This is a genomic window from Enterobacter cloacae complex sp. IR5459 (assembly GCF_049238005.1).
Classification (GTDB): domain Bacteria; phylum Pseudomonadota; class Gammaproteobacteria; order Enterobacterales; family Enterobacteriaceae; genus Enterobacter; species Enterobacter hormaechei_C.
The window spans coordinates 114768-171294 of record NZ_JBMKIG010000001.1 but is presented as its reverse complement, the minus strand read 5'-3'; the positions used below and the strand labels follow the sequence as shown (position 1 = coordinate 171294).

General features: G+C 56.0%; 57 protein-coding genes and 1 other RNA gene (2 of these 58 only partly in view). 33 read left to right on the top strand and 25 right to left on the bottom strand.

Annotation, left to right across the window (positions count from 1 at the left end; translation table 11 throughout):
• Positions 1-10, bottom strand: partial view of a glucuronate isomerase gene (gene uxaC / locus ACOTX4_RS00835; RefSeq protein WP_003862632.1) — the start only. 1403 nt of this gene lie to the left of the window's left edge; only the first 10 of its 1413 coding nucleotides appear in the window; it begins with the start codon at positions 8-10; its stop codon lies beyond the left edge, outside the window.
• 475 nt (positions 11-485) lie between these two features.
• On the opposite strand from uxaC, the gene ACOTX4_RS00830 reads away from it, so the two are divergent.
• From ACOTX4_RS00830 to ACOTX4_RS00780, 11 genes are all read left to right on the top strand, one after another.
• The gene (locus ACOTX4_RS00830; RefSeq protein WP_003862634.1) at positions 486-1784 is read left to right on the top strand and encodes an MFS transporter; all 1299 of its coding nucleotides are present in this window, start codon (positions 486-488) and stop codon (positions 1782-1784) included.
• A gap of 197 nt (positions 1785-1981) precedes the next feature.
• Positions 1982-2758 (top strand): transcriptional regulator ExuR, encoded by a 777-nt coding sequence (gene exuR, locus ACOTX4_RS00825; RefSeq protein ID WP_003862635.1) that lies wholly within the window; start codon positions 1982-1984, stop codon positions 2756-2758.
• Between the two features lie 342 nt (positions 2759-3100).
• Positions 3101-3763 carry a DedA family general envelope maintenance protein YqjA gene (gene yqjA, locus ACOTX4_RS00820; RefSeq protein ID WP_003862638.1) on the top strand — a complete coding sequence of 221 codons (663 nt, stop codon included), beginning with the start codon at positions 3101-3103 and terminating at the stop codon, positions 3761-3763.
• 2 nt (positions 3764-3765) lie between these two features.
• Complete coding sequence (gene mzrA / locus ACOTX4_RS00815; RefSeq protein WP_003862640.1) at positions 3766-4149, top strand: EnvZ/OmpR regulon moderator MzrA; 384 nt, start codon at positions 3766-3768, stop codon at positions 4147-4149.
• 143 nt (positions 4150-4292) lie between these two features.
• Positions 4293-4661 carry a DUF1090 domain-containing protein gene (locus tag ACOTX4_RS00810; RefSeq protein WP_017382428.1) on the top strand — a complete coding sequence of 123 codons (369 nt, stop codon included), beginning with the start codon at positions 4293-4295 and terminating at the stop codon, positions 4659-4661.
• 29 nt (positions 4662-4690) lie between these two features.
• Positions 4691-4996 carry a DUF883 family protein gene (locus ACOTX4_RS00805; protein WP_003862645.1) on the top strand — a complete coding sequence of 102 codons (306 nt, stop codon included), beginning with the start codon at positions 4691-4693 and terminating at the stop codon, positions 4994-4996.
• Between the two features lie 2 nt (positions 4997-4998).
• Positions 4999-5397, top strand: a complete 399-nt coding sequence (locus tag ACOTX4_RS00800; protein WP_003862647.1) for a phage holin family protein — start codon at positions 4999-5001, stop codon at positions 5395-5397.
• The gene (locus ACOTX4_RS00795; RefSeq protein WP_003862649.1) at positions 5394-5690 is read left to right on the top strand and encodes a YqjK-like family protein; all 297 of its coding nucleotides are present in this window, start codon (positions 5394-5396) and stop codon (positions 5688-5690) included. The genes ACOTX4_RS00800 and ACOTX4_RS00795 overlap by 4 nt, the downstream gene beginning before the upstream one ends.
• Before the next feature lie 253 nt (positions 5691-5943).
• Positions 5944-6336 carry a DoxX family protein gene (locus tag ACOTX4_RS00790; RefSeq protein WP_003862651.1) on the top strand — a complete coding sequence of 131 codons (393 nt, stop codon included), beginning with the start codon at positions 5944-5946 and terminating at the stop codon, positions 6334-6336.
• Positions 6337-6408: 72 nt separating this feature from the next.
• Positions 6409-7395, top strand: a complete 987-nt coding sequence (locus ACOTX4_RS00785) for a glutathione S-transferase family protein (RefSeq protein ID WP_048244926.1) — start codon at positions 6409-6411, stop codon at positions 7393-7395.
• Positions 7396-7501: 106 nt separating this feature from the next.
• Positions 7502-7867 carry a DUF805 domain-containing protein gene (locus ACOTX4_RS00780; protein ID WP_000384149.1) on the top strand — a complete coding sequence of 122 codons (366 nt, stop codon included), beginning with the start codon at positions 7502-7504 and terminating at the stop codon, positions 7865-7867.
• A 38-nt stretch (positions 7868-7905) separates the two neighbouring features.
• Here ACOTX4_RS00780 and yhaJ read toward each other — a convergent pair whose 3' ends face one another.
• Positions 7906-8808, bottom strand: a complete 903-nt coding sequence (yhaJ, locus tag ACOTX4_RS00775) for a DNA-binding transcriptional regulator YhaJ (protein WP_003862655.1) — start codon at positions 8806-8808, stop codon at positions 7906-7908.
• A gap of 104 nt (positions 8809-8912) precedes the next feature.
• Here yhaJ and ACOTX4_RS00770 point away from each other — a divergent pair, with 104 nt between their 5' ends.
• Positions 8913-9614, top strand: a complete 702-nt coding sequence (locus tag ACOTX4_RS00770) for a pirin family protein (protein ID WP_003862658.1) — start codon at positions 8913-8915, stop codon at positions 9612-9614.
• Between the two features lie 79 nt (positions 9615-9693).
• On the opposite strand, the gene ACOTX4_RS00765 is transcribed toward ACOTX4_RS00770, so the two are convergent.
• From ACOTX4_RS00765 to garL, 11 genes are all read right to left on the bottom strand, one after another.
• Entirely contained in the window at positions 9694-10998 is a 1305-nt protein-coding gene (locus tag ACOTX4_RS00765) for a serine dehydratase subunit alpha family protein (protein ID WP_022651889.1), read from the bottom strand.
• A 20-nt stretch (positions 10999-11018) separates the two neighbouring features.
• Positions 11019-12350: an amino acid permease gene (locus tag ACOTX4_RS00760; RefSeq protein WP_032607965.1), complete on the bottom strand. Its 1332-nt coding sequence runs from the start codon at positions 12348-12350 to the stop codon at positions 11019-11021.
• Between the two features lie 274 nt (positions 12351-12624).
• Positions 12625-14919, bottom strand: coding sequence for a formate C-acetyltransferase (gene pflB / locus ACOTX4_RS00755; protein WP_045332925.1), 2295 nt, complete (start codon positions 14917-14919; stop codon positions 12625-12627).
• 15 nt (positions 14920-14934) lie between these two features.
• A complete protein-coding gene (tdcD, locus tag ACOTX4_RS00750) occupies positions 14935-16143 on the bottom strand; it encodes a propionate kinase (protein WP_045332926.1) in 1209 nt (402 codons plus the stop codon).
• A gap of 30 nt (positions 16144-16173) precedes the next feature.
• On the bottom strand, positions 16174-17505 hold the full coding sequence (gene tdcC, locus ACOTX4_RS00745; RefSeq protein ID WP_003862666.1) for a threonine/serine transporter TdcC: 1332 nt from the start codon (positions 17503-17505) through the stop codon (positions 16174-16176).
• A 10-nt stretch (positions 17506-17515) separates the two neighbouring features.
• Positions 17516-18505, bottom strand: coding sequence for a bifunctional threonine ammonia-lyase/L-serine ammonia-lyase TdcB (gene tdcB / locus ACOTX4_RS00740; protein WP_022651901.1), 990 nt, complete (start codon positions 18503-18505; stop codon positions 17516-17518).
• 96 nt (positions 18506-18601) lie between these two features.
• Positions 18602-19522 (bottom strand): transcriptional regulator TdcA, encoded by a 921-nt coding sequence (gene tdcA / locus ACOTX4_RS00735; RefSeq protein ID WP_003862670.1) that lies wholly within the window; start codon positions 19520-19522, stop codon positions 18602-18604.
• A gap of 672 nt (positions 19523-20194) precedes the next feature.
• Positions 20195-20571, bottom strand: an RNA gene (rnpB, locus tag ACOTX4_RS00730) — RNase P RNA component class A.
• 32 nt (positions 20572-20603) lie between these two features.
• Positions 20604-21749, bottom strand: a complete 1146-nt coding sequence (garK, locus tag ACOTX4_RS00725; protein WP_045332927.1) for a glycerate 2-kinase — start codon at positions 21747-21749, stop codon at positions 20604-20606.
• A 56-nt stretch (positions 21750-21805) separates the two neighbouring features.
• Positions 21806-22696, bottom strand: a complete 891-nt coding sequence (garR, locus tag ACOTX4_RS00720) for a 2-hydroxy-3-oxopropionate reductase (RefSeq protein ID WP_017382435.1) — start codon at positions 22694-22696, stop codon at positions 21806-21808.
• Between the two features lie 21 nt (positions 22697-22717).
• The gene (gene garL, locus ACOTX4_RS00715) at positions 22718-23488 is read right to left on the bottom strand and encodes a 2-dehydro-3-deoxyglucarate aldolase (RefSeq protein ID WP_045332928.1); all 771 of its coding nucleotides are present in this window, start codon (positions 23486-23488) and stop codon (positions 22718-22720) included.
• Positions 23489-23855: 367 nt separating this feature from the next.
• Here garL and garD point away from each other — a divergent pair, with 367 nt between their 5' ends.
• On the top strand, positions 23856-25427 hold the full coding sequence (garD, locus tag ACOTX4_RS00710; protein ID WP_045332929.1) for a galactarate dehydratase: 1572 nt from the start codon (positions 23856-23858) through the stop codon (positions 25425-25427).
• A 496-nt stretch (positions 25428-25923) separates the two neighbouring features.
• Here garD and ACOTX4_RS00705 read toward each other — a convergent pair whose 3' ends face one another.
• On the bottom strand, positions 25924-26727 hold the full coding sequence (locus tag ACOTX4_RS00705; RefSeq protein WP_032607968.1) for a DeoR family transcriptional regulator: 804 nt from the start codon (positions 26725-26727) through the stop codon (positions 25924-25926).
• 239 nt (positions 26728-26966) lie between these two features.
• On the opposite strand from ACOTX4_RS00705, the gene kbaZ reads away from it, so the two are divergent.
• From kbaZ to ACOTX4_RS00650, 11 genes are all read left to right on the top strand, one after another.
• Positions 26967-28274, top strand: coding sequence for a tagatose-bisphosphate aldolase subunit KbaZ (gene kbaZ, locus ACOTX4_RS00700; protein ID WP_032634278.1), 1308 nt, complete (start codon positions 26967-26969; stop codon positions 28272-28274).
• 19 nt (positions 28275-28293) lie between these two features.
• The gene (gene agaV, locus ACOTX4_RS00695; RefSeq protein WP_003861728.1) at positions 28294-28767 is read left to right on the top strand and encodes a PTS N-acetylgalactosamine transporter subunit IIB; all 474 of its coding nucleotides are present in this window, start codon (positions 28294-28296) and stop codon (positions 28765-28767) included.
• A gap of 10 nt (positions 28768-28777) precedes the next feature.
• On the top strand, positions 28778-29557 hold the full coding sequence (gene agaW / locus ACOTX4_RS00690; protein ID WP_003861730.1) for a PTS N-acetylgalactosamine transporter subunit IIC: 780 nt from the start codon (positions 28778-28780) through the stop codon (positions 29555-29557).
• Positions 29547-30425, top strand: coding sequence for a PTS N-acetylgalactosamine transporter subunit IID (gene agaE, locus ACOTX4_RS00685; RefSeq protein WP_022651905.1), 879 nt, complete (start codon positions 29547-29549; stop codon positions 30423-30425). Before agaW ends, agaE begins: the two co-directional genes overlap by 11 nt.
• A 17-nt stretch (positions 30426-30442) precedes the next feature.
• The gene (gene agaF, locus ACOTX4_RS00680) at positions 30443-30877 is read left to right on the top strand and encodes a PTS galactosamine/N-acetylgalactosamine transporter subunit IIA (RefSeq protein WP_003861734.1); all 435 of its coding nucleotides are present in this window, start codon (positions 30443-30445) and stop codon (positions 30875-30877) included.
• Positions 30874-32007 (top strand): N-acetylglucosamine-6-phosphate deacetylase, encoded by a 1134-nt coding sequence (gene nagA / locus ACOTX4_RS00675; protein ID WP_045331547.1) that lies wholly within the window; start codon positions 30874-30876, stop codon positions 32005-32007. The genes agaF and nagA overlap by 4 nt, the downstream gene beginning before the upstream one ends.
• 246 nt (positions 32008-32253) lie before the next feature.
• Positions 32254-33396 carry an SIS domain-containing protein gene (locus tag ACOTX4_RS00670; protein ID WP_421635343.1) on the top strand — a complete coding sequence of 381 codons (1143 nt, stop codon included), beginning with the start codon at positions 32254-32256 and terminating at the stop codon, positions 33394-33396.
• 12 nt (positions 33397-33408) lie between these two features.
• Positions 33409-34281 (top strand): tagatose-bisphosphate aldolase subunit KbaY, encoded by an 873-nt coding sequence (gene kbaY / locus ACOTX4_RS00665; protein ID WP_003861740.1) that lies wholly within the window; start codon positions 33409-33411, stop codon positions 34279-34281.
• A 117-nt stretch (positions 34282-34398) separates the two neighbouring features.
• Positions 34399-35970, top strand: coding sequence for a maltose/glucose-specific PTS transporter subunit IIBC (malX, locus tag ACOTX4_RS00660; protein ID WP_045331546.1), 1572 nt, complete (start codon positions 34399-34401; stop codon positions 35968-35970).
• Between the two features lie 12 nt (positions 35971-35982).
• The gene (locus ACOTX4_RS00655; RefSeq protein ID WP_023314897.1) at positions 35983-37155 is read left to right on the top strand and encodes a MalY/PatB family protein; all 1173 of its coding nucleotides are present in this window, start codon (positions 35983-35985) and stop codon (positions 37153-37155) included.
• Positions 37156-37171: 16 nt separating this feature from the next.
• Positions 37172-39061, top strand: a complete 1890-nt coding sequence (locus tag ACOTX4_RS00650; RefSeq protein ID WP_023314898.1) for an enterotoxin — start codon at positions 37172-37174, stop codon at positions 39059-39061.
• A 67-nt stretch (positions 39062-39128) separates the two neighbouring features.
• Here the strand turns inward: ACOTX4_RS00650 and rsmI are convergent, their stop codons facing one another.
• A complete protein-coding gene (rsmI, locus tag ACOTX4_RS00645; protein WP_000809144.1) occupies positions 39129-39992 on the bottom strand; it encodes a 16S rRNA (cytidine(1402)-2'-O)-methyltransferase in 864 nt (287 codons plus the stop codon).
• 61 nt (positions 39993-40053) lie between these two features.
• On the opposite strand from rsmI, the gene ACOTX4_RS00640 reads away from it, so the two are divergent.
• Genes ACOTX4_RS00640 through dolP form a run of 4 tightly spaced genes read left to right on the top strand, consistent with a single transcriptional unit; the run spans position 40054 to position 43742 of the window.
• The gene (locus ACOTX4_RS00640) at positions 40054-42192 is read left to right on the top strand and encodes a penicillin-binding protein activator (RefSeq protein ID WP_045331545.1); all 2139 of its coding nucleotides are present in this window, start codon (positions 40054-40056) and stop codon (positions 42190-42192) included.
• Complete coding sequence (locus ACOTX4_RS00635; protein ID WP_003861751.1) at positions 42150-42545, top strand: YraN family protein; 396 nt, start codon at positions 42150-42152, stop codon at positions 42543-42545. Before ACOTX4_RS00640 ends, ACOTX4_RS00635 begins: the two co-directional genes overlap by 43 nt.
• A gap of 21 nt (positions 42546-42566) precedes the next feature.
• The gene (diaA, locus tag ACOTX4_RS00630) at positions 42567-43157 is read left to right on the top strand and encodes a DnaA initiator-associating protein DiaA (protein ID WP_003861754.1); all 591 of its coding nucleotides are present in this window, start codon (positions 42567-42569) and stop codon (positions 43155-43157) included.
• 9 nt (positions 43158-43166) lie between these two features.
• Positions 43167-43742, top strand: a complete 576-nt coding sequence (dolP, locus tag ACOTX4_RS00625; RefSeq protein WP_003861756.1) for a division/outer membrane stress-associated lipid-binding lipoprotein — start codon at positions 43167-43169, stop codon at positions 43740-43742.
• A 50-nt stretch (positions 43743-43792) separates the two neighbouring features.
• On the opposite strand, the gene ACOTX4_RS00620 is transcribed toward dolP, so the two are convergent.
• Together ACOTX4_RS00620 and ACOTX4_RS00615 are read right to left on the bottom strand one after the other, a co-directional pair.
• Complete coding sequence (locus ACOTX4_RS00620; RefSeq protein WP_003861758.1) at positions 43793-44830, bottom strand: permease; 1038 nt, start codon at positions 44828-44830, stop codon at positions 43793-43795.
• A 40-nt stretch (positions 44831-44870) separates the two neighbouring features.
• Positions 44871-45515: an NAD(P)H-binding protein gene (locus tag ACOTX4_RS00615; RefSeq protein ID WP_023304489.1), complete on the bottom strand. Its 645-nt coding sequence runs from the start codon at positions 45513-45515 to the stop codon at positions 44871-44873.
• 128 nt (positions 45516-45643) lie between these two features.
• On the opposite strand from ACOTX4_RS00615, the gene ACOTX4_RS00610 reads away from it, so the two are divergent.
• Positions 45644-46162 carry a type 1 glutamine amidotransferase domain-containing protein gene (locus ACOTX4_RS00610; RefSeq protein ID WP_015571965.1) on the top strand — a complete coding sequence of 173 codons (519 nt, stop codon included), beginning with the start codon at positions 45644-45646 and terminating at the stop codon, positions 46160-46162.
• Here ACOTX4_RS00610 and ACOTX4_RS00605 read toward each other — a convergent pair.
• Entirely contained in the window at positions 46142-46576 is a 435-nt protein-coding gene (locus ACOTX4_RS00605) for a YhbP family protein (RefSeq protein ID WP_003861766.1), read from the bottom strand. The two genes, ACOTX4_RS00610 and ACOTX4_RS00605, sit on opposite strands and share 21 nt — an antisense overlap.
• A 14-nt stretch (positions 46577-46590) precedes the next feature.
• Between ACOTX4_RS00605 and ACOTX4_RS00600 the strand changes: the two genes are divergently transcribed.
• Complete coding sequence (locus tag ACOTX4_RS00600; RefSeq protein ID WP_003861768.1) at positions 46591-46920, top strand: GIY-YIG nuclease family protein; 330 nt, start codon at positions 46591-46593, stop codon at positions 46918-46920.
• Here the strand turns inward: ACOTX4_RS00600 and ACOTX4_RS00595 are convergent.
• Together ACOTX4_RS00595 and ubiT are read right to left on the bottom strand one after the other, a co-directional pair.
• Complete coding sequence (locus ACOTX4_RS00595; RefSeq protein WP_003861769.1) at positions 46907-47410, bottom strand: GNAT family N-acetyltransferase; 504 nt, start codon at positions 47408-47410, stop codon at positions 46907-46909. The genes ACOTX4_RS00600 and ACOTX4_RS00595 overlap by 14 nt on opposite strands.
• The gene (gene ubiT / locus ACOTX4_RS00590) at positions 47404-47928 is read right to left on the bottom strand and encodes a ubiquinone anaerobic biosynthesis accessory factor UbiT (RefSeq protein WP_003861771.1); all 525 of its coding nucleotides are present in this window, start codon (positions 47926-47928) and stop codon (positions 47404-47406) included. The genes ACOTX4_RS00595 and ubiT overlap by 7 nt, the downstream gene beginning before the upstream one ends.
• A 221-nt stretch (positions 47929-48149) precedes the next feature.
• Between ubiT and ubiU the strand changes: the two genes are divergently transcribed.
• The 3 genes from ubiU to ACOTX4_RS00575 all read left to right on the top strand — a co-directional run bounded on the left by ubiU (position 48150) and on the right by ACOTX4_RS00575 (position 51117).
• Positions 48150-49145, top strand: a complete 996-nt coding sequence (ubiU, locus tag ACOTX4_RS00585; RefSeq protein WP_003861773.1) for a ubiquinone anaerobic biosynthesis protein UbiU — start codon at positions 48150-48152, stop codon at positions 49143-49145.
• A gap of 7 nt (positions 49146-49152) precedes the next feature.
• A complete protein-coding gene (locus tag ACOTX4_RS00580; protein ID WP_003861775.1) occupies positions 49153-50031 on the top strand; it encodes a U32 family peptidase in 879 nt (292 codons plus the stop codon).
• 78 nt (positions 50032-50109) lie between these two features.
• The gene (locus tag ACOTX4_RS00575; RefSeq protein ID WP_047654244.1) at positions 50110-51117 is read left to right on the top strand and encodes a luciferase-like monooxygenase; all 1008 of its coding nucleotides are present in this window, start codon (positions 50110-50112) and stop codon (positions 51115-51117) included.
• Between the two features lie 101 nt (positions 51118-51218).
• Here the strand turns inward: ACOTX4_RS00575 and mtr are convergent, their stop codons facing one another.
• The 5 genes from mtr to pnp all read right to left on the bottom strand — a co-directional run.
• Entirely contained in the window at positions 51219-52463 is a 1245-nt protein-coding gene (gene mtr / locus ACOTX4_RS00570) for a tryptophan permease (RefSeq protein ID WP_032667314.1), read from the bottom strand.
• A gap of 142 nt (positions 52464-52605) precedes the next feature.
• Positions 52606-54501: a DEAD/DEAH family ATP-dependent RNA helicase gene (locus ACOTX4_RS00565; protein WP_003861780.1), complete on the bottom strand. Its 1896-nt coding sequence runs from the start codon at positions 54499-54501 to the stop codon at positions 52606-52608.
• On the bottom strand, positions 54494-54574 hold the full coding sequence (gene yrbN, locus ACOTX4_RS00560) for a protein YrbN (protein WP_097397692.1): 81 nt from the start codon (positions 54572-54574) through the stop codon (positions 54494-54496). The genes ACOTX4_RS00565 and yrbN overlap by 8 nt, the downstream gene beginning before the upstream one ends.
• Positions 54575-54681: 107 nt before the next feature.
• A complete protein-coding gene (gene nlpI / locus ACOTX4_RS00555) occupies positions 54682-55566 on the bottom strand; it encodes a lipoprotein NlpI (RefSeq protein WP_003861782.1) in 885 nt (294 codons plus the stop codon).
• Positions 55567-55676: 110 nt separating this feature from the next.
• Positions 55677-56527: the final stretch of a polyribonucleotide nucleotidyltransferase gene (pnp, locus tag ACOTX4_RS00550; RefSeq protein WP_003861786.1), read on the bottom strand. It continues 1288 nt past the right edge of the window; 851 of the gene's 2139 nt are visible here — the last part of the coding sequence; its start codon lies off the right edge, out of view; its stop codon occupies positions 55677-55679.

The following is a 56527-nucleotide window of genomic DNA, read 5'->3' as shown; positions in this document are numbered from 1 at the left end:
ACGGTGTCATTATCGTCTTCCTCATTACGGGAGCGTCAGAAAGCTTATGTTCAGATGCTGCAAAGTTATCACACCAATTTCCAGAGTCCGACGTTTTTTTCGTGAGTTAGATCAATAAACGTCGACAAATAAATTACCCTCAAAGGGGTAAACCCTCTCCCAGTCCGCGCCAGTTCTGGCTTTGCGCGTGCCGCATAATGTCCCTACAAAGATTCACACTTTTGTGATGTCACTCACCTTTTAAAGTTGTATGACAAGTTATCTTTTCGCCGTCGCAAACTATAAGCCGACGGAATGCATTACCGGTGTTTGATACATCGGATTTAACGGTACGGAAGCCGACTTAGCACGATTACTAATGGCAAGGTTCGGGCCGTTCCGGGACAGGTTCCCGGTTACGCCCCTCCCGTTACAGAACAGCTCCCGGCAACGGTTGAGTTGTTGCCGTGTCCCGACACGGAAATAACATAACGATGAGGTTTTACATGCGTAAAATTAAAGGGTTACGTTGGTACATGATCGCACTGGTGACGCTCGGCACCGTGCTGGGCTACCTGACACGTAACACCGTGGCAGCAGCGGCGCCAACGTTGATGGAAGAGTTACATATCTCCACGCAGCAATACTCTTACATCATTGCGGCTTACTCTGCCGCTTACACCGTAATGCAGCCTGTTGCAGGTTATGTTCTTGATATTCTGGGTACAAAAATTGGTTATGCCTTCTTCGCTGTAGCCTGGGCCGTCTTCTGTGGGGCGACCGCGCTGGCCGGCAGCTGGGGCGGACTGGCGCTGGCGCGTGGTGCGGTAGGTGCTGCCGAAGCGGCGATGATCCCCGCGGGTCTGAAAGCCAGCTCTGAATGGTTCCCGGCAAAAGAGCGTTCTATCGCTGTCGGTTACTTCAACGTGGGCTCCTCCATCGGGGCGATGATTGCTCCGCCACTGGTGGTGTGGGCGATTGTGATGCACAGCTGGCAGATGGCGTTCATCATCTCCGGTGTGCTGAGCTTTGCCTGGGCCATGGCGTGGCTGATTTTCTATAAACACCCGCGCGACCAGAAAAAGCTGTCTGACGAAGAACGTGACTACATTATTAATGGTCAGGAATCCCAGCATCAGACCGACAACGGCAAAAAGATGTCCGTCTGGCAGATCCTGGGCACCCGTCAGTTCTGGGGTATCGCCCTGCCACGCTTCCTGGCAGAACCGGCCTGGGGTACGTTTAACGCCTGGATCCCACTGTTCATGTTTAAAGTTTACGGCTTTAACCTGAAAGAGATCGCGATGTTCGCCTGGATGCCAATGCTGTTTGCAGACCTGGGCTGTATCGTCGGCGGCTACCTGCCACCGCTGTTCCAGCGCTGGTTTGGCGTGAACCTGATTGTGTCCCGTAAGATGGTGGTCACCATGGGCGCCCTGCTGATGATCGGCCCGGGTATGATCGGCCTGTTCACCAGCCCTTACGTGGCTATCGCCCTGCTGTGTATCGGGGGCTTTGCTCACCAGTCTCTGTCCGGTGCGCTGATTACGCTCTCGTCCGACGTGTTTGGTCGTAACGAAGTCGCCACCGCCAACGGCCTGACCGGGATGGCCGCCTGGACCGCAAGTACCCTGTTTGCACTGGTGGTCGGCGCGTTGGCGGATACGATTGGTTTCAGCCCACTGTTCGCGGTACTGGCTGTCTTCGACCTGTTGGGTGCGGTGGTTATCTGGACGGTGCTGAAAAGCAAATCCGCAGATGAACTTGCGAAAGAGTCCCTCGGGGGACCGGCGACGCAGAGTTAGCGTTGTTGTGCCGGGTGGCGGCTCCGCCTTACCCGGCCTACAAAATCCAATAAAATAGTAGGTCGGGTAAGCGTAGCGCCACCCGGCAAGAACGACGCAAAAGCCGCCTCCGGGCGGCTTTTTTGATGGCGAAATCTGGAGACTGGCACGCAAAAGTGGTATAACAAATCATTCGCCGTACCCTGCCTGGAGCGCATATGGAAATCACCGAATCACGTCGTTTATATCAACAACTTGCCGCCGAGCTGAAAGATCGCATCGAGCAAGGGGTCTATCTTGTCGGTGATAAACTTCCCGCTGAGCGTTTCATTGCGGATGAAAAAAGCGTCAGCCGCACGGTGGTCCGCGAAGCCATCATCATGCTGGAAGTGGAAGGGTATGTTGAGGTACGCAAAGGTTCCGGCATTCATGTGATTTCCAGCCAGGCGAAACACTCCCCCACCCCGGACGAAAGTCTGGAATTTGCCAGCTACGGTCCGTTTGAGCTTCTCCAGGCTCGCCAGCTGATTGAAAGCAACATTGCGGAATTTGCTGCGACGCAGGTGACCAAGCAGGACATCATGAAGCTGATGGAAATCCAGGATCACGCGCGTAAAGAAAAATGTTTCCGCGATTCTGAATGGGACCTGCAATTCCACGTCCAGGTCGCCCTTGCGACTCAGAACACGGCGCTGGCGGCAATCGTTGAAAAAATGTGGACTCAGCGCGTTCACAACCCGTACTGGAAGAAATTGCACGATCACATTGATTCCCGCACGGTAGATAACTGGTGTGACGATCACGACCAGATTCTTAAAGCCCTGATTCGTAAAGATCCGCATGCGGCGAAACTGGCAATGTGGCAGCATCTGGAGAACACCAAACAGATGCTGTTTAATGAAACAAGTGATGACTTTGAATTTAACGCTGACCGCTATCTTTTTGCCGATAATCCGGTCGTTCACCTCGATACCGCGACCAATCTCGCAAAATAACGCCCCGAACTGCTGGCAGGCGCACCGCCGCGCCTTCCGGCCAGACAGGGTAAGAAAACCTATATAGTGTCAGCCTTTGTAAAATTTCTCGCTCCCCTCCGTGGCTTACGCCAAAATCGTGTTTCCCCTCAAATTCTGTGACGCAGAACGTCGGGCTTTGTTACAATTGGATTCACTTCGTTATTTTGTAAGTTAGTGCTTGCTAACCAGCCAATTAACAGGGAACAGTGTTGGCCACACATCAATGTGTCCGCGAGCGACCATAATGAAATCATAACAATGTCGCCGTGCTGTATTTCCCGAATTACAGGCGTGACGTTAACCGATTTCCAGGAACACTGAATGGAACTTTTGACCCAACTACTGAACGCCCTCTGGGCTCAGGATTTCGAAACGCTGGCCAACCCGTCCATGATTGGCATGCTCTACTTTGTATTATTTATGATCCTGTTCCTTGAGAACGGTCTGCTGCCTGCTGCCTTTTTACCGGGCGACAGCCTGCTGGTACTGGTCGGGGTGCTTTGTGCAAAAGGGGCGATGGCTTTCCCGCAAACGGTCCTGCTTTTAACCATTGCCGCCAGCCTGGGCTGCTGGGTGAGTTACATTCAGGGGCGATGGCTGGGTAACACGCGAATCGTTCAGAACTGGCTTTCGCACCTTCCGGCCCATTACCACCAGCGAGCGCACCACCTTTTCCATAAGCATGGGCTTTCCGCCTTGCTGATCGGCCGCTTTATCGCATTCGTACGCACCCTACTGCCCACCATTGCGGGCCTGTCCGGCCTGAGCAGCACGCGCTTCCAGTTCTTTAACTGGATGAGCGGCTTGCTGTGGGTGCTGATCCTGACCACGCTCGGCTACGCGCTGGGTAAAACGCCGGTCTTTATGAAATACGAAGACCAACTGATGTCTTGCCTGATGCTGCTGCCCGTCGTTCTGCTGGTGTTTGGCCTGGTCGGGTCCCTGGTCGTACTGTGGAAGAAGAAATACGGAGCCAGGGGTTAACGATGGTTATCTCCCCGCTCGCGCTGCGCCGCTTCTCTTACGCCATCGTCGCGCTGATGATGTTCAGCGCTCTTATCCTGCTGTGGTCTGCGCTACAGCATCAGGAGTCGACGCTGGCTATCCGTCCTGTGAGCCAGGGAACCAGCGTGCCGGATGGTTTTTCCATCTGGCATCATCTCGACGCAAACGGGATTCGCTTTAAGAGCATCACGCCGCAAGACGATGTGCTGCTGATAAAATTTGACTCCAGTGCGCAAAGCGCCGCGGCGAAAGCCGTGCTGGACCGCACGCTGCCGCAGGGTTACATCATTGCGCAACAGGATGATGACAGCCACGTCGCCTCCTGGATGTCACGGTTACGCGACACGTCGCATCGATTTGGTTAACGACTAATATTCCGAATATTTTCACCTACTTTGGTGAAACTCCCGTTTACTTACTATGCTTAAGTACGCGGAGCACCCCTCAGATGTTCTCCGCTTAGTTCTGGAACACGGCTTACGCCGTAACACAATGGAAGGTTTCTATAATGAAATACCGCATCACCCTGGCTCTGGCCCTTTTTTCTTTAAGCACAGCTTCCTTCGCTATGTCTCTTTGTCAGGAGAAAGAACAGGATATCCAACGCGAAATCAGTTATGCCGAAAAGCATAACAATCAGCACCGGATCGACGGACTGAAAAAAGCGTTGAGCGAAGTGAAAGACAACTGTACGGACAGCAAGCTGCGTGCCGATCATCAGGAAAAAATCGCTGAACAGAAGGACGAGATAGCCGAGCGCCGTCAAGACCTGCAAGAAGCGAAAGAGAAAGGTGATGCGGAAAAAATTGCCAAGCGCGAGAGGAAGTTGCAAGAGGCGCAGGACGAACTGAAAGCGCTGGAAGCTCGCGATTATTGAGTTAACGGAAATCTCAACAGGAGAGAATCATGTCAAAAGATACAACTTCAGAAAATCTGCGCGCTGAACTGAAATCCCTGGCGGACACCCTGGAAGAGGTGCTGAACTCTTCTGCCGATAAATCGAAAGAAGAAGTCAGCAAACTGCGCAGCAAAGCGGAGCAGGCACTGAAAGAGAGCCGTTACCGTCTGGGTGAAACCGGTGATGCGCTGGCGAAACAGACCCGCGAAGCGGCTGCGCGCGCAGACGAATATGTACGTGATAATCCATGGACGGGTGTGGGTATTGGCGCCGCAGTGGGTGTGGTGCTGGGTGTCCTGCTGACGCGTCGTTGATTATGGAAGATCCACGTCACGCACAAGGGCCTGCTAAAAACGTCCTCGGCATTGGCCAGCGTATTCTTACGACGCTGGTCGGGATTGCCGAAACGCGCGTCCGGCTTGCGGTAGTGGAGCTGGAAGAGGAGAAAGCCAACCTCTTCCAGATGCTGCTCATGCTTGGGCTTACGATGCTCTTTGCCGCGTTTGGTCTGATGAGCCTGATGGTGTTAATCATCTGGGCTATCGATCCACAGTATCGTCTGAACGCGATGATTGCGACTACCGTGGTTCTGCTGGTGGCGGCGCTGATAGGCGGTATCTGGACCCTGCATAAAGCGCGCACGTCGACCTTCCTGCGTCATACGCGCCAGGAGCTGGCCAACGACCGCGCCCTGCTGGAGGATGATAAGTCGTGAGCGACAAAGCCGAACGTCAAAAGCGGAAAGCGTATCTGTTGAGCCAAATCCAGCAGCAGCGACTGGATCTGTCTGCCAGCCGTCGCGACTGGGTTGAAGCCACGCATCGGTTTGACCGCGGCTGGAACACGGTCCTGAGCCTGCGTTCATGGGCGCTGGTCGGCAGCAGCGTGATGGCGATCTGGTCGGTTCGGCATCCTAACATGCTGATCCGCTGGGCACGTCGCGGCTTTGGCGCCTGGAGCGCCTGGCGTCTGGTGAAAACCACGCTGCGACAGCAGCAGTTGCGGTGAAAAAAGCAAAACGGTAACCCTGGTTACCGTTTTTTGTTTTTGCCCCCTCTCCCTGTGGGAGAGGGATGGGGTGAGGGCACCAGCCCGCACGCTCCCTTACTCAATATCTTTGAAGAAGATTAACAGTTTTCCTTGCTAACAATTGCCATCCGCCCCGTTTACACTCCTCTCCATCGACAGCAAAGACGCGGTATCTACCCGAATTTGCACGCAAATAACGTTTAGCCGCTGATGTGGTTTCCTGGAGAGTAAAATGAAAAAATTAGAAGATGTTGGTGTACTGGTAGCGCGTATTCTGATGCCAATTCTGTTCATCACCGCAGGCTGGGGCAAAATTACCGGCTATGCGGGCACTCAGCAGTATATGGAAGCGATGGGCGTGCCGGGGTTCCTGCTGCCACTGACCATTCTGCTTGAGTTCGGCGGCGGCCTGGCAGTGCTGTTCGGTTTCCTGACCCGCACCACGGCGCTGTTCACCGCAGGCTTTACCCTGCTGACCGCGTTCATCTTCCACAGCAACTTTGCGGAAGGCGTGAACTCCCTGATGTTCATGAAAAACCTGACCATCGCGGGTGGCTTCCTGCTGCTGGCTATCACGGGCCCGGGCGCCTACAGCATCGACCGTCTTCTGAATAAGAAGTGGTAAGCACGCTATACTGATTACATTCAAAGCGAGGAGACATCTCCTCGCTTTTGCTATCTGACGGAGGAGAAAAAAATGGGACAACTCGTAGACGGCGTCTGGCAGGATGTCTGGTATGACACCAAATCCACCGGTGGACGCTTTAAGCGCTCTGTTTCGGCCTTCCGTAACTGGCTGACCGCCGACGGCGCACCCGGCCCGAGTGGCGAAGGGGGCTTTGCGGCGGAGAAAGATCGTTATCATCTGTACGTTTCTCTCGCCTGTCCGTGGGCGCACCGCACGCTGATTGTGCGCAAACTTAAAGGTCTCGAATCGTTAATTCCGGTTTCGGTGGTCAACCCGCTGATGCTGGAAAACGGCTGGACGTTCGACAGTGACTTCCCTGCCGCGACGGGTGATGAGCTTTATCATCACGATTTCCTGTATCAGCTCTATCTGCGCGCCGATCCGCACTACACCGGACGCGTAACGGTGCCGGTGCTGTGGGACAAGAAAAACCAGAGGATCGTCAGCAATGAATCCGCTGAAATCATTCGCATGTTCAATACCGCGTTTGACGCGCACGGCGCCCGCGCCGGGGATTACTACCCGGTTGAGTTGCGCGAGAAAATTGACGAGCTGAACGGCTGGATCTACGACAACGTCAACAACGGCGTCTATAAAGCGGGCTTTGCCACCAGTCAGGAAGCGTACGACGAAGCGGTCGGCAACGTGTTTGGATCCCTGGAGCGCCTGGAGCAGATCCTCGGCCAGCATCGTTATTTAACGGGCGATCGCCTCACCGAAGCAGACATCCGCCTGTGGACGACGCTGATCCGCTTCGATCCGGTGTATGTCACCCACTTCAAGTGCGACAAGCATCGCATCAGCGATTATCTGAACCTGCACGGTTTCCTGCGCGACATCTATCAGATGCCGGGGATTGCGGAGACGGTCAATTTTGACCATATTCGCACCCATTATTTCCGCAGTCATAAGACCATCAACCCAACGGGCATTATCTCCATTGGCCCGTGGCAGGACCTGGATGAACCGCACGGGCGCGACGTGCGTTTCGGATAATTATTTAGGGAATCAATTGATTCCCTTTTTTAATTCACAGCATACATCTATCCTTACCTCGATCGCTTAGAAAACAAGTGATTGACTGATTATGAGGCAAGGAAAAATGGACTGGTATTTAAAGGTACTGCGCAACTATTTTGGTTTTGGTGGCCGTGCCCGCCGTAAAGAGTACTGGATGTTCGTTCTGGTGAACTTCGTCCTGATTATGGTGCTGGGCATTGTGGACAAGATCCTCGGCTGGGAACGCGAGGGGGGTGAAGGCATTCTCACCACCATTTATGGTGTGTTAGTTCTGCTGCCTTCATGGGCCGTACTGTTTCGTCGTCTCCACGACACCGATCGTTCGGCGTGGTGGCTGCTGTTGCTGTTGATCCCGCTTATCGGCTGGATCGTGATTTTGATTTTCAACTGTCAGAGCGGAACGCCGGGCGAAAACCGCTTTGGTCCGGATCCTAAGGCAAGCGCGTAAATTCTGCCCGGTGGCGCTTACGCTTACCGGGCCTACGCTTATTTGTTGTGGTGGGCAAAGAGCTTGGGAATTTCACGCAAACACCACGATTTGGCTTCGCCCATGCTGTCGCGACGCCACGCCATAATGATATCCACTTCGCTGGTGTATTCCGGGCTGACGACGCGCAACCGCCCTTCTGCAATGTCCTTTTCGACAAACGGGTAAGGCATAGTCGCCACGCCCAGCCCCGCCAGGAGCGCCTGTCGCTTATCTTCCAGCGACGTTACCGTCAGTCGCGGCTGTTTATCCAGCAACTGTACCGTTAACACCGGGCGCTCTCGGGCGGTATCCGCGACCGCCACGCCGCGGTATTTCACGCGCGTGACCTCAGAGAGCGGCTCCGGCTCCTGATGGATAGGGTGATCCGGCGCGGCGACGTAGACGTTCATCACGCTGTAGAGCTTGCGCGAATTGATTTCTGACGATGAGCGGAAATGCATGTCTGGCGCAATCACGATATCCGCCCTGCCCGTCTCAAGACGCTCCCACGCCCCGGCCAGCACCTCGGTGATGATCGACAGCTGGGTATTGGCTTTCGCGGCCAGTCTGTCCACCAGCGGAAACAGCGCTTCGGTGGGCACCAGCGCTTCGGTCACTAACGTCAGATGGGTTTCCCAGCCGCGGGCCAGCGCTTCGGCATCGGTCGTCAGCTTATCCGCCGCTTCCAGCAATACGCGGCCGCGCTCCAGCAGCATCCGCCCAACGTTGGTGAATTTTGTTCGATGACCGGAGCGATCGAAGAGCACAACATCCAGCTCCTCTTCCAGCTTTTGCATGGTGTAGCTCAGCGCAGACGGAACGCGCCCCAGTTCATCTGCCGCCGCGGCAAAACTGCCGCGCCTGTCAATCGCGTCCATGACGCGAAGCGCCTCAAGCGTCAATGCTCTCTCTTTAGCCATCTCGTTCTCATTCAGGAAATTTGAACATACCAGGCAGAATATCTGGCTAACAATGCAGCGTCCATACCTTTACCATTGATTTAGTGTAAAGAGAGGTCAAGTTTATGATTACGACAAGAACAGCGAAACAGTGCGGACAAGCCGATTTCGGTTGGTTGCAGGCCCGCTACACCTTTTCCTTTGGACACTACTTTGACCCTAAACTCCTCGGTTACGCTTCACTGCGCGTATTGAATCAGGAAGTGCTCGCCCCGGGCGCGTCCTTCCAGCCGCGCACGTACCCGAAAGTCGATATCCTGAACCTGATCCTGGAAGGCGAGGCAGAATACCGCGATAGCGAGGGCAATCATGTCCAGGCGAAGGCTGGCGAGGCGCTGTTAATTTCTACTCAGCCAGGTATTAGCTACAGTGAGCATAACCTCAGCAAAGATAAAACGTTGACCCGCATGCAGCTGTGGCTGGATGCCTGTCCGGAGCGGGAAAATCCGCTGGTGCAAAAGATCGATCTGAAGGGCGATCAACAGCAGCTGATTGCCTCGCCAGACGGCAGCAAAGGCAGCTTGCAGTTGCGCCAGCAGGTGTGGCTGCATCATATCGAACTGAAAAAAGGTGAACAGGCGAGCTTCCAGCTTCATGGCCCGCGTGCCTATTTGCAGTCCATTCACGGAACGGTGCATGCGGTCACGCATACGGAAGAGAAAGAAGCGCTCACCTGCGGTGACGGGGCGTTTATTCGTGACGAAGCGAATATCACTCTGGTTGCCGATACGCCGCTGCGCGCGCTGTTGATTGATTTGCCGGTTTAAGATCAACACGCCCCTCGCTCGATCGGTTCCCTCTCCCTATGGGAGAGGGTTAGGGTGAGGGGTAACGGGTTGGATTAAATCACAACACCTTACTCGCCATAATCTCAATGATCTGCCGGTCCGTCGCCTGCATTGAGCGGCACGCCAGGGCGCACAGGTTAGAGATCGACTGTTCCACGTCGTGCGCCACAATCCCCTCGTTACCCGTCACGGCAGTATCATCCAGCGCCATCATCACGGCTTTCCAGGCGCTGGTGACGCTGGTCGAGACCTTCATTGCACAGCTGTTAGAAGCCCCATCGCAGATCATCCCGCTCACGTCGCCGATCATACTGCCGATCGCCATGGCAATGGTCTGGTAAGATCCGCCCATCAGCCACGCCATCCCCGCCGCTGCCCCCATTCCGGCGGTTGTCGCCGCGCACAACGCGGACAAGCGCGGAAGCTGGTAATGGATATAGATAGCCGACAGATGCGAGAGCATCAGCGCCCGCGCCAGCCGTTCGTCATCAGCCTGAACGTGCTCAGCCACCACCACTACCGGCATGGTGGCGGTGATGCCCTGATTCCCGGAACCCGAGTTGCTCATCGCTGGCAGCGTCGCGCCTCCCATGCGGGCATCCGAGGCTGCGCTGGTGCGGATAATAATGTCTGAACCCAGATCCTGCGCCATCCAGCCGCGTGCGCGCTGTTTATTGAGCGTCGCGCCAATATGCAGCCCCCAGTTGCCACGCAAACCTTCGCGGGAGAGCGCATCGTTCAGCCGCCCCGCATCGAGGATAAAGCGGATCGCGTCGAACGGCACCTGCTCCACAAACTCAAGGATCTGCGACAGCGTGGTGGTCGAGAGCACCGCCAGCGGATCGTCGTTGTTCTGGCTCTGACGATCGTCAAGCCTGAAGCACGTTTCGCCCTGACAAACTACCTCCACCACGCGAGTGTGCCCGCCAGCGATGGTCACCATCGCCGAGGATTCACCGGCGTAAACGCAGGCGCGTGAATAAAGGATCTCATCGCACGGCTCCTGCAATTTTACCTGCACCAGACCCGCGTTCAGCAGTGCTTTGGCGCGCGTTAGCGCCTCGGCCGACGCGTCTTTCAACACCTCCAGCCCGGCGTGTGCATTACCGCCTGTCGCCCCCAGCGCGGCCGCGATGGGTAAACCGACCATACCGGTGCCGGGCACCGTTACGCCAAGCCCGTTTTTCATCAGGTTCGGCGATACCCACGCCTCGATACGCGTTACCTCACCGGAAAGCTGTCCGGCAGCCATCGCACACGCCAGCGCCAGCGAGACGGGTTCGGTACAGCCCAGCGCAGGCTTTACCTCTTCCTGCACGGCGCGAATAAAATGGTTCCATAAAGGATTAATTTGCTCAGACATCGTTACGACCTTATTTAACCTCATGAGAAGGCGAGGAAAGGAGAAACACAAAGCAGCAGCCCGGTAATTACGATAATTACCAGCGATACGCCTTTATATTTATGAAGTGCGGGCACTTTGTAGACCAGCCACGCCGGAATTAAGCAGCCCACCATCCCGAAAATAGGGCTACAGATGGAGGTGAAGCTCAGCACCGGCGCGTTTAATACAATCGCGCTCCAGGCCAGCAGGATGGCGAACAGCATAATTCCGCGCTGGACGGCATTTTCATTGATTTTTTCCGCCGGCATTTTGCGGCGCAGGATGTTCATCACGATGCCCTGCGTCGCCTCACGAAAGCCGAGATAGACGCCAAAGAACGCGGTCATCACAGCGAAAATGTTGAGGATCACGCTGACGATTTTGACCCAGCCCGCACCGTCACCGCTGATGAACTGTGCTGCGATTGCCAGGGCGGAAATATTCTGCTCGTAGGCTTTTACCGCCTCGTCGTGCCCCATCGCCAGCGTGAAGGAGACCGCGTAGAAAAAGACCGTCACAAACAGCACGCCAAAGGCGATATTCATTGCCCGCAGCGCTTTATGACGCGCCACCGCTACGGATTTTTCCCGTGAACGATAGGAAATCACCATCGGGCTTAAAGTCTGAATAAACAGAATGGAGGTTAAGGTGAAAGGCAGCGTAATAATGGCGTTTTTAATCAGCAGCCCCATCGGCGGCAGCATACCGACGTTGGCTAAATGCCAGAGGCCAATCATCGAAAGACCCAGCGCCGCCACTACAAATAATTTGGTCAGCACCATCAGGCTGGAGACTTTAAACAGCAGTTTTTCACCGCGCGACGAGATAGCGACCAGAATGCAGATCAGGAATAAGCCATAGAACGGATTTTCCGACAGCAAACCGTCGGTTACGCCGAAGGTGTGCAAATAGGAGGCGCTGTCGTTGGTGATAGCCGTGGAATAGACAAACATCCAGATCACCAGCATCACGAAATAAAGCGCACCCAATAAGATGCCCCAGTTTTTACCTAAATAACCGCTAATGACGCTCGGGTAATCTTTGCATTCCGGTGATTCCGCCAGCGTATTAATAAACAGGCGCTGGAACAGGTACATAGCCGGATAACCAATTATCGACGAGAGTAAAAACACCCACAGCCCCATTAACCCGACCTGCACCGGAAGAAAAACGATGCCCGCGCCGATAGCCATCCCGATACTCATGATGACCCAGCCCGTATCGGTGCTGTCAAATTTGATCGCCTCTCGCCATTCGCTTTCGCTCATTCCCGCCCGCCTTGCCGCAGGGGAATCACTCACAATCACACTGCTGTTTGTTGCCATATTCATTGGGCACTCGCTTATTTTGTAGGGTAACTGGTTGTTTTTATAAGGTTCCGATCGCCAGCGATTGCGAGTCAGAGGGTGCAGGTGTGAGTTATTGATATGGGGAGATCATATCCGGAGAGCGGGAGAAAAAAGTCACAAGTTTTATAGGGATTTCATAAGGCGCGAGGAAAATATTACTTCTGAACAGCAGAAAAGAGAGTGAGTTTTCTAAAATCGACCGAGTTCACAAAATTAAAAGCCTCCTCATTAGAGGAGGCTGAAGATGGAGCCTGCATTACATCGCCTGCGTAAACGTCCTCGAAATCACATCCTGCTGCTGCTCGCGCGTCAGAGCATTAAACCGCACCGCATAGCCTGAAACGCGGATCGTCAGGTTCGGATAATTCTCCGGATGGGCGATGGCATCCAGCAGCATCTCCCTGTTCATCACGTTGACGTTCAGGTGCTGACCGCCCTCAATGGTCGCTTCGTGGTGGAAGTATCCGTCCAGCAGCCCGACAAGGTTGGTTTTGCGCACCGGCTCGTCCTTGCCCAGTGCCTGCGGCACGATGGAGAAGGTGTAGGAAATCCCGTCTTTGGCATAGGTGAACGGCAGCTTGGCGACCGAGGTTAACGACGCCACCGCCCCTTTTCTGTCGCGCCCGTGCATCGGGTTGGCGCCAGGCGCAAACGGCGTGCCGCCGCGTCGTCCGTCCGGCGTGTTCCCGGTCTTCTGGCCGTAAACCACGTTGGAGGTGATGGTCAGGATCGACTGCGTCGGTACCGCGTTGCGGTACGTCGGCAGCGCCTGGATTTTCTTCATAAAGCGCTCAACCAGATCGCAGGCGATACTGTCCACACGATCCTCGTTGTTGCCGTACTGCGGATAGTCGCCTTCGATGATGAAATCGACCGCCAGACCAGTGTGGTCGCGTACCGGTTTTACCGTGGCGTATTTGATGGCCGACAGGGAATCCGCCGCCACCGACAGCCCGGCAATGCCGCAGGCCATGGTGCGGTAGACGTCCCGGTCGTGCAGCGCCATCAGCGAGGCTTCGTAGCTGTATTTATCATGCATATAGTGAATGAGATTCAGCGCGCTGATGTACTGTACCGCCAGCCAGTCCATGAAGTGATCGAGGCTCGCCATTACGGTGTCGTAATCCAGTACCTCATCCAGCAGCGGCTCGGTTTTCGGACCGACCTGGATCTTCAGCTTCTCATCCACCCCGCCGTTGATTGCGTACAGCAGCGTTTTCGCCAGGTTGGCGCGTGCGCCGAAGAACTGCATCTGCTTGCCGATCACCATCGGGCTGACGCAGCAGGCAATGGCGTAGTCGTCGCTGTTGAAGTCGGTGCGCATCAGATCGTCGTTCTCGTATTGCAGCGAGGAGGTGACGATCGACACCTGTGCGGCGTATTTCTTGAACGCGATCGGCAGTTTTTCGGACCAGAGGATCGTCAGGTTTGGCTCCGGCGCAGGCCCCATGGTGTGCAGGGTATGCAGGTAGCGGAAGCTGTTTTTAGTCACCAGCGTGCGCCCGTCCAGCCCCATGCCGCCAATCACTTCCGTGGCCCAGATCGGATCGCCGGAGAAGAGCGTGTCGAACTCCGGCGTGCGCAGGAAGCGCACCATGCGGATCTTCATGATGAAGTGGTCGATCAGCTCCTGGGCCTGCACCTCATTCAGCCTTCCTGCCTGCATGTCGCGTTCAATGTAGATATCGAGGAACGAGGCCGTGCGCCCCAGCGACATCGCCCCGCCGTTCTGGGATTTCACTGCGGCAAGGTAGGCAAAATAGAGCCACTGCACCGCTTCCTGGGCGTTCATCGCCGGACGTGATATATCAAACCCATAGTTCGCCGCCATCTGCTGGATCTGCAGCAGCGCGCGCTTGTGCTCCGCCAGCTCTTCGCGCAGGCGGATCGTCGCCTCCAGATCTTCGCCGCGCTCCAGTTTCCCCTGGAGATCGGCGAACTGAAGTTCACGCTCGCGCACCAGATAGCTGATGCCGTACAGCGCCACGCGGCGGTAGTCGCCGATGATGCGTCCGCGCCCGTAGCCGTCCGGCAGACCGGTCAGCACCCCCGATTTGCGGCAGCGCATCATCTCCGGGGAGTAAACGTCAAACACGCCCTGGTTGTGGGTTTTGCGCAGGTCGGTAAAGAGATATTCAAACTGCGGATCCATCTCGCGACCGTAGGCTTCGAACGAGCTGCGGATCATGTTGATCCCGCCGTACGGATGCAGGGCGCGCTTGAGCGGCTTGTCGGTTTGCAGGCCGACGATCGTCTCCAGCTCCTGATCAATATAGCCCGGCCCGTGCGCGGTAATGGTAGTGGCGATGTTGGTGTCGAAATCCACCGGAGCGTGGGTGGCATTCTCCTGACGAATGCCGACCATCACCTTCTGCCACAGCGCCGTCGTTGCTGGCGTCGCCTGCGCGAGGAAAGCTTCATCGCCTTCATAAGGGGTGTAGTTATGCTGAATAAAATCGCGCACGTTGATGGCGTTTTTCCATTCTTCACCACGAAACCCGGCCCATGCGTCGCTGTAAGGCGCGACGCCCGTATCGATTGTTACTTTCATCAGATTCTCGCTTTATCAGGCGTAAGCCGCAGCCGGAGTAACCTTCCCAAGACGGAGGGCGTCCAGCGCGATCATTTTTTCTTCATTGGTAGGGATCACCGCGCAGGCCGCGCGGGACGACTCGGTGGAGATCACGCGCTCGCCCGCGCTGCCCGGCAGGGCATTTTTGGACTCGTCGAGGATGATGCCAAACACCTTCAGATGCTCCGCCACCAGCGCGCGGATAAGCACGGAGTTCTCACCGATCCCGCCGGTAAACACCACGCCATCCAGACGGTGCAGGGACGCGGCATGACCGGTGATATGCCGCGCAATCCGGTGGACAAAGGTCTTTATTGCCAGCCGCGCCCGCTCGTTGCCGTCATGCCAGGCTTTCTCCAGCGCGCGCAAATCGGAGGAGATACCGGAGATCCCCAGCAGCCCGGACTCTTTGTTGACCACGCGCTCCAGATCCTCGAACGACTGGCCGGTCTGCCGGGCAATCCACGCCATCGCGCCAAAATCCACGTCTCCGCAGCGCGTGCCCATCACCAGTCCTTCAAGCGGCGTCATCCCCATGGACGTGTCCACGCTTACGCCGTTACGCACCGCGCAGATGGACGCCCCGTTGCCGAGATGGGCAATCACCAGGCCGCTGTCATCGGGAGAGAGCCCGAAAAGCGCGTGCGCCTGCGCCGACACATAGCGGTGAGAGGTGCCATGGAAACCGTAGCGGCGCACGCCCAGCTCTTCAAAATAGCGGTACGGCAAGCCGTACAGATACGCCTGCGGCGGCATGGTCTGGTGGAAGCTGGTATCAAATACCGCCACCTGCTGCACGCCGGGGAACAGGCGCTCGGCGGCTTCCACGCCGCTCAGGTTGGCGTAGTTATGCAGCGGCGCCAGCGGGGAGACCTGGCGGATCTGCGCCATCACCTCTTCCGTGATCAGGGTCGACTCGCTGAAGAGGTCACCGCCGTGGGCAATGCGATGGCCAATCAAAGCCACGCTGCCCATCAGGTTGCGTTTCTCCAGCTCCAGGGCGATGGCGGCCAGCGCCCCTTCGTAGTCCTGGTGAGCCAGTCTGACCGGCTCACCCCCATTCACGGAAATAAAGGCTTTTTCTGTGTTGATGCCGTCCGCAATGCCCGTCATCAGGGCATCGCAGCTTGCGGCGTCCAGCACCGAGAACTTAACAGAGGACGATCCGCAGTTAATGACCAGTACTACCGGAAACTTAATCATGGTATGGCTCCGCTCTTCCTGAGCTTTGGTTTAAAACAGTTTGTACACAATGTTCAGAATGGTCAGCAGTCCGACCACGGTTACGAAGATGTTCTCGGTCCGGCCTTTGTATTTCGCCAGCGCCGGTGCCTTGCGGATGGCGTACATCGGCAGCAGGCACAGCAGAGAGGCGATAATTGGCGCGCCCATGGCTTCAATGAGGTCCAGAATGTTCGGGTTGGCGTAGGCCACAATCCAGGTGGAGCCCATGATGAAGACCATGCTGATGGTGTTCAGCTTGCCGACGGAGACGTTCTTCTTGTCGCCCTTGTAGCCGAACTTGATGATCAGGCCGTTCAGCCCCTCCAGCGTGCCCAGATAGTGGCCGAAGAAGGATTTAAAGATAGCGACCAGCGCGATGATGGACGCGCCGTACTCCAGCACGGTGGCGAACGTGGATTTACTGCCTGACATCGACGCAAAGTGGTTCGCCAGGTAAGAGAGCACCGGAATGTTCTGCGCTTTGGCGTCCGCCATGTTCTGCGGAGAGAGTGTAAACAGGCAGCTAAAGGCGAAGAACATCACCACCGCCACCATCAGCAGGCTGGCGCGACCGATGATTTTGGAACATTTCTGCTCGGTAAACTCTTTCCCGAACTCCGGTTCGTACTCTTCGCGCTTGGAGACCACAAACGAGGAGACGATAGGCGAGAAGTTGAAGGAGAAGACCATGATGGAGATCCCCAGCCACACCGTGACCAGAATGCCGTCATGACCGGTGAAGGCGATATCGCTCAGGTTAACCTGGTCGATCACCGCCGAGTTCCAGTACGGGATCAGCGAGAGAGAAATCAACACCAGGCTGGCGATGAACGGGAACACCAGGTAGCTCATCACTTTCACCATCAGGTCTTTACCGAACCAGATAACAAAGGCCATCAGCAGCAGCAGGAACAGCGCCACCACGCCGCGGTTCAGGGCGGGCATCTGGAGCTGGTTTTCCCAGAAGGTCATAAAGGTGTTGGTAATGGTGACGCCGTAAATCCACAGCAGCGGGCAAATGGCAAAGAAGTAGAGGAAGGTGATCACCACCCCGCCGGTCTTACCAAAATGCTCCTCCACCGTTTCGGTGATGTTGCCGGAGACGTTACTGCCGGACAAACACAGACGCGCCAGCGCGCGGTGGCAGTAAAAGGCAATCGGGAACGCGAGTACCAGCATCAGCAGGATGGGGATCAAGCCGCCAAAGCCTGCACGGATAGGGAAGAACAGCACGCCTGCGCCAATGGCGGTACCAAACAGGCCGAGCGTCCAGGTGGTATCAGATTTACGCCAGGAGGACGTTTTTGTCTGGCCAACGATAATGCTTTCTGTGTTGCTCATAAGTCATCCTTTATGCGTCAACGAAGCCGGTAATTTGGGAAACACGGGAGAGATCAATATTGCCGCCGGAAATAATGCAGACGGTTTTACGGCCCTGGATATAGTGGTCCAGCTTGCCGCTTAATAACGCCGCGCACGCCAGTGCGCCAGCACCTTCCGTGACCACTTTATTTCGCTGGATAAGCGCGATCATGCTGTTGCGAATCTCGTCTTCGCTGACCAGCACAATGTCATCGACTAATTCACGAACGATTTCGAAGGTTAAATTACCCGGGCGAGACACGTCGCAACCGTCTGCTAATGTGCCGGTAATGCGGTGGTTCGTTATTTCACCGGCCTGATACGATGCCGCCATTCCGTGCACGTTTTCAGACTGCACGCCGATAATATTGATAGTTGGGTTGATGGATTTAATTGCTGTCGCAATACCGGCAATTAAACCGCCGCCGCCGATGGGGACAATCACGTTATCCACGTCATATAAATCTTCGAGGATCTCCAGGCCGATGGTGCCCTGACCGGCGATCACTTTCGGATCGTCGTAAGGCGGGATAAAAATGCGCCCTTCCATCTCGACGATTTCGCTCACTTTGGCGATGGTGTCGTTAAAGTTCTCGCCGTGTAGCACCACTTCGGCAGAGTAGTCGCGCGTGGCGGCAACCTTGGATTTCGGCGCGCCCATCGGCATCACTACTTTGCCGTCGATGCCGAGCATGGCGCAAGAGAGAGAGACCCCCTGCGCGTGGTTCCCTGCGGAACAGGCCACCACGCCCTTGCGTTTTTCCGCATCGGTCAGCGAGCTTAATTTATTAAACGCCCCACGTATTTTAAACGAACCGGTACGCTGCATATTTTCAAATTTCAGGAATATCTCACCCTTACACCGTTCGCTCAGATAATTTGAGCGCGGCATACCGGTTTTATAGATCTTTCCCGCCAGTCTTTTTCTGGCGTCCTGAATATCTTCAATGGTCACCGGGAGATCGTAAGTAATGTGCATAATATCCTCGTTATAATAATTCATTGTTTTCAGGCAAAGTCAGGGTAACAGAGCGTTAAAAAGCGTCGCTCCGGGTGTTTTAAATCATCATTATTTCTATCGTCGTTTTTCGGTATTCATCGACGAATATTGTTTTGCCAGTTCAACTAATACTGACGCCGATTTTTTAATACTGTAATTTTTTGACCACACGGCGGCATAACGCGCCACGGGTAATTCATCTTCCACCGGCAGGACAATGAACTGGTCCGAGCCGAATGGCGCAATCATGTCACGGGGGATCACCGTCAGGTAATCGGCATTGAGGACAAGGTTATAGATGGTGACGACGGAATCGGTCTGGACGATGTTTTCAATGCTGATGTGGTTGTCTTGCAGGGTGGTCAGAAGTTCGTTGTAGTAGCCCATATCGGTTTGCGGCATCACCCACTGCTCGTGCGTGAGCGATGCCAGTCTGGTCGGGCCGGTGCACGTTCGTGATTTACTCGCCACCAGCACAAACTCGGATTCAAACAGTGGCTCAACGTGAAGATCCTGAAGCTGCATCCCGTCGCTCAGCGTACCGATGGCGAAATCCAGCCGGCCATCGCGAATGGCGGGCAGGAATGAAGAGAGCTGCGCTTCATACATTGAGACGCGTGCCTTCGGGAACACTTCCTTGAATTTTTTGATCATCCCGGACAGGAAGGTGAAGCCAATCAGCGAGGGATAGCCGAAGGAGACGTCCATGACGGTACTGAAACTGAGGCTGTTGATCTCGCTTACCATGTTTTTCATTTCGCGGGTGATCGACTCAGCGTAGGACAGCAGCACCTGACCGGCAGCAGTGAGTTTTACGCCGGTGTTTTTACGCACCATCACTTCCACCCCAAAGTAAGATTCGATGTCGCTGATGATTTTGCTGACGGCAGGTTGCGTCAGCCCCAGTTGTCTTGCAGCAGAACCTATGGAGCCACTTTTGATGACTTCCTGAAATACCACGAGGTGCTGAGTTTTCGGTAGAATAATAGTATTCATAATATTCTGCGCTTATTTCCCTATGACGCAGCGGATTCTACCCAATATTGTTTTAGGGGGTATGTGCTGTTACTCACAATTTGCCAGGACGCTCTGTTTTCAGTCGCACCAGAAAACTATTTATATCTTTATAAATCAAAGATTTATCACAATAAAAATACGCATTCACGCTGACATTGATCAATAAAAAACGCGGTAATAAATTTATTTTATGGCAATAACCAGCGTGAATTTTTTTGCCTTAAAAATATTAATAAAGGCTATCTTTCAGGCAATTAAAGGTTAATAAAACACCATTATTCCTTTAAAACATTTTTGTGGTTTATCAACTTTACCAGGAGTATTTATTCACTTTCCGGTTAAAGAGTGGGATATATCACACATTCACCAGAAGAATGTTTTTAGATTCAATATTAAATTATCAAATGAATAACATTCGGCATCACTGACTAAACATTTACAACATCTGCTCAACACTAAATTTTTCTAATTTTATAGCGTTAAATTTTGTGATTACGATCATGCGCAGCAGATGAGAGGAACACGCAGCCGAACAAATAGTGAAACGTGCTTAGCGTCGCAAAATTGAGAATTGATGTCGTTTGGCGCTTCGCTTACCCGACCTGCAACCTTCAGAAAGCAAAAACCCCGCCGAAGCGGGGTTTCGTAAGAAGTTGAAGCTGACCGATAAGCCGGGTTCTGTCGTGGACAGTCATTCATCTAGGCCAGCAATCGCTCACTGGCTCAAGCAGCCTACCCGGGTTCAGTACGGGCCGTACCATGTGAACCCCTATTTGGCCTTGCTCCGGGTGGAGTTTACCGTGCCACGGACTGTTACCAGCCGCGCGGTGCGCTCTTACCGCACCCTTTCACCCTTACCTGATCCCGCTTGCGCGGGCCATCGGCGGTTTGCTCTCTGTTGCACTGGTCGTGGGTTTCCCCCCCAGGCGTTACCTGGCACCCTGCCCTGTGGAGCCCGGACTTTCCTCCCCTCCGCCCGTCTCCCCCGAAAGGGACGACGACGAAGCGGCGACTGTCTGGTCAGCTTCGGCGCGCAGTATAGAGGGTTTGCGCGCCGCTGTCACCCCTGGCTACGCATGCCTACCTGTAATGTGGCCGCGATATTCCGCGAGGCGCGGTAAATGTTGTCATACGCTCCCTGGAACGCCTCTTCCAGTGAGCCGATGCGGGTCAGTACGCTGAACACCGCATCGATGCCGTACTGATGCACCACACCCACATCCTGCGTCAGACTTCCGGCAATCCCTATCACTGGCTTATGGTATTTTTTGGCGACGCTCGCCACGCCGACGGGCACTTTGCCATTTATGCTCTGGCTGTCGATGCGCCCTTCCCCCGTCAGCACCCACGTGCAGTCGTGAATATGTTCTTCAAGATTGAGCGCCTGAGTGACAATCTCAATGCCGCTTTTCAGCTCTGCGCCCAGGAAGGCCATCAGCGCCGCGCCCATGCCGCCCGCCGCTCCTGCCCCCGGAACCCGGTTGACGTTAATGCGCAGCGTTTTTTTGATCACTTCGGCATAGTGGCTAAGACTGGCGTCGAGTTCGAGGATCATCTCCTCCGTGGCGCCTTTTTGCGGTCCAAAGATACGCGACGCGCCGCTTTCACCGACCAGCGGATTCGTCACGTCACAGGCGACACGGATTGCGCACCCCTGAAGACGCGGATCGAGATCCGAAATATCAATCCGGTTAAGCGCCATCAGGCTGCCGCCGCCGTAGCCGATCTCCGTCCCGTTCGCATCCGTAAACTTCGCGCCCAGCGCCTGCATCATGCCTGCGCCCCCATCGTTGGTTGCGCTCCCGCCGATACCGATAATGATGTTGCGCGCGCCTTTATCCAGCGCGCGGAGGATCAGCTCCCCCGTCCCGCGCGACGTCGTGACCAGCGGGTTACGCTGCGCGGGAGGAACAAGCACCAGGCCGCTGGCGGCGGCCATCTCGATAAACGCGGTGGTACCGTCGCCCGAGATCCCCCAGCTGGCCTTCACCTTTTCCCCTAACGGGCCGGTGACGACAGCCTGCTGCCAGGTGCCCTGCGTAGCGGCGATCATCGCTTCAACCGTACCTTCTCCGCCGTCAGCAACGGGAACAGACACGTAATGAGCGTAGGGGAAAATTTCCCGAAATCCTTTTTCTATCGCCTGCGCCACCTCAGTGGCAGACAGGCTTTCTTTATATGAGTCTGGCGCGATTACGATTTTCATAGTTGTATGCCTGAGCCGTAGGCCCGGTAAGCGTAACGCCACCGGGCGGGACGTCATTAGCGAGCAATTTCAACCTTCGCCAGCTTTTCGTAATAGCACGCTAACGCGCTGTGATCGGCGGTGCCCAGACCATCCGCACGCAGCGCCTGCATCATCTCCATGACGGCGGCAGTCAGCGGCAGCTGCGCCCCCACGCCGTGGGAGGTATCCAGCGCATTCGCCAGATCCTTAATGTGCAGATCGATGCGGAAGCCCGGCCTGAAGTTACGATCCATCACCATCGGCGCCTTGGCATCCAGCACGGTGCTGCCCGCAAGACCACCGCGAATGGCCTGATAGACCAGATCCGGATTAACGCCCGCTTTGGTGGCCAGCGTTAGCGCCTCCGACATAGCCGCGATGTTCAACGCCACAATCACCTGGTTTGCCAGCTTGGTGACGTTGCCTGCGCCAATTTCACCGGTGTGCACCACGGAGCCGGCCATGGCTTTCATCAGGTCGTAATATTTGTCAAACACAGCTTTATCGCCCCCCACCATCACCGACAGGGTGCCGTCGATGGCTTTCGGTTCGCCGCCGCTGACCGGCGCATCCAGCATCTCCACGCCCTTCGCTTTCAGCGCCTCGCTGATTTCGCGGCTTGCCAGCGGTGCGATAGAACTCATGTCGATCACCACCAGACCCGGCTTCGCGCCATCGATAATGCCGTTCTCACCCAGCGCCACCTCTTTCACGTGCGGGGAGTTTGGCAGCATGGTGATAATCACGTCGCACTGCTCAGCAATTGCTTTTGCGGTTGTCGCCGTTTCTGCGCCAGCCGCAATCACCTCTGCCACCGCGTCTGAATTACGATCTAAAACCACCAGTGAGTAACCTGCTTTGATGAGGTTTTTGCTCATTGGTTTGCCCATGATACCCAGGCCAATAAAACCCACTTTCAGCGTCATAATCTGTTTCCTCAATGATGGCTATTTTTTAAAAGCGTCCGCCAATTTCTGCGTGGCGGCGCGGAATACGCCGAGATCGCTGCCGACGGCGACAAACGTTGCGCCCCATTCCAGGTAACGGCGGGCATCGGCTTCCACTGGCGCCAGAATGCCGCACGGTTTACCGTGCGCTTTGGCACGGGCAAAAATGTGCTGAATTGCGCGCTGCACATCCGGATGGCTGGCGTTACCCAGATGACCAAAGGCGGCCGCCAGATCGCTCGGGCCGACGAAAATGCCGTCGACGCCCTCCGTCGCGGCAATAGCGTCGACGTTATCGACCCCCTGCTGGCTCTCGATCTGAACCAGAATGGTGATGTTCTTGTTGGACTGGGAGAAATAGTCCGGCACGGTGCCAAACATATTGGCGCGGTGCGAGACGGACACGCCGCGGATCCCTTCCGGTGGATAGCGGGTCGCCGCCACGGCCAGCACCGCTTCTTCTTCCGTTTCAACAAACGGGATCAGAAAGTTGTAGAAGCCGATATCCAGCAGACGCTTGATGATCACCGGCTCGTTGGTGGGCACACGCACCACCGGCGCGCTGTGGCTGCCTTTCAGCGCCATCAGCTGCGGAATAAACGTGTTGATATCGTTTGGCGCATGTTCGCCGTCCAGCACCAGCCAGTCGAACCCGGCCAGGCCCAGCACTTCGGTGCTGATGGGGTTGGCCAGCGCAGACCAGCAGCCAATCTGAATCTGGTGCGCCGCGAGGGCCGCTTTAAATTTATTCGGGAAGATGTCGTTACTCATTACTTATACCTTTTTTAATTCCGCAGTTTTAGCCAGTAGCTTTTCTTATTTATTCCGACTCAGCGTCAGCGTTATATTTATTTTCCTGACTGAATTTTGGCGTTATAAAATCGTCATTCAGTATAATCGTCACCACCCGGCAATACATTGTTTCAATGCTCAATTATCCAACGGGAGTAGCACGATATTTTGAGCATTTGCCCAATGTAGTGGGCGCTGATGCACAGAATCAACGATTAGTGTTTCGGGAGCGATCGCGATCACATTCTCACTTTTCCTCTCCTGACATTCTTTATTTCCTCAATAAGGAACGATTAACCATCTGGCTATATTTAGTATCAGATATTTTGCTGGAGAAGAGTGAACAATGGCCGATATTGAAATTCGACAGGCGTCGCCGACGGCGTTCTATATAAAAGTGCACGATACTGATAACGTGGCGATTATTGTCAACGACAATGGCTTAAAAGCTGGCACCCGCTTTCCGGATGGCCTGGAGCTGATTGAGCACGTTCCGCAGGGGCATAAAGTCGCACTGGTCGATATCCCGGCTCACGGTGAAATCGTGCGCTACGGCGAAGTCATCGGCTATGCGGTGCGCGCTATCCCGCAGGGTAGCTGGATTGAGGAGTCGCTGGTTGAGCTGCCCACCGCCCCGCCGCTGGAGACGTTGCCGCTGGCTACCCGCGTCCCTGAGCCGTTGCCTCCGCTGGAGGGTTATACCTTCGAAGGTTACCGCAATGCGGATGGCAGCGTGGGAACCAAAAACCTGCTTGGCATCACCACCAGCGTGCATTGCGTGGCGGGCGTAGTGGATTACGTTGTGAAAATTATTGAGCGCGATCTGTTGCCGAAATACCCCAACGTTGACGGCGTGGTGGGTCTTAACCACCTGTACGGCTGCGGCGTGGCGATCAACGCGCCGGCAGCGGTCGTGCCGATCCGTACGATTCACAATATCGCCCTTAACCCAAACTTTGGCGGTGAGGTAATGGTGATTGGTCTCGGCTGTGAAAAATTGCAGCCAGAACGCCTGTTGCAGGGTACGGAGGATGTGAAAGCCATTCCGGTTGACGATGCCAGTATTGTGCGTCTTCAGGATGAACACCATGTCGGCTTCAGATCGATGGTCGACGACATTTTACAGGTGGCAGAGCGCCATCTGGAGAAGTTGAACAAACGCCAGCGTGAAACCTGCCCGGCCTCTGAACTGGTCGTTGGGACACAGTGTGGCGGCAGCGATGCGTTTTCCGGCGTCACCGCTAACCCGGCGGTAGGTTATGCCTCCGATCTGTTCGTGCGCTGCGGCGCCACGGTGATGTTCTCCGAAGTCACCGAAGTACGTGATGCTATCCACCTGCTCACGCCGCGCGCCGTCAACGAAGAGGTGGGCAAACGCCTGCTGGAGGAAATGGCCTGGTACGATAACTATCTCGACATGGGCAAAACTGACCGCAGCGCCAACCCGTCTCCGGGTAACAAGAAAGGCGGCCTCGCGAACGTGGTGGAAAAGGCCCTCGGGTCGATTGCCAAATCCGGCCAGAGCGCGATTGTGGAAGTGCTCTCCCCTGGCCAGCGACCAACCAAACGCGGCCTGATTTACGCGGCAACGCCTGCCAGTGATTTCGTTTGCGGCACCCAGCAGGTGGCTTCCGGCATTACGGTACAGGTCTTTACCACCGGGCGCGGCACGCCGTACGGCCTGATGGCGGTACCGGTGATCAAAATGGCGACCCGCACCGAGCTGGCAAACCGCTGGTATGACTTAATGGATATCAACGCGGGCACCATCGCCACCGGGGAAGAGAGTATTGAAGAGGTGGGCTGGAAGCTGTTCCACTTCATTCTGGATGTGGCAAGCGGGCGGAAGAAAACCTTCTCCGATCAATGGGGATTGCATAACTCGCTGGCGGTGTTTAACCCGGCGCCGGTGACGTGATTGTCCCTCACCCTGCCCTCTCCCCTATGGGGCTGAGGGTTCCCCACAAAATAATGCCTGCACAGACGGCCCCCTCTCCCTTGAGGGAGAGGGCTGGGGTGAGGGGAAACATACGGCTCTGGTGGTCATTCCGTTCACTTTATGTTCCTTGCTACTCTGTCACAACATAACCGGTGAACGTGCCAGGGTGGCTCAGTCGCCACCACCCTGGCGACCCGGGCTTCCGGCGGAAAATCGCCGCTTCGCGGTGCCTTCGGCTTATTCCTTCCGGCTTATCGGGGACGGGCGGAGGTAACATCCCTGTAAAGCCCGCCCTCTCGGCGCATCCCTGCGCCTCGCCCCGGCCTACAGGAAACGCCTCAGCGATTTACAGCCGGACCGAGGCATCGCTGAAAGCCCTCAGTTATTCTGAGGCAACGTTATAGTTTTTGCTTTCAAATTACTGGGGAACCCTCTCCCCTATGGGGAGAGGGTTAGGGTGAGGGGAAAAGCCTCTTTAGACCAGCACCACATCGATCCCGCTTTTGCGTAACCCTTCCAGGCTTTCCGCAGGAATGCCTTCATCAACGATAATCATGTCGATTCGATGGGTATCAATAATTTTATGCAGGCTTGAACGATTAAACTTGCTGGAGTCCGTGACAACGATAATACGCTCCGCCACCTCGCACATTTTGCGGTTCAGACGGGCTTCATCCTCGTTATGCGTACTCACCCCCCGGTCGAGATCGATGGCATCGACGCCCAGAAACAGCAGGTCAAAATGGTAATTCTGTAAGGACTGCTCCGCCTGGTCGCCGTAGAAGGACTGTGACTGACGGCGCAAATGCCCGCCGGTCATCAGCAGCTCTACGCCTTCCGCTTCCAGCAGCGCGTTTGCCACGTTCATCCCGTTGGTCATGGCAATGACATCGGTGTGCTGGCGCAGCATGCGGGCAATTTCAAAGGTCGTGGTGCCGGAGTCCAGAATAATGCGGTGACCCGGCTTCACCAGTTCAACCGCCGCCTGCGCGATGCTGCGCTTCACTGCCGTATTAAGGGAACTTTTGTCCTCAACGGATGGCTCCACGCCGGGGGCATTGCCTTCGCAAATCAGCGCGCCGCCGTAAGCGCGAACGGCAATCCCCTGCTTTTCCAGAAAGGCCAGATCGTTACGGATCGTCACCGTCGACACGCCGAATAAAAGAGAAAGATCGTTAACCTGCACGCTTCCCTGCGCCCGCAACCGCTGAATGATCTGCTCTCGCCTTTCACTGGTGCCGGTGATGCGCTTCTCTGCGGATGAATCGGTGCTGCTCATACGAGCTCCTTAGTAAATAAACTTTCGTTTCATTTCGTTTTTCTTATTAACGCCTTTCTTTTGAGGGAATGCAAGCCCTGTATGGTAGGCGGACGCAAGCTTAATCGCCGCTGAAACCTTTCATTATGTTTCTTTTGTGAAACAGATCGGAAAACTATTATCTTTCGTTTTATTTTTACATCACCATAATGCAGTATCAAATGAAACAAAACGAAAGATGAATGCCAACACCATCCGAAATGGAGAGGAAAGTGAAACATCTGACAGAAATGGTGGAACAACATAAACGGGGGAATACAAACGGGATTTATGCCGTCTGTTCCGCACATCCACTGGTACTTGAAGCTGCAATACGTTACGCCCATTCACAACAGACGCCTCTGCTGATTGAAGCCACCTCAAACCAGGTGGATCAGTTTGGCGGCTATACCGGTATGACGCCCGCCGATTTTTATGGGTTTGTCTGCAAGCTGGCGGGATCCCTCGGTTTCCCCACCTCACAGCTGATCCTTGGCGGCGATCATTTAGGTCCAAACCGCTGGCAAAACCTGCCAGCTTTGCAGGCGATGGCGAACGCCGACGATCTGATCAGAAGCTACGTGGCGGCCGGATTTAAAAAAATTCACCTCGATTGCAGCATGTCCTGCGAAGACGACCCGGTTCCTTTAACCGATGCAATCGTTGCCGGGCGTGCCGCTCGGCTGGCTAAAATTGCCGAAACCACCTGTCTCGAGCAATTTGGCGTAGCCGATCTGGTCTACGTTATCGGCACGGAAGTTCCGGTTCCCGGTGGGGCACACGAGACGCTGACCGAGCTTGAGGTCACCACGCCAGAGGCGGCACGCGCCACGCTTGAGGCACACCGCCACGCATTCGAGAAGGAAGGGTTAAGCGACATCTGGCCGCGCATTATTGGCCTGGTCGTTCAGCCTGGCGTTGAGTTCGACCATGCGCACGTTTGTGACTATCAACCGCATAAAGCCGTCGCGCTGAGCAAGATGGTTGAAGCCTACGACACGCTGGTATTTGAAGCACACTCTACCGATTACCAGACGCCGCAGGCGCTGCGCCAGTTGGTGAAAGATCACTTCGCCATTCTGAAAGTCGGCCCTGCGCTAACCTTCGCGCTGCGCGAAGCGCTGTTCTCACTGGCAGCAATTGAAGAAGAGCTGCTGCCGGCAAAAGCCTGCTCAGGGCTGCGTCACGTCCTGGAAAACGTGATGCTCGATCGCCCGGAATACTGGCAAAGCCACTATCACGGCGACGGCAATGCCCGTCGCCTGGCCCGCGGTTACAGCTATTCCGACCGCGTGCGCTATTACTGGCCAGACAGCCAGATTGACGACGCCTTTGAGCGGCTGGTACGCAACCTGGCGGATGAACCGATCCCGCTGCCGCTGATCAGCCAGTATCTGCCGTTGCAGTACAGCAAAGTTCGCGATGGTGCTCTCAGCTCCACACCACGGGAACTCATCCTCGACCACATTCAGGACATACTCCATCAGTACCATGCCGCCTGCGAAGGCGTAACGACTCAACACGCATAATTAAAAAGAGGAAAACGCTATGCCAAACATTGTCTTATGCCGCATTGATGAACGCCTGATCCACGGTCAGGTGGGCGTACAGTGGGTGGGGTTTGCGGGGGCGAACCTGGTGCTGGTGGCAAATGACGAGGTTGCAGACGATCCGGTTCAGCAAAACCTGATGGAGATGGTGCTTGCGGAAGGCATCGCCGTGCGTTTCTGGTCTCTGCAAAAAGTGATCGACAACATTCATCGCGCCGCCGACCGGCAGAAAATTCTGCTGGTCTGTAAAACACCGGCTGATTTTTTAACGCTGGTCGAGGGCGGCGTGCCCATCACCCGTATTAACGTCGGAAATATGCATTACGCCAGTGGCAAACAGCAAATTGCCAAAACGGTATCTGTAGACGCGAACGATATCGCCGCGTTTAACGGCCTGAAGGCGGCCGGAGTGGAATGCTTCGTTCAGGGCGTTCCAACAGAGACTGCTTTGGATCTCTTTAAACTGCTCTGAGGGATTCACAATGGAAATCAGTCTGTTGCAGGCTTTCGCGCTGGGGCTTCTCGCCTTTATAGCGGGCCTGGATATGTTTAACGGCTTGACACACATGCACCGTCCAGTGGTGCTCGGGCCACTGGTTGGCCTGATTCTGGGCGATTTGCACACCGGAATTCTGACCGGCGGTACATTAGAACTGGTCTGGATGGGACTCGCGCCGCTGGCGGGCGCGCAGCCGCCAAACGTGATTATCGGCACCATCGTTGGCACCACATTTGCCATTACTACAGGCGTGAAGCCGGATGTCGCCGTTGGGGTCGCCGTGCCGTTTGCTGTGGCGGTTCAGATGGGGATCACCTTCCTCTTCTCGGTGATGTCCGGCGTGATGTCCCGCTGCGATCGCATGGCGGCTAACGCAGACACCCGTGGTATTGAACGGGTCAACTATCTTGCACTGCTGGCGCTCGGCGTCTTCTACTTCCTGTGCGCATTTCTGCCCATCTACTTCGGCGCTGAACATGCGAAAACCGCCATTGACGTGCTGCCGGAACGTCTGATCGACGGTCTCGGCGTCGCGGGCGGCATCATGCCAGCGATCGGCTTCGCCGTGCTACTGAAGATCATGATGAAAAACGTTTACATCCCTTACTTCATTATCGGCTTTGTCGCCGCGGCCTGGCTGAAACTCCCGGTGCTGGCGATTGCCGCGGCTGCACTGGCGATGGCGCTGATCGACCTGCTGCGCAAATCGCCTGAACCCACGGCGCCTGCGGCCCAGAAAGAGGAATTTGAAGATGGCATCTAATCACACCACCCTGCCGGGCGTGTCTGAAAGTGAAGAGACACTGCTGACCGGCGTGAATGAAAACGTCTACGAAGATCAGAGTATTGGCGCTGAGCTAACGAAAAAGGATATTAACCGTGTCGCCTGGCGTTCCATGCTGCTACAGGCCTCGTTTAACTACGAGCGTATGCAGGCCTCCGGCTGGCTGTATGGGCTACTGCCCGCGCTGAAAAAGATCCACACCAATAAGCGGGACCTGGCGCGCGCCATGAAAGGCCATATGGGCTTCTTTAACACCCACCCGTTTCTGGTGACCTTCGTCATCGGCATTATTCTGGCAATGGAGCGTTCCAAGCAGGATGTGAACAGCATCCAGAGCACTAAAATTGCCGTTGGCGCACCGCTCGGTGGCATTGGTGACGCCATGTTCTGGCTGACCCTGCTGCCCATTTGCGGGGGGATTGGCGCCAGCCTGGCGCTACAGGGATCCATTCTTGGCGCCGTGGTCTTTATCGTTCTGTTTAACGTGGTGCATCTCGGCCTGCGTTTTGGTCTGGCGCACTATGCCTACCGAATGGGTGTCGCCGCGATCCCGCTGATCAAGGCCAACACCAAAAAGGTTGGTCATGCTGCGTCCATTGTCGGAATGACAGTGATTGGCGCGCTGGTGGCAACCTATGTGCGCCTGAATACCACACTCGAGATTAAAGCCGGGGATGCGGTCGTCAAACTGCAAACCGATGTGATCGACAAACTGATGCCCGCCTTTCTGCCACTGGTCTACACCCTGATCATGTTCTGGCTGGTACGCCGTGGCTGGAGCCCACTGCGCCTGATTGGTATCACCGTGGTGCTGGGCGTTGTCGGTAAATTCTGTCACTTCCTGTAAAAAGCAAAGAGGTTGCGATGTTAGGCATTATTTTGACGGGTCACGGCGGTTTTGCCAGCGGCCTGCAACAGGCGATGAAGCAAATCCTCGGCGAACAGCCGCAGTTTATCGCCATCGATTTTCCGGAAAGCTCCACCACTGCGCGGCTGACCGCGCAGCTTGAGCAGGCAGTGAATGAACTGGATGCAGAGCACGATATCGTGTTTCTCACCGATCTTCTCGGCGGTACGCCGTTTCGTGTGGCCTCTACCCTCGCGATGCAGCGCCCCGGCAGCGAAGTGATTACCGGCACCAATCTCCAGCTTTTGCTGGAGATGGTTCTGGAGCGCGACGGATTAAGCAGTGAAGCCTTTCGTTTGCAGGCGCTGGAGTGCGGCCATCGCGGCCTGACCAGCCTGGTGGATGAACTTGCACGCTGTCGCGAGGAAGCGCCCGCCGAGGAAGGGATATGAGCCAGCTGCTGCGCGCGCGTCGTCTGCTTACCGGGCAAGGCTGGCTGGATGACCATCAGCTGCGTATGGATAGAGGCGTCATCACCGCCATCGAGCCGATTCCGGCAGGGGTTAACACCCGCGAGGCAGACCTGCTTTGCCCGGCATACATTGATATCCACGTCCACGGCGGCGCGGGTGTGGATGTGATGGATGATGCCCCCGACGTGCTGGACCGGTTAGCCTTACATAAAGCGCGTGAAGGCGTAGGGGCGTTTCTGCCTACCACCGTCACCGCTTCGCTGGAGGCGATCCATGGCGCGTTACGGCGCATTGCCCGGCGCTGTCATGCCGGTGGCCCCGGCGCGCAGCTCCTGGGCAGCTATCTGGAAGGCCCGTACTTTACACCGCAGAACAAAGGGGCGCACCCGCCAGAACTGTTTCGCGAGCTGGATCTCGCGGAACTTGATGAGCTGATTGCGGTTTCGCAGAACACGCTGCGGGTGGTGGCGCTTGCTCCGGAAAAAGTGGATGCCCTGAAGGCGATCCATCACCTCAAGCAAAAAGGGATACGCGTCATGCTGGGCCACAGCGCCGCTACATACGCGCAAACCCTGGCCGCATTTGATGCAGGCGCAGACGGGCTGGTGCACTGCTACAACGGCATGACGGGATTACACCACCGGGAGCCGGGCATGGTTGGCGCCGGGCTTACGGACCCACGCGCGTGGCTGGAGCTTATTGCCGACGGGCATCACGTTCATCCTGGAGCCATGCGGCTATGTTGTTGCTGCGCGAAGGATCGTACGGTGCTGATTACCGATGCCATGCAGGCGGCGGGTATGCCTGATGGGCGCTATACGTTGTGTGGTGAAAATGTCGAGATGCAGGGCGGCGTTGTTCGCACGGCCTCGGGCGGGCTGGCGGGCAGCACGCTCGCGCTGGATGCCGCCGTGCGGAATATGGTGGAGCATACGGGGGTCGCCCCAGAAAACGCTATCCATATGGCCTCGCTGCATCCCGCCCGTCTGCTCGGTATGGATCACCTGCTGGGATCGTTAGCACCAGGCAAACGCGCCAATATTATTGCGCTCGATGCGGGTTTACACCTCCGGCAGATCTGGATCCAGGGTCAGGCTCTTTCCCTGTAGCCCCTTCACAGTGTGCTCTGTTGGCCTTACGGAAGACGATCGTAAGGCCTTTCTTTTCCTTTCCTTGATCTTCGCCTTTCCTTTCGCGATCACACTTTTCGTTTTATTTCTTTTTCGCCATTGAACTTTCGATTTCTTTTCTATAGATTTTCTTTAACTGCTAAAGTAAACAAGTGAAACGAAACGAAAGATAGCGACACATTTGCCAGCGTCTGATGTGGAATTCACACGACTAAGGACTGAGTTATGCCACAAACCACTACCACCACCGGCACCTGGACCGAAAAAGAGATCCGCCAGCAGCCAGCCAGCTGGCTTCGCTCGCTCAACAATATTGATAATCTGCGCGCGTCGATCGACAGTTTTCTGACGCCACTGTTGCGCAAGCCCGATCTGCGGATCGTTCTGACCGGCGCGGGTACGTCTGCGTTTATCGGCGACATCATTGCGCCATGGCTTGCCAGCCACACGAGAAAAAATATCACCGCGATACCTACGACCGATCTGGTCACCAACCCGATGGATTACTTCAGCCCTGCGCACCCGCTGCTGCTGGTCTCTTTCGCCCGTTCTGGCAATAGCCCGGAGAGCGTCGCTGCCGTTGAGCTGGCGAATCAGTTTGTTCCGGAGTGCTACCACCTGTCGATCACCTGTAATGAAGCGGGCAGCCTGTATCAGAATGCCGTCGACAGCGATAACGCCTGCGCTTTGCTCATGCCAGCCGAAACGCACGATCGCGGGTTCGCGATGACAAGCAGCATCACCACCATGATGGCGAGCTGCCTGGCGGTATTCGCACCGGAAACGATCAACAGCAAAACGTTCCGCGACGTGTCCGATCGCTGTCAGGCGATCCTCACGTCGCTTGGCGATTTCAGCCCCGGCGTCTTTGGTAACGAACCGTGGAAACGCATTGTTTATCTGGGCAGCGGTGGATTACAGGGCGCCGCACGGGAGTCAGCGTTGAAGGTGCTGGAGCTGACCGCCGGCAAGCTGGCGACATTCTACGATTCGCCAACGGGTTTCCGTCACGGGCCTAAGTCGCTGGTGGGCAACGAAACACTGGTCGTCGTGTTTGTCTCCAGCCATCCGTACACGCGTCAGTACGATCTGGATCTGCTCGCCGAGCTGCGACGCGATCGTCAGGCTATGCGCGTGGTAGCCATTGCAGCCGAAACGGATCCGGTCATTGAAGCTGGCCCGCATATCCTGCTGCCGCCTTCCCGTTCATTTAACGATATGGAGCAGGCGTTCTGCTTCCTGATGTACGCCCAGGTCTTCGCACTGACCCAGTCTCTGCACGTTGGCAATACGCCGGATACGCCATCCGCCAGCGGTACGGTTAACCGTGTGGTCCAGGGCGTCGTTATTCATCCGTGGCAGGCTTAAGAGGACAGGCTCATGAGCATTATTTCTACCAAATATCTTTTGCAGGACGCACAGGCGAAGGGCTATGCCGTTCCGGCCTTTAACATCCATAACGCCGAGACGATCCAGGCGATCCTCGAAGTCTGTAGCGAAATGCGATCGCCGGTGATCCTCGCGGGTACGCCGGGGACGTTTAAACATATTGCGCTGGAAGAGATTTACGCCTTGTGCAGCGCGTATTCCCTTACTTATGACATGCCGCTGGCGCTACACCTCGATCACCACGAATCGCTGGACGACATTCGCCGCAAAGTCCATGCCGGCGTACGTAGCGCAATGATCGACGGTAGCCATTACCCCTTCGAACAAAACGTCAAGCTGGTGAAATCGGTCGTCGATTTCTGCCACCTCAACGACTGTAGCGTCGAGGCCGAACTGGGCCGACTGGGTGGGGTGGAAGATGACATGAGCGTCGACGCCGAAAGCGCGTTCCTGACCGACCCGCAGGAAGCAAAACGTTTTGTCGAACTGACAGGCGTGGACAGCCTCGCCGTCGCCATCGGTACCGCGCACGGTCTCTATACCAAACGCCCAAAAATCGACTTCCAGCGGCTGGCCGAGATCCGCGAGGTAGTGACAGTGCCGCTGGTGCTGCATGGTGCAAGCGATGTGCCGGATGAGGATGTGCGCCGCACCATTGAGCTGGGCGTCTGCAAAGTTAACGTCGCAACAGAGCTGAAAATCGCCTTCTCTGACGCAGTCAAAGCCTGGTTTGCCGAGAACCCACAGGGCAACGATCCGCGCTTCTACATGCGCGTCGGCATGGATGCCATGAAAGAGGTGGTCAGAAGCAAAATCACCGTTTGCGGCTCGGCGAACCGGCTGCTGCTTCCGGCTGAAGCCTGAACCCATCGCGCATAACGCTAGTACCTAAAAAAATAACTATAAGCCTCGCAAATATGAAGGCGCGTCCTTAAGCCGGACAGCGCCTTCCATTATCCTAAAAATCCGAGGAGTCCCTACATGACACAGGAAAAGTCGTTTAAATCGAAAGCGTGGGAGTTTTTCCAGAGCCTGGGAAAGACGTTTATGTTCCCGGTCTCGCTGTTGGCCTTTATGGGGTTGTTGTTAGGTATCGGTAGTTCTGTCACCAGCCCTTCCACCATCAAAAGTTTTCCCTTTCTGGGCGGCGAGTTAACGCAGCTCACCTTTGGTTTTATCGCCATGGTCGGCGGCTTTGCTTTTACCTATCTGCCGCTGATGTTTGCCATGGCGATCCCGATGGGCCTTGCCAGACGTAATAAAGCGGTGGGCGCTTTTGCCGGATTCGTTGGCTACATGCTGATGAACATGAGCATCAACTACTACCTGACCGCCACCCACCAGCTTGCGGATGCCGCCACCATGAGACAGGTGGGACAATCCATCGTGCTTGGTATTCAAACGCTGGAGATGGGCGTGCTCGGCGGCATTGTGGTAGGGGTGATCACCTACTTCCTGCACGAACGCTTCCAGGACACGGTGCTGCACGACGCGTTTGCCTTCTTTAGCGGCATTCGTTTTGTACCGATTGTTACCGCCCTCACCCTGTCGCTGGTCGGCTTGTTTATCCCCCTGCTGTGGGAATATGTGGCAATGGGCATTGCCGGGATTGGTCATATCATCCAGAGCACCAGCGTCTTTGGGCCGTTCCTGTATGGCGTGGGCGTGCTGCTACTCAAACCTTTTGGCCTGCACCACATCCTGCTGGCGATGGTGCGCTTCACCCCGGCGGGCGGCATTGAGATGGTTAACGGCCAGGAAGTGGCCGGTGCGCTGAACATTTTCTACGCCGAGCTGAAAGCCGGCCTGCCGTTTAGCCCGCACGTTACGGCATTTTTATCGCAAGGGTTTATGCCGACCTTTATCTTCGGCCTGCCTGCCGTGGCTTACGCTATCTACCGCACCGCGCGTCCGGAAAACCGTCCGGTGATTAAAGGGCTGCTGCTTTCTGGCGTGCTGGTTTCAGTTGTCACGGGTATTTCAGAGCCGATTGAGTTCCTGTTCCTGTTTATTGCCCCTGTGCTTTACGCGTTTCATATCGTTATGTCTGGCCTGGCGCTGATGGTGATGGCGCTTCTCGGCGTCACTATCGGCAACACCGACGGCGGCATTCTGGATCTGCTGATCTTCGGCGTCATGCAGGGGATGTCGACCAAATGGTATCTGCTGTTCCCGGTGGGTATGGCCTGGTTTGCTATCTACTTCTTCGTCTTCCGCTGGTACATCCTCAGGCACGATATTAAAACGCCGGGCCGTGAGGTTGACGCGCAGGGTGCGCTCCAGGCGGTGGAAGCCAATACCCGGGCACGTGGAAAAGCAAAATACGATCATGGGCTTATTCTTCGCGCGCTTGGCGGTAAAGAGAATATTGAGTCGCTCGACAACTGCATCACCCGCTTACGTCTGGTGGTGAAAGATATGGGGCTTATCGACCAGCAGGCGCTGAAGGCCGCGGGCGCCTTGTCAGTCGTGGTGCTTGATGCCCACAGCGTTCAGGTGATCATCGGCCCGCAGGTGCAGAGCGTCAAATCCGGCATTGAAGCCTTAATTTAACAGGGGGACGTTGTGTTTGATTTCGACAGAATCATTGAGCGTAAAAGCGATAAATGCCGTAAATGGGATCATGCGTTTGTGTGCTCGCGTTTCGGTGATGTCCCGGAGGGATTTATCCCGCTGTGGATAGCAGACATGGATTTCACCTCGCCACCCGCCGTGATTGAAGGCTTCCAGCGCATCGTGGAGCATGGCACCTTCGGTTACACCTGGTGCTTCGACGAATTCTACGATGCGGTCATCGCCTTCCAGCGCACCCGTCATCAGGTTGAGGTGCATAAGTCATGGATCACCCTGACCTACGGCACCGTTTCCACGCTGCACTATACGGTTCAGGCGTTCTGCAAACCCGGCGACTGCGTGATGATGAACACCCCGGTGTATGACCCGTTTGCGATGGCGACACAGCGACAGGGCGTGCGGGTGCTTGCAAATCCGCTGAGCGTGAAGGAAAACCGCTATCACCTGGATTTTAATCTGATTGAAGTTCAGCTCAAAACTCACCGTCCAAAACTGTGGTTCTTCTGCTCGCCGCATAACCCTTCGGGCCGAATCTGGCGCGCGGATGAGATACGCCAGGTGTCCGATCTCTGTAAGCGCTACGGCACGATTCTGGTCGTTGATGAGGTTCACGCCGAGCACATTCTGGACGGTACATTCGTCAGCTGTCTGACTTCGGGCTGTGCCGCCCAGGACAACCTGATTGTGCTGACCTCCCCCAATAAAGCGTTCAACCTTGGCGGGCTAAAAACATCCTACTCGATAATTCCAGACGATTCGCTGCGCCAGCGTTTCCGCCAGCAGCTGGAGAAGAACTCCATTACCTCGCCCAATATCTTCGGCGTGTGGGGAATTATTCTGGCCTATCAGCAGGGTCTGCCATGGCTCGACGCGCTGAATGGTTATCTGCGCGGCAATGCCCGCTACCTTGCGGATGCCATCCAGACCCACTTCCCTGCATGGAAGATGATGAACCCGGAGTCGTCATATCTCGCCTGGATAGACGTCAGTGCGGACGATCGCAGTGCGACGGCGCTAACCCAACATTTCGCCAAACAGGCTGGCGTGGTCATCGAAGATGGCAGCCACTACGTACAAAACGGCGAAAACTACCTGCGTATTAACTTCGGCACCCAGCGCTACTGGCTGGAACAGTCCATCAACCGAATGCTGAAGCATTACTGATAAGGATCTTACCCCGATGAAAAAAATGCTCACTCTCTCGCTGCTGGCTCTCTGCGTTTCTCACGGCGCGGCGGCAGCAAACTACGCGCTCAGTAACGACAATATTGCCCTTTCGTTTGATGATGCAAATGCAACGGTAGTAGTAACGGACAGCAAAGCTAACCATCCGCTCACGCCCCAGGAGCTGTTCTTTCTGACGCTGCCGGATGAAACAAAAATCCACACCGCTGATTTCAAAATCAAGCACGTCGAAAAGCAGGACAATGCGATAGTCATCGACTTTACGCATCCGGATTTTAACGTAACGGTGAAACTGAACCTGGTGAAGGGAAAATACGCCAGCATCGGCTACACCATCGCCGCCGTCGGGCAGCCGCGGGACGTAGCGAAAATTACCTTCTTCCCGACGAAGAAGCAGTCTCAGGCACCTTACGTTGACGGGGCGATTAACAGCTCGCCAATCGTGGCCGACTCGTTCTTCATCCTGCCAGACAAACCGATTGTGAATACTTACGCTTATGAAGCCACCACGAATCTCAACGTGGAGCTGAAAACGCCAATTCTGCCTGAGACACCGGTTAGTTTTACCACCTGGTTCGGCACTTTCCCGGAAACTAATCAGCTGCGCCGCAGCGTAAACCAGTTTATCGATGCCGTGCGTCCGCGGCCTTATAAGCCTTATCTGCACTACAACAGCTGGATGGACATCGGTTTCTTTACCCCTTACTCCGAGCAGGATGTCATTGGGCGGATGGACGAATGGAATAAAGAATTTATTGCCGGACGCGGGGTGGCGCTGGACGCGTTCCTGCTGGACGATGGCTGGGACGATCGCACCGGACGCTGGCTTTTTGGCCCGGCATTCAGCAACGGTTTTGGCAAAGTCAGGGAAAAAGCCGACAGCCTGCACAGCTCGGTTGGGCTGTGGCTTTCTCCGTGGGGCGGATACAACAAGCCGCGCGATATTCGCGTCTCGCATGCAAAAGAGTATGGTTTCGAAACCGTAGACGGCAAGCTGGCGCTGTCAGGGCCGAACTATTTTAAAAACTTTAACGATCAGATCATTAAGCTGATCAAAAACGAGCACATTACCTCGTTCAAGCTCGACGGAATGGGTAACGCCAATTCGCATATCAAGGGCAGCCCATTTGCATCGGATTTTGACGCGTCCATTGCCCTGCTGCACAACATGCGCAGCGCAAACCCGAACCTGTTTATCAACCTGACCACCGGCACCGACGCCAGCCCGTCCTGGCTGTTCTATGCTGATTCAATCTGGCGTCAGGGCGATGATATCAACCTGTACGGCCCCGGCACGCCAGTGCAGCAGTGGATGACCTACCGCGATGCCGAAACCTGGCGATCCATCGTGCGCAAAGGTCCTCTGTTCCCGCTGAACTCACTGATGTACCACGGGATCGTCAGCGCAGAGAACGCTTACTATGGACTCGAGAAAGTGCAAACAGACAGCGATTTTGCCGATCAGGTCTGGAGCTACTTCGCAACCGGAACTCAGCTTCAGGAGCTGTACATCACGCCGTCCATGCTGAATAAGGCGAAGTGGGATACCCTGGCGCAGGCGGCGAAATGGTCGCGTGAGAATGCCAGCGTGCTGGTGGATACTCACTGGATTGGCGGTGACCCAACTTCGCTTCAGGTTTACGGCTGGGCCTCATGGAGTAAAGACAAAGCGATTTTTGGCCTACGCAACCCGTCGGATAAGCCGCAACGTTACTACCTGGATTTAACCAAAGATTTTGAGATCCCGGCAGGAGAGCGTTCGCAGTTTACCCTGAAAGCCGTGTACGGCAGTAATTCGACCGTACCAGAGGAGTATAAAAACGCTGTGGTAATTACGCTGCAACCGCTGGAAACGCTGGTGTTTGAGGCGATGCCGGGGAAATAGTGAGGCTCTGACACGGTGTAGGCCGGGTAAGGCGAAGCCGCCACCCGGCAAAACAGGCGGCAGGGGCTTACTCCCCCTGCTGCTCCAGCGCATATTTATACAGCGCATTTTTCTTCACGCCGTGGATCTCCGCCGCCAGCGCCGCCGCTTTTTTCAGGGGGAGTTCAGCCTGTAGCAGAGCCAGCGTACGCAGCGCATCGGCAGGCAGAGCGTCTTCCTGCGCTTTGTGCCCTTCAACAATCAGCACCATTTCGCCCTTGCGGCGGTTTTCATCCTCTTTCACCCACGCCAGCAGTTCGCCAACCGGCGCACCGTGAATGGTTTCCCACGTTTTGGTCAACTCGCGCGCCAGCACCACGTAGCGCCCTTCGCCCCAGACGGTCACCATATCTTCCAGGCTTTCCAGCAGACGGTGAGTTGATTCGTAGAAGATCAACGTACGCGGTTCAGCTTCCAGATCCTTTAATACATCGCGACGGCCTTTGGATTTAGCAGGCAGGAAGCCTTCGTAGCAGAAACGATCGGACGGCAGGCCCGCAGCGCTTAACGCCGCAATGGCCGCGCACGGCCCCGGCAGCGGCACCACGCGGATGCCTGCTTCACGGCAGGTGCGTACCAGATGGTAGCCCGGATCGTTGATCAGCGGCGTTCCCGCATCGGAGACCAGCGCGATGTTCTGCCCTTCTTTAAGCTTCGCCACCAGCGTTTCGGCTTTTTGTTGCTCATTGTGATCGTGCAGGGCAAACAAACGGGCGTTAATGGCAAAGTGTTGTAGCAGTAAACCGGTATGACGGGTGTCTTCAGCAGCAATTAAATCAACAGCTTGCAATACGGTGAGCGCACGTTGGGTAATATCAGACAAATTCCCGATAGGAGTAGGTACAATATAAAGCTGGCCTTGAGAATTATCTGCCGTTTCGTGTTGTTTCATTGTTTCGTCCGTATTGCCGATTTAATATTGAGCATTGCGTAAAAAAATCACTGGATACAGTATGGTACCGTTAACGTTTCTTCGTAAAAAAGCCGCGCACAGCGTGCCCCTCCTGCTGGCAGCTCTGATCTTTACAGGCTGCGGCACCCAGGCACCTGACCAGAGCACTGCTCATATGCAGGGATCCGCTCAGGCTGATTCTGGCTTTTATCTGCAACAAATGTCGCAGAGTACAAATGATACCAGGATCAACTGGCAATTACTCGCCATTCGTGCACTGCTGAAAGAAGGGAAAACCCAGCAGGCCGCCGAGCTGTTCAGCCAGCTGCCGCAGGATCTTAACGACACTCAGCGCCATGAGAAGACGCTGCTGTCAGCAGAACTGAAGGTCGCGCAAAAAGATTACGACGGCGCGAAGAAGATCCTCGGCACCATCGATCTCAGCACGCTGGATAAAAACCAGCAGGCCCGTTTCTGGCAGGCCGGTATCACCGCTGAGCAGGGTCGCCCTTCCCTGACGCTACTCCGCGCGCTGATTGCCCAGGAGCCCCTGCTCGCGGGTGCGGACAAGCAAAAAAATATTGATGCAACCTGGCAGGCGCTCGCCTCCATGACCCAGGATCAGGCCAAAGCGCTGGTAATCAACGCCGATGAAAATGTTCTGCAAGGCTGGCTGGATCTGCAACAGATGTGGTTCAACAACCGCAGCGATCCGAACATGCTGAAAGCTGGCATTACCGACTGGCAAAAGCGTTACCCGCAAAACCCGGGAGCGAAAATGCTGCCAACGCAGCTGGTGAACGTGCAAAACTTTAAGCCCGCCTCCACCAGCAAAATCGCCCTACTGCTGCCGTTAAACGGTCAGGCAGCGGTGTTTGGTCGCGCCATTCAGCAAGGTTTCGAAGCCGCGAAAAACGGCACTACCGCCGTCAGCGGTAGCGCGGTTCCGACCCAGGCAGCACAAGCGGCGAATGTGAATGACGTTGTCAGCCCGTCCGCCGCCGAAACCAGCGACCTGACCACCGCGCAAACCCCTGCGCAGGGCACCATGCAGAATCCGGTTACCGCCCCAACGACGCAGCCCGCTCCCCCTGCGCCTGCGGCAACACAGGCCCCGGCTGAAACACCGGCGCCCGCGACGGCAGAACAACCTCAGCCGCAAACCGAGCAGCCGGAACAGCAGCCAGCAACCCAGCCGCAGGCTGTGGCCACCACCAGCGCTAACCCTGGTGCAGAGTTGAAAATCTACGACACCAGCGCCCAGCCGCTTGACCAGGTGCTGGCGCAGGTTCAGCAGGACGGGGCCAGCATCGTTGTCGGTCCGCTGTTGAAAAACAACGTGGAAGCGCTGATGAAGAGCAACACCACGCTGAACGTGCTGGCGCTTAACCAGCCTGAGCAGGTTCAGAACCGCGTCAATATCTGTTACTTCGCCCTCTCTCCGGAGGATGAAGCCCGCGATGCGGCCCGTCATATTCACGAGCAGGGCAAGCAGGCGCCGCTGCTGTTGATCCCACGCAGCACGCTGGGCGATCGCGTTGCCAACGCGTTTGCGCAAGAGTGGCAGACCCTTGGCGGTGGCGTGGTGTTGCAGCAGAAATTTGGCTCAGCTGCCGAACTGAGAGCGGGCGTGAACGGCGGGGCAGGTATTGCCCTCAACGGTAGCCCGGTATCCGCCAGCCTGCCGCAGCAGCAGAGCGTCACCATCGGCGGTCTGACGATCCCGGCGCCCCCTACCGACGCGCAAATCAGCGGCGGCGGTAAAGTGGATTCCGCGTACATCGTCGCTACGCCGGAAGAGATCGCCTTTATCAAACCGATGATCGCCATGCGTAACGGCAGCCAGAGCGGCGCAACGCTCTACGCCAGCTCACGCAGCGCACAGGGTACCGCAGGCCCGGATTTCCGTCTGGAAATGGAAGGACTGCAATACAGTGAGATCCCGATGCTGGCAGGCAGCAACCCGCAGTTGATGCAGCAGGCGCTGGGCGCGGTGCGCAATGACTATTCCCTGGCGCGTCTGTACGCGATGGGCGTCGATGCCTGGGCGCTGGCAAACCACTTCACCCAGATGCGCCAGGTACCGGGCTTCGAGCTTAACGGGAATACCGGCGATCTGACCGCCGATCAGGATTGTGTGATTAACAGGAAGTTATCATGGCTCAAATACCAGCAGGGGCAGATTGTCCCGGCCAGTTAAGCCGTAAACAGACCGGCGACGCGTGGGAGTTAAAGGCGCGTCGCTGGCTTGAAGGCAAAGGACTGCGCTTTGTCGCCGCCAACGTTCGCGGGCGCGGCGGCGAGATTGACCTGATCATGAAAGACGGTCAGACCATCGTGTTTGTTGAAGTTCGCTACCGACAGTCGTCCCGTTTTGGCGGTGCTGCCGCCAGCGTGACGCTCGCCAAACAACAAAAATTATTACAGACTGCCCACTTGTGGCTTGCCCGCCATAATGGGAGTTTTGATACTGTGGATTGCCGTTTCGATGTGGTAGCCTTCACCGGAAATGCGATCGACTGGCTTAAAAACGCGTTTGGCGAAGACGCATAAATAAGATTTTAAAGGGATACCGTGCTCGAACGAATTAAAGTGTGCTTCACAGAAAGCATTCAAACGCAGATTGCCGCGGCGGAAGCCCTTCCGGACGCGATCTCGCGTGCAGCGATGACACTGGTTCAGTCGCTGCTCAACGGCAACAAAATCCTCTGTTGTGGCAATGGCACGTCCGCCGCCAACGCACAGCATTTTGCTGCCAGCATGATTAATCGCTTCGAAACCGAGCGCCCGAGTTTACCTGCCATTGCACTAAACACCGATAACGTGGTCTTAACTGCGATTGCCAACGATCGTCTGCATGACGAAATCTACGCCAAGCAGGTGCGTGCCTTAGGCCATGCCGGAGACGTGCTGCTGGCGATCTCCACGCGCGGTAACAGCCGGGATATCGTTAAAGCGGTTGAAGCGGCAGTGACCCGGGATATGACGATTGTCGCCCTGACCGGTTACGACGGCGGTGAGCTGGCTGGCCTGCTGGGGCCGCAGGATGTGGAGATCCGCATTCCTTCGCACCGTAGCGCCCGCATCCAGGAGATGCATATGCTCACGGTGAACTGCTTATGCGATCTGATCGATAACACGCTTTTCCCTCACCAGGATGATTAAGGAGTTCTCATGAAGGTTTTATCGGCCCTTGCAGTCGTGATGTCTGCATTACTGCTTCAGGGATGCATCGCTGCCGCTGTAGTCGGTACCGCAGCGGTCGGCACCAAAGCAGCGACCGATCCGCGTACCGTTGGGACGCAGGTGGATGACGGTACGCTTGAGCTGCGCGTAAACAGTGCACTGTCGAAAGACGAGCAGATCAAGAAGGAAGCACGCATCAACGTGACGGCTTATCAGGGCAAAGTGCTGCTGGCAGGCCAGGCGCCAAATCCTGAACTCGCCTCGCGCGCCAAACAGATCGCGATGGGTGTGGAAGGCACGGCGGAAGTGTATAACGAGATCCGCCAGGGCCAGCCGATTGGTCTCGGCACCGCGTCATCTGATACCTGGATCACCACCAAAGTGCGTTCCCAGCTGCTGGGTACCGACCAGGTGAAATCCTCAAACGTGAAAGTGACCACGGAGAACGGCGAAGTGTTCCTGCTGGGTCTGGTGACGGAACGTGAAGGGAAAGCGGCAGCGGATATCGCCAGCCGGGTGAGCGGCGTGAAACACGTCACCACCGCCTTTACTTACATTAAGTAATTCCCACCTGGCTACAGGCCCGGTAAGCGCTAGCGCCACCGGGCTTTTTTTCACACAAGCGCCATACTCCCCACAATCACTCCACTCAACGCCACCAGCCCCGCAGTCAGCCACAGCGCTTTCGCCGGGAATGATTTACGCAGCATGATAAGCGACGGCAGGCTCACCGCCGGCAGCGTGATGAGCAGCGCCAGCGCTGGTGCGGTCCCCATACCGGCCATCATCATGGTCTGAATAATTGGGATCTCCGCCGCGGTTGGGATCACGAACAGGCAACCGGCCACCGCCATCGCAATCACCCACATCAGCGTGTTGTCGATAGCGCCATCCGCATGCGGGAACAGCCAGACGCGCGCGGCCCCCAGCACCAGTACGGCCAGGATATAGACCGGAATGGTGCTCCAGAAAAGCTGCCACAGCGCTTTGCCCCAGCGAGCAAAGAAACTGCCCTGCGGCTCGCTGACGTCCAGCTCAACGGAAGCAGACCCGGCCTCGTTGTCTTTCACCAGGTGCTGCACCAGCGTAGCGACAAGCACCACCGTCAGCAGGCCAGCCGCCAGACGGATAAACGCGAAATGCCAGCCGAGAACGAAGCCCATAAACACCAGCGTTGCCGGATTCAGCAGTGGGTTACCCATCCAGAAGGCAAGCGCGCCGCCCATCGACACGCGCTGTCGGCGCATACCCGCCGCCACCGGTGCGGCGCAGCAGGAACACATCATGCCCGGCAGGGAGAAAATCGTCCCCAGCAGCGTGCCCTGCAAGCGCGGCTGTCCCAGGGTTTTCACCAGCCAGTTACGCGGGATAAGTACCTGAATCAGCGAGCCCAGCAATACGCCCAATACCGCCGCTTTCCAGACGGCAAGAAAATAGACCATTGCGTAATCCCACGCCGCGCGTAGCGGGCTGGAATCGGCCTGCGCGAGAATCGATTTACCGATGCTGTGGGTGTCGGCGGCGGTGAAGGCTTTACCGTAGTACGGCTGCCATTTCACATACCAGAGGCCAATGATGACCACGAGAAAGAAGAGTGCGGGCTTCCACCACTGAACAGGTGTTGCCGCCTGAGATGAAGACTGACCAGTCATACCATTCCCCGGAAGGTGTTATTTAATAAGCTGGGGAAGTTTACGCCTCGCCCTGCGCGATTTCACGCAGTTTTGCCGAAGGGATAATATTAACCCCCTCCTGCGACGGAGCCAGCGCCTCTTTTAGCATCGCCAGCGCGACATCCCGCGCCTCGATGGACTTCCAGTTACCCGGCAGAATGCGAAACAGCGGAGCGAAAAAAGACTCGTTAAAACGACGTTCGTCACGGTGCCCCATCAGCATGGAAGGCCGCGCGATGGTCAGGCGCTCCCATTTCTGCGCGATTAACGCCTCTTCCATTTTGCCCTTCACCTGGTTGTAAAAAAACGGCGAGCCTGCGTTCGCGCCGTGCGCGCTGACCACCAGGAAATGTTTTGCGCCCAGCTTTTTCGCCGTCAGGGCGGTATCCACCACCAGCGTGTAATCCGCATGGACAAAAGCTTCTTTACTGCCCGCTTCCCGTCGGGTGGTGCCAAGGCAGCAAAAGGCGATATCAATGGGATCCTGCACCTGCGCCAGCGCGTCGGTGAGCTGTGGATCGTGCGGGTTATAGACGCCGGTGATATCCAACAGCGGGCGACGCGTCGGGGCGGCGATATAATTGATATGCCGATCCTGGATCAGCAGCCGCAGCAGATGTCCACCCACCAGCCCGGTTGCGCCGGTAATCAGTACCTGACTCATCTTATCCCCTTTACAGAATTGTCCGTTTGCGTTCTGGGCCTGCTCTACCACACTTAAAAGTCTGTTACAGGTAAGTATTTACCACAAACGGGAAAAAAACAGTCTGAAGCGAAAACAACGGAGGAAGCATGGGTAAAAAAATCGCAGTCTTGATTACCGACGAGTTTGAAGATTCAGAATTTACGTCGCCAGCAGAGGCATTCCGGAAGGCGGGCCACGAGGTGGTCACCATTGAGAAAGAAGCGGGTAAAACCGTGAAGGGCCACAAGGGTGAAGCCAGCGTGACCATTGACGAATCCATTGATAACGTCAGCCCGTCGGATTTCGACGCCCTGCTGTTACCGGGCGGCCATTCACCGGATTCCCTGCGCGGGGACGAGCGTTTCGTCACCTTTACCCGTGACTTCGTCGGCACCGGTAAACCGGTGTTTGCCATTTGCCACGGTCCGCAGCTGCTGATCAGCGCCGAGGTGGTACGCGGGCGTAAGCTCACCGCGGTGAAACCGATCGTTATCGATCTGAAAAACGCGGGAGCCGAGTTCTACGATCAGGAAGTGGTGAACGATAACGATCAGCTGATCACCAGCCGTACACCGGACGATCTGCCGGCGTTTAACCGTGAAGCGCTACGCCTGCTCGGCGCGTAACCAGTGCAGCTTTTTACCAAAGCCCAGGGTGTTGTCGGTAAATTTCAGCTCATCAAGGCGGATTTCCCACACCGGGGCTTTTAGCGCCGCAGCCACCGGGAAGCGGCGCGTATAGCGTTTACGTTGCGCGTCGCTCTCCTCCCCTTCCAGGCGACGAATTTCACCTTTGAACTGGACCCCGCGGATCAGCGCAACGGTTTTAGGCTGACCGTTTACCGTACCTGCCACTTTTGCCTGTTGGCCCGTCATCTGCGCATGCCGCGTTTTGTCTTCGCTCATTACGTAAAAGGCCACGCGCTCGGGATCGTAGTAATAAAAGGCATTTGCGCACCACATCTCCTCGTCTTTACAGACGCACCAGGTCACGACATGCTGCTTTGCCAGCCAGCGGTTAATGGCGGCCAGTGTTTCCATTTTCGCTCTCTCTCATGCTATGGTGCGTTCACCTTAACATACTGAATCTGTTTACCGTGTGCTGGTTTCTCTATCTTGTCCGAACCGCTGATAACGCACTCTACACCGGGATCACTACCGATGTGGCACGGCGTTTTTTACAACATCAAACGGGGAAAGGGGCGAAAGCACTACGGGGGAAAGGTGAACTTCAGTTAGCGTTTTCAGCCGCCGTGGGCGACAGATCCCTGGCGCTCAGGCTGGAATACCGCATCAAGCAGCTGACAAAGCGCCAGAAAGAGCGTCTCGTCAACGGGGACGGCTCTTTCGAGGCGCTACGCGAAAGCCTGCTTAAAAACGATTGAAATGATCGTGGTACTCCACCAGACCGGTAACGCCGTCGAGCGCATCATCCGCCAGAGGATGCACCTGGAAAGATGTTTCCGTGCCCGGCCAGTGGCAGCGCAGATCGTATCTGGACGCTGGCTCAAAACCTAAACGTTCGTAGAACGCCGGATCGCCCAGAACGACGACAGCGGCATAGCCAAATTCATTCAGTGAATCCAGCCCTTCATAGACCAGCTGGCGCGCCAGGCCCTGGCCACGGTAGTTTTCATCCACCGCCAACGGCGCCATGCCGACCCACTGTAACTCTTCACCCTGCACAATCACCGGGCTGAAGGCCACGTAGCCGACCACCTGCCCTTCATCGTCGGTGGCAACCAGGCCCAGCGTAATCAGGCCATCTTCGCGAAGATCGTGAACCAGTTGGGCTTCGGCGTCGCCTGCAAAAGAGCGGCGTAACAACGCATCGATACCCGGCGCATCAATCCCAATTTCGACTCGAATCAGCATGGTTCACCTACTGAAGTGTGTTTACTGTCCGGCGGGGTTTTTAGCCCGGCCTCAACGAAATCTGCCATTTGCATCAACATCATACGCAGCGCTTTCGGCATCTGCTCCAGCTCAATGGCATCCATTAAATTTTTGACGTACAGACCGAGCTCCGTGTCGCCTTCAATCACCAGACGACGCTGGAAGAAGAGGGTGTCCGGATCCTGTTTGCGCGCGGCGATCATCAGCAGATCGCTGGCATCCGCGCTAAAGCTGACATCCGCCTCGGCGGTTTCACGGACAATTAGCCGATCGTTCTCAACGGAAGTAAACCAGCGCAACCCGATATCGCGCACTTCAATCTTTAACCAGCGGCCTTCCAGAAACTCCAGCTCACCGTCCTGTAGCGCCTGGCGGAACTGCCAGCTCAGTACCTGCTCCAGCACCTGGCGTTTAAGCGCGAACGGCGCCAGTTTTACCGGCACGCTCAGCATTGATGGACCAAATTGTACGAGACGTGAACGCAGTTTATCCAGCACGAGCTTTACTCCCTGATAGCTATAGTCCTGCTATTTTGCCATATCCCGACAAGAAGATAGCGGCGTAAATCAACAAACCGTTGTCCGGTGTACCTCATTATTGGTGCCATCAATACGCCATTAGCTGCCTTAAATCAAAAATTGTCGCGTATGGGTTAATTAAAATCCCAGCTCGTTAACATTTTTTACGATCCCTGCGATCGACAACATCGGGATAAATTATGGAGCTGCTCTGCCCTGCCGGAAACCTTCCGGCGCTTAAGGCGGCCATCGAAAATGGGGCCGATGCGGTCTATATCGGGCTGAAAGATGATACCAACGCCCGCCATTTTGCGGGTCTTAACTTTACGGAGAAAAAGCTTCAGGAAGCCGTTAATTTCGTCCACCAGCACCGGCGCAAACTGCACATCGCCATCAATACCTTTGCCCATCCTGATGGCTATGCCCGCTGGCAGCGCGCCGTGGATATGGCGGCCCAGCTAGGCGCCGATGCGCTGATCCTGGCCGATCTCGCCATGCTTGAGTATGCGGCAGAACGTTATCCGCATATTGAGCGCCATGTCTCTGTTCAGGCATCGGCCACCAATGAAGAGGCCGTCCGTTTTTATCATCGACACTTTGACGTGGCTCGCGTAGTGCTGCCGCGCGTACTCTCTATTCATCAGGTTAAGCAACTGGCGCGCGTCACGCCAGTGCCGCTGGAGGTTTTTGCCTTCGGCAGCCTGTGCATCATGGCCGAAGGCCGCTGCTATCTTTCCTCGTATTTGACCGGCGAATCGCCAAATACCGTCGGCGCCTGCTCGCCTGCCCGCTTCGTTCGCTGGCAGCAAACGCCGCAGGGACTGGAGTCACGCCTGAATGATGTGTTAATTGACCGCTATCAGGACGGTGAAAACGCGGGCTACCCGACGCTGTGCAAAGGCCGATATCTGGTGGACGGCGAGCGCTACCACGCGCTGGAGGAGCCCACCAGCCTCAACACGCTGGAACTGCTGCCAGAGCTGCTGGCCGCCAATATTGCCTCGGTGAAAATCGAAGGCCGCCAGCGCAGCCCGGCCTACGTGAGCCAGGTGGCAAAGGTGTGGCGTCAGGCCATCGACCGCTGCATGGCGGATCCGCAAAACTACGCTCCGCAGGCGGCATGGATGGAGACGCTCGGCGCGATGTCCGAAGGCACCCAAACCACGCTCGGCGCGTATCACCGTAAATGGCAGTGAGATAATCATGAAATATTCATTAGGGCCGGTGCTTTACTACTGGCCAAAAGAGACGCTGGAAGATTTTTACCAGCAGGCGGCTAACAGCAGCGCCGATGTGATTTACCTCGGCGAAGCGGTGTGCAGCAAGCGCCGCGCCACCAAAGTGGGCGACTGGCTGGATATGGCGAAAAGCCTGGCCGGCAGCGGCAAGCAGGTGGTGCTCTCGACGCTGGCGCTGGTGCAGGCGTCCTCTGAACTGGGCGAGCTGAAGCGCTACGTCGAAAACGGTGAGTTCCTGCTGGAGGCGAGCGACCTGGGCGTGGTGAACATGTGCGCCGAACGTAAGCTGCCGTTTGTCGCCGGACATGCCCTGAACTGCTATAACGCCGTGACCCTGCGCCTGCTGCTCAAACAGGGGATGACACGCTGGTGCATGCCGGTTGAGCTCTCCCGCGACTGGCTGGCCAACCTGCTTACACAGTGTGAAGAGCTGGGCATTCGCAACAAGTTTGAAGTAGAAGTTCTGAGCTATGGGCATCTGCCGCTGGCCTACTCTGCCCGCTGCTTCACCGCACGTTCCGAAGATCGTCCGAAAGACGAGTGCGAAACCTGCTGCATTAAGTACCCGAACGGACGCAGCATGCTGTCGCAGGAGAATCAGCAGGTGTTTGTTCTTAACGGCATTCAGACCATGAGCGGTTACGTCTATAACCTCGGCAACGAGCTGGCGTCAATGCACGGGCTGGTGGATATGGTGCGTCTTTCGCCGCTGGATACCGGCGTATTCGCCATGCTGGACGCCTTCCGCGCCAACGAAAATGGCGCTGCTCCGCTGCCTCTGACGGCAAACAGCGACTGCAACGGTTACTGGCGACGTCTCGCCGGGCTGGAATTGCAGGCATAAAAAAGGCTCACTTTGTTAACAACAGTTATCATTTTTTAATGCAGTATTAAAGATTGACCGTCGACAAAGTGAGCTGTTATGACTGACAAAACCATTCCGTTTTCGGTGCTGGATCTGGCGCCGATCCCACAAGGCTCCTCGGCCAGAGAAGCCTTCACGCACTCTCTCGATCTTGCTCAGCTTGCCGAAAAGCGCGGCTATCACCGCTACTGGCTGGCGGAGCACCACAATATGGTGGGCATCGCCAGCGCCGCCACCTCGGTGCTGATTGGCTATCTGGCGGCGAATACCACCACACTGCACCTGGGCTCCGGCGGCGTGATGCTGCCAAACCACGCCCCGCTGGTGATTGCTGAGCAGTTCGGGACGCTGAATACCCTCTATCCGGGCCGTATTGATTTAGGGCTTGGCCGCGCGCCGGGCAGCGACCAGCCGACCATGCGCGCCCTGCGTCGCCATATGAGCGGCGATATCGATAACTTCCCGCGCGATGTGGCGGAGCTGGTGGACTGGTTTGACGCGCGTGACCCGAACCCGCACGTGCGCCCTGTGCCGGGGTACGGGGAAAAGATCCCGGTATGGCTGTTAGGCTCAAGTCTGTACAGCGCGCAGCTCGCCGCCCAGTTGGGGCTGCCGTTTGCGTTTGCCTCGCATTTCGCACCGGATATGCTGCATCAGGCGCTGCATCTCTACCGCGCGCACTTCAAACCGTCCGAGCGTCTGGAGAAACCGTACGCGATGGTCTGTATCAATATCATTGCCGCCGACAGCAACCGCGACGCGGAATTCCTGTTCACCTCCATGCAGCAGGCGTTTGTGAAGCTGCGTCGCGGTGAGACGGGCCAGCTGCCGCCGCCGGTAGAGAATATGCATCAGCTGTGGTCGGCCTCCGAGCAGTATGGCGTGCAGCAGGCTCTGAGTATGTCGCTGGTAGGTGATAAGGCGAAAGTGCGTCACGGGCTGGAGGCGGTGCTGCGTGAAACCCAGGCGGATGAGATTATGGTTAACGGCCAGATTTTCGATCACCAGGCGCGTCTGCATTCGTTTGATTTGGCAATGCAGGTGAAAGAGGAGTTGGTGGGGTAGTTTTTTTGCTTTGCCCGGTGGCGCTTCGCTTACCGGGCCTACATTCTTTTCTCCCTCTCCCTGCGGCAGAGGGCCGGGGTGAGGGGTTCAGACCGCACGTTTTACTGATACACAGGCAACAGATTAAAACTCGACAGCACGTGCACCACCGCGTTACCGATACCAAATAACAGGATCAGCGCAATCATCGGTTTTCCGCCCCAGACGCGGAATTTCGGGCTGCCGAAGCGCTTACGTGATTTGCGCGCCAGCAGCGCCGGTACAATCGCCGCCCAGATGGTGGCCGCCAGTCCTGCATAGCCGATGGCGTACAGGAAACCGTTCGGCCACAGCAGGCCGCCCACAATCGGCGGCAGGAAGGTCAACAGCGCCGTTTTGAAGCGCCCCGTCGCAGAGTCATCAAAACCAAACAGATCCGCCAGGTAGTCAAACAGGCCCAGCGTCACGCCGAGGAATGAACTCGCCACCGCAAAGTTCGAGAAGACCACCAGAAGCAGATCCAGGCTGCGGCTGTTCAGCACGCCGCTCAGCGCCTGTACCAGCACATCAATGTTACCGCCCTTCTGCGCAATGCCGATAAATTCCGGACGCGGGATGTTACCCATCGTCCCCAGCAGCCAGATCACATACAGCGCCAGCGCCAGCAGCGTGCCGTAAACCAGGCATTTCACGATGGTGCGCGGATCCTTGCCGTAGTACTTCATCAGGCTCGGTACGTTACCGTGGTAGCCAAACGACGCCAGACAGAACGGCAGGGTCATCAGCAGGTACGGCGTATAAGAGGTGTTCGTTTCGGCAACGTTAAACAGCGTGGCCGGCGTGACGTGCCCCAGCAGGCTGCCGAAGGTAAGAAAGAAGGTGATGACCTTTGCGCCCAGCACGATTGCCGTCATGCGGCTGACCGCTTTGGTGCTCATCCAGACGATAAACGCCACGCCCAGCGCGAAGCAGAGACCCGCCAGACGCGCCGGAACGTTCAGCGACATCTCTGAGAAGGTGTGATGCAGAATCGACCCGCTCGCTGAAATGTACGCGTAGGTCAGGATATAGAGTACAAACGCGATGGACAGCCCGTTCACCAGGTTCCAGCCTTTGCCCAACAGATCCCGGGTGAGGGTGTCGAAGCTGGAGCCAATGCGGTAGTTCAGGTTTGCTTCAAGGATCATCAGCCCGGAATGGAGCATGCAGAACCAGGTGAAAACCAGTGCCGCCAGCGACCAGAAGAACCACGCACCGGACATGACCACAGGCAGGGAAAACATCCCGGCACCAATGATGGTTCCGCCGATGATCACCACGCCGCCAAGCAGCGAAGGTGACGTTTGGGTGGTGGTTAGTGTTGCCATGCGGCCTTATCTCCAGTGAAAAATGTGGTTCTGCATTTTAGTGTGTTGCACTGTACCAGTACAAGAGTACAAAAGGAATAAAAAAAGCCCCGATAGCGACTATCGGGGCTGTATATTTTACTTTACGTCAGAAGCGAAAGGCTTACGCGTCACCGAAACGACGACGGCTGGCACCTTCTTCACGGCGTGGACCACGGTTTTCGCGGCGCTCGCCGGAGAAACGACGGCCTTCACCACCGCGACCTTCGCTGCGACCGCCTTCACGACGCTCGCCACCGAAACCGCGACCACCGCCACGACGTTCGCCGCCACGGTCAGGACGTGGCTGTGCATCGCCCAGCAGCTGCATGTTCATCGGCTTGTTCAGGATGCGGGTGCGAGTAAAGTGTTGCAGTACTTCGCCCGGCATGCCTTTTGGCAGCTCGATGGTGGAGTGGGAACCGAACAGCTTGATGTTACCAATGTAACGGCTGCTGATGTCGCCTTCGTTAGCGATCGCGCCAACGATGTGACGAACTTCAACACCATCATCACGGCCCACTTCAATGCGATACAGTTCCATTTCGCCAGCGTCACGACGCTCGCGACGTGGACGGTCTTCACCACCACGCTCTGGACGGTCACCGCGTGGACCACGGTCGTTACGGTCGCCACGACGTTCGAAACGATCGTCACGGTCACGGAACTCACGCTTAGGACGCATCGGCGCATCAGGTGGCACGATCAGGCTACGTTCGCCCTGCGCCATTTTCAGCAGTGCTGCGGCCAGGGTTTCCATGTCCAGCTCTTCGCCTTCAGCGACAGGCTGGATCTGGGACAGCAGCGCACGGTACTGATCCAGATCGCTGCTTTCCAGCTGCTGCTGTACTTTTGCGGCGAATTTTTCCAGACGGCGTTTGCCCAGCAGTTCTGCGTTTGGCAGCTCAGCTTCTGGAATGGTCAGCTTCATGGTGCGTTCAATGTTACGCAGCAGACGACGCTCGCGGTTCTCAACGAACAGCAGCGCACGGCCCGCACGCCCCGCACGACCGGTACGGCCGATACGGTGAACGTAAGACTCGGAGTCCATTGGGATATCGTAGTTTACAACCAGGCTGATACGCTCAACGTCCAGGCCACGTGCTGCCACGTCGGTTGCAATCAGAATATCCAGACGACCGTCTTTCAGACGCTCCAGAGTCTGCTCACGCAGGGCCTGGTTCATGTCGCCGTTCAGCGCTGCGCTGTTGTAGCCGCTACGCTCCAGGGCTTCAGCCACTTCCAGGGTCGCGTTTTTGGTACGAACGAAGATAATCGCCGCATCAAAATCTTCCGCTTCCAGGAAACGCACCAGCGCTTCGTTTTTGCGCATGCCGTATACAGACCAGTAGCTCTGGCTGATGTCCGGGCGAGTGGTCACGCTGGACTGAATGCGCACTTCCTGCGGCTCTTTCATGAAGCGGCGGGTAATGCGACGGATCGCTTCTGGCATAGTTGCAGAGAACAGAGCGGTCTGATGACCTTCCGGGATCTGCGCCATGATGGTTTCTACGTCTTCGATGAAGCCCATACGCAGCATTTCATCGGCTTCGTCCAGTACCAGACCGCTCAGTTTAGAGAGGTCCAGGGTACCGCGCTTCAGGTGATCCAGCAGACGGCCCGGCGTACCGACAACAATCTGTGGACCCTGGCGCAGGGCGCGTAACTGCACGTCATAACGCTGGCCGCCGTACAGGGCTACCACGTTTACGCCGCGCATATGTTTAGAGAATTCCGTCATGGCTTCAGCAACCTGAACAGCCAGTTCACGGGTTGGAGCCAGGACGAGGATCTGCGGCGCGCGCAGGTCCGGATCAATGTTGTTCAGCAGCGGCAGCGAGAATGCTGCGGTTTTACCGCTACCAGTCTGGGCCATGCCCAGCACGTCACGACCAGAAAGCAGGTGTGGGATACACTCAGCCTGGATCGGAGATGGTTTTTCGTAACCCAGATCGTTAAGGGCTTCAAGGATAGGAGCCTTCAGGCCCAGATCTGCAAAAGTGGTTTCGAATTCAGCCATGTAGTACAAGTGCCTCGATATTAATGGCGGCCAGTCTACTTAGCTCATCGTGAAAATGATTAGCAATTTTCATTGAAAAGTGTGAACCGGCTCAAATTAGGTGTATTGACGAACAACAACGCCCTCACCAGTGAAGGTGATGGCAATCAAAAGATTACGGGCTGATGTTTATGTCGTCAGCTATTGCTGGTCCGATTCTGCCAGGTCGTCTTGCTCCTGGCCCAAGAGCGATAATTCCAACAATGCATAACGGTGCTCAACGAAGTTATGTACGTTGTTAGCAACCGCTAATTTGAACAGTGCCGTAGCGCTGTCCATATCCCCCAGACTTAGGTAGTACTTACCTAAATAGAAGTTGGTTTCACTGAGATGCTCAGCGAGCGAGGTGTTATCCGTTGCGTCCGCCTTGAGGCGTTCCATCAGCGTTGCTTCGCTAATGTTGCCCAGGTAGAACTCGACAATGTTCCATCCCCACTGTTCCTTGTCCGATTTCTCGAAGCGCTGTTTCAGTGCTTCTTTGGCCTGCTTCTCATCAAGCTTCTGCTCAACGATGTAAAGCCACAGGCTGCGGAAAGGATCATTAGGATCGTCTTGATAAAACGCCAGCAGATCATCTTGCGCTAACTTATCACGTCCGCCGTAATACAATGCGATACCGCGATTCAAGTGCGCGTAGTTGTAAGTTGGATCAAGCTCAAGTACAGAATCAAACGCTTCATAGGCAGCATCAAAATTGCCTGCCTGCGTTAAATAAATGCCTAAGTAATTGAATACTTCAGGCATATCAGGTCGAATCGCCAGCGCTTGTGAAAAATCATTTCGCGCCAGTGCCCTCAGACCGAGACTATCATACAACACTCCGCGCTCATATAAAAGCTGTGCGCGTTCGTCATCGGTTAAAGCCCGACTGGCAAGTATTTGTTCCATGCGTGCCAGAATGACTTCCTGCTGCAAAGTCGGTTGCAATGGCACTGCGAGGACTTCGCTCTTACGCCAGGCAGAGTTGCTGCATCCTGCCAGCGTTAAAGCTGTCGCAACGAAACACCAGCGCAAAAAAGGCTTCATTTCCCACTCCCGAAGACAACTATTGGATGAACGTCCTGTCCCCCGGCGGCTTAACAAGGCGTCCTGCCTGATAATAAGCCCTCCGCCTGCGCGGAGGGCAAATGGCAACCTTACTCGCCTTGCTGTTCAGCAGCCGGAGCTTCCGGCGCCGCAGCAGGCTGAGACTGCTCGGTTGCTTCTTTAATGCTCAGACGGATACGGCCCTGGCGGTCAACTTCCAGAACTTTCACCGGTACTTCCTGACCCATTTGCAGGTAATCGGTCACTTTCTCAACGCGCTTGTCAGCGATCTGAGAGATGTGTACCAGACCTTCTTTACCGCCACCGATGGCAACGAATGCGCCAAAGTCAACGATACGGGTCACTTTACCATTGTAGATACGGCCCACTTCGATTTCTGCCGTGATCTCTTCGATACGACGGATAGCGTATTTCGCTTTCTCGCCGTCGGTTGCTGCGATCTTCACAGTACCGTCATCTTCGATTTCGATGGTGGTGCCCGTCTCTTCGGTCAGTGCACGGATAACGGAACCGCCCTTACCGATAACATCTTTGATCTTGTCTGGATTGATCTTGATGGTGTGAATACGCGGAGCGAATTCAGAGATATCACCGCGTGGCGCGTTGATAGCCTGTTCCATCACGCCCAGGATGTGCAGACGCGCACCTTTAGCCTGGTTCAGAGCAACCTGCATGATCTCTTTGGTGATACCTTCAATTTTGATATCCATCTGCAAAGCAGAGATACCGTCGCGGGAACCCGCCACTTTGAAGTCCATATCACCCAGGTGGTCTTCATCACCCAGAATGTCAGACAGAACAACGTAGTTGTCGCCTTCTTTCACCAGACCCATTGCGATACCCGCAACGGCGGCTTTAATTGGCACGCCTGCATCCATCAGCGCCAGAGAAGCACCACACACGGAAGCCATGGAAGAAGAACCGTTGGATTCAGTGATTT

What these genes read in the sequence shown, in the direction of transcription:
- ACOTX4_RS00830 (WP_003862634.1), top strand. Translation starts at nt 486, where the DNA reads ATGCGTAAAATTAAAGGGTTACGTTGGTACATGATCGCACTGGTGACG.
- exuR (WP_003862635.1), top strand. Translation starts at nt 1,982, where the DNA reads ATGGAAATCACCGAATCACGTCGTTTATATCAACAACTTGCCGCCGAG.
- yqjA (WP_003862638.1), top strand. Translation starts at nt 3,101, where the DNA reads ATGGAACTTTTGACCCAACTACTGAACGCCCTCTGGGCTCAGGATTTC.
- mzrA (WP_003862640.1), top strand. Translation starts at nt 3,766, where the DNA reads ATGGTTATCTCCCCGCTCGCGCTGCGCCGCTTCTCTTACGCCATCGTC.
- ACOTX4_RS00810 (WP_017382428.1), top strand. Translation starts at nt 4,293, where the DNA reads ATGAAATACCGCATCACCCTGGCTCTGGCCCTTTTTTCTTTAAGCACA.
- ACOTX4_RS00805 (WP_003862645.1), top strand. Translation starts at nt 4,691, where the DNA reads ATGTCAAAAGATACAACTTCAGAAAATCTGCGCGCTGAACTGAAATCC.
- ACOTX4_RS00800 (WP_003862647.1), top strand. Translation starts at nt 4,999, where the DNA reads ATGGAAGATCCACGTCACGCACAAGGGCCTGCTAAAAACGTCCTCGGC.
- ACOTX4_RS00790 (WP_003862651.1), top strand. Translation starts at nt 5,944, where the DNA reads ATGAAAAAATTAGAAGATGTTGGTGTACTGGTAGCGCGTATTCTGATG.
- ACOTX4_RS00785 (WP_048244926.1), top strand. Translation starts at nt 6,409, where the DNA reads ATGGGACAACTCGTAGACGGCGTCTGGCAGGATGTCTGGTATGACACC.
- ACOTX4_RS00780 (WP_000384149.1), top strand. Translation starts at nt 7,502, where the DNA reads ATGGACTGGTATTTAAAGGTACTGCGCAACTATTTTGGTTTTGGTGGC.
- yhaJ (WP_003862655.1), bottom strand. Translation starts at nt 8,808, where the DNA reads ATGGCTAAAGAGAGAGCATTGACGCTTGAGGCGCTTCGCGTCATGGAC.
- ACOTX4_RS00770 (WP_003862658.1), top strand. Translation starts at nt 8,913, where the DNA reads ATGATTACGACAAGAACAGCGAAACAGTGCGGACAAGCCGATTTCGGT.
- ACOTX4_RS00765 (WP_022651889.1), bottom strand. Translation starts at nt 10,998, where the DNA reads ATGTCTGAGCAAATTAATCCTTTATGGAACCATTTTATTCGCGCCGTG.
- ACOTX4_RS00760 (WP_032607965.1), bottom strand. Translation starts at nt 12,350, where the DNA reads ATGAATATGGCAACAAACAGCAGTGTGATTGTGAGTGATTCCCCTGCG.
- pflB (WP_045332925.1), bottom strand. Translation starts at nt 14,919, where the DNA reads ATGAAAGTAACAATCGATACGGGCGTCGCGCCTTACAGCGACGCATGG.
- tdcD (WP_045332926.1), bottom strand. Translation starts at nt 16,143, where the DNA reads ATGATTAAGTTTCCGGTAGTACTGGTCATTAACTGCGGATCGTCCTCT.
- tdcC (WP_003862666.1), bottom strand. Translation starts at nt 17,505, where the DNA reads ATGAGCAACACAGAAAGCATTATCGTTGGCCAGACAAAAACGTCCTCC.
- tdcB (WP_022651901.1), bottom strand. Translation starts at nt 18,505, where the DNA reads ATGCACATTACTTACGATCTCCCGGTGACCATTGAAGATATTCAGGAC.
- tdcA (WP_003862670.1), bottom strand. Translation starts at nt 19,522, where the DNA reads ATGAATACTATTATTCTACCGAAAACTCAGCACCTCGTGGTATTTCAG.
- garK (WP_045332927.1), bottom strand. Translation starts at nt 21,749, where the DNA reads ATGAAAATCGTAATCGCGCCAGACTCATATAAAGAAAGCCTGTCTGCC.
- garR (WP_017382435.1), bottom strand. Translation starts at nt 22,696, where the DNA reads ATGACGCTGAAAGTGGGTTTTATTGGCCTGGGTATCATGGGCAAACCA.
- garL (WP_045332928.1), bottom strand. Translation starts at nt 23,488, where the DNA reads ATGAGTAACGACATCTTCCCGAATAAATTTAAAGCGGCCCTCGCGGCG.
- garD (WP_045332929.1), top strand. Translation starts at nt 23,856, where the DNA reads ATGGCCGATATTGAAATTCGACAGGCGTCGCCGACGGCGTTCTATATA.
- ACOTX4_RS00705 (WP_032607968.1), bottom strand. Translation starts at nt 26,727, where the DNA reads ATGAGCAGCACCGATTCATCCGCAGAGAAGCGCATCACCGGCACCAGT.
- kbaZ (WP_032634278.1), top strand. Translation starts at nt 26,967, where the DNA reads ATGGAGAGGAAAGTGAAACATCTGACAGAAATGGTGGAACAACATAAA.
- agaV (WP_003861728.1), top strand. Translation starts at nt 28,294, where the DNA reads ATGCCAAACATTGTCTTATGCCGCATTGATGAACGCCTGATCCACGGT.
- agaW (WP_003861730.1), top strand. Translation starts at nt 28,778, where the DNA reads ATGGAAATCAGTCTGTTGCAGGCTTTCGCGCTGGGGCTTCTCGCCTTT.
- agaE (WP_022651905.1), top strand. Translation starts at nt 29,547, where the DNA reads ATGGCATCTAATCACACCACCCTGCCGGGCGTGTCTGAAAGTGAAGAG.
- agaF (WP_003861734.1), top strand. Translation starts at nt 30,443, where the DNA reads ATGTTAGGCATTATTTTGACGGGTCACGGCGGTTTTGCCAGCGGCCTG.
- nagA (WP_045331547.1), top strand. Translation starts at nt 30,874, where the DNA reads ATGAGCCAGCTGCTGCGCGCGCGTCGTCTGCTTACCGGGCAAGGCTGG.
- ACOTX4_RS00670 (WP_421635343.1), top strand. Translation starts at nt 32,254, where the DNA reads ATGCCACAAACCACTACCACCACCGGCACCTGGACCGAAAAAGAGATC.
- kbaY (WP_003861740.1), top strand. Translation starts at nt 33,409, where the DNA reads ATGAGCATTATTTCTACCAAATATCTTTTGCAGGACGCACAGGCGAAG.
- malX (WP_045331546.1), top strand. Translation starts at nt 34,399, where the DNA reads ATGACACAGGAAAAGTCGTTTAAATCGAAAGCGTGGGAGTTTTTCCAG.
- ACOTX4_RS00650 (WP_023314898.1), top strand. Translation starts at nt 37,172, where the DNA reads ATGAAAAAAATGCTCACTCTCTCGCTGCTGGCTCTCTGCGTTTCTCAC.
- rsmI (WP_000809144.1), bottom strand. Translation starts at nt 39,992, where the DNA reads ATGAAACAACACGAAACGGCAGATAATTCTCAAGGCCAGCTTTATATT.
- ACOTX4_RS00640 (WP_045331545.1), top strand. Translation starts at nt 40,054, where the DNA reads ATGGTACCGTTAACGTTTCTTCGTAAAAAAGCCGCGCACAGCGTGCCC.
- ACOTX4_RS00635 (WP_003861751.1), top strand. Translation starts at nt 42,150, where the DNA reads ATGGCTCAAATACCAGCAGGGGCAGATTGTCCCGGCCAGTTAAGCCGT.
- dolP (WP_003861756.1), top strand. Translation starts at nt 43,167, where the DNA reads ATGAAGGTTTTATCGGCCCTTGCAGTCGTGATGTCTGCATTACTGCTT.
- ACOTX4_RS00620 (WP_003861758.1), bottom strand. Translation starts at nt 44,830, where the DNA reads ATGACTGGTCAGTCTTCATCTCAGGCGGCAACACCTGTTCAGTGGTGG.
- ACOTX4_RS00615 (WP_023304489.1), bottom strand. Translation starts at nt 45,515, where the DNA reads ATGAGTCAGGTACTGATTACCGGCGCAACCGGGCTGGTGGGTGGACAT.
- ACOTX4_RS00610 (WP_015571965.1), top strand. Translation starts at nt 45,644, where the DNA reads ATGGGTAAAAAAATCGCAGTCTTGATTACCGACGAGTTTGAAGATTCA.
- ACOTX4_RS00605 (WP_003861766.1), bottom strand. Translation starts at nt 46,576, where the DNA reads ATGGAAACACTGGCCGCCATTAACCGCTGGCTGGCAAAGCAGCATGTC.
- ACOTX4_RS00600 (WP_003861768.1), top strand. Translation starts at nt 46,591, where the DNA reads ATGCTATGGTGCGTTCACCTTAACATACTGAATCTGTTTACCGTGTGC.
- ACOTX4_RS00595 (WP_003861769.1), bottom strand. Translation starts at nt 47,410, where the DNA reads ATGCTGATTCGAGTCGAAATTGGGATTGATGCGCCGGGTATCGATGCG.
- ubiU (WP_003861773.1), top strand. Translation starts at nt 48,150, where the DNA reads ATGGAGCTGCTCTGCCCTGCCGGAAACCTTCCGGCGCTTAAGGCGGCC.
- ACOTX4_RS00580 (WP_003861775.1), top strand. Translation starts at nt 49,153, where the DNA reads ATGAAATATTCATTAGGGCCGGTGCTTTACTACTGGCCAAAAGAGACG.
- ACOTX4_RS00575 (WP_047654244.1), top strand. Translation starts at nt 50,110, where the DNA reads ATGACTGACAAAACCATTCCGTTTTCGGTGCTGGATCTGGCGCCGATC.
- mtr (WP_032667314.1), bottom strand. Translation starts at nt 52,463, where the DNA reads ATGGCAACACTAACCACCACCCAAACGTCACCTTCGCTGCTTGGCGGC.
- ACOTX4_RS00565 (WP_003861780.1), bottom strand. Translation starts at nt 54,501, where the DNA reads ATGGCTGAATTCGAAACCACTTTTGCAGATCTGGGCCTGAAGGCTCCT.
- yrbN (WP_097397692.1), bottom strand. Translation starts at nt 54,574, where the DNA reads ATGAAAATTGCTAATCATTTTCACGATGAGCTAAGTAGACTGGCCGCC.
- nlpI (WP_003861782.1), bottom strand. Translation starts at nt 55,566, where the DNA reads ATGAAGCCTTTTTTGCGCTGGTGTTTCGTTGCGACAGCTTTAACGCTG.